General features: G+C 61.2%; 60 protein-coding genes and 1 pseudogene (2 of these 61 cut by a window edge). 35 read left to right on the top strand and 26 right to left on the bottom strand.

All coding sequences use genetic code 11. The features are described from left to right. A protein-coding gene (locus M0639_RS24035; protein ID WP_030535188.1) for a nuclear transport factor 2 family protein crosses the window boundary here: on the top strand, window positions 1-363 show its 3' portion. 126 nt of this gene lie to the left of the window's left edge; the window shows 363 of its 489 coding nt (coding positions 127-489); the start codon falls outside the window, past its left edge; it ends in the stop codon at window positions 361-363. A gap of 68 nt (window positions 364-431) precedes the next feature. Here M0639_RS24035 and M0639_RS24030 read toward each other — a convergent pair whose 3' ends face one another. Further along, window positions 432-2,072, bottom strand: a complete 1,641-nt coding sequence (locus tag M0639_RS24030) for an ABC-F family ATP-binding cassette domain-containing protein (protein WP_058226218.1) — start codon at window positions 2,070-2,072, stop codon at window positions 432-434. Window positions 2,073-2,280: 208 nt separating this feature from the next. Then, window positions 2,281-2,838: a TetR/AcrR family transcriptional regulator gene (locus M0639_RS24025; RefSeq protein ID WP_021332048.1), complete on the bottom strand. Its 558-nt coding sequence runs from the start codon at window positions 2,836-2,838 to the stop codon at window positions 2,281-2,283. A gap of 51 nt (window positions 2,839-2,889) precedes the next feature. Here M0639_RS24025 and M0639_RS24020 point away from each other — a divergent pair, with 51 nt between their 5' ends. From M0639_RS24020 to M0639_RS23970, 11 genes are all read left to right on the top strand, one after another. Continuing rightward, window positions 2,890-3,849, top strand: coding sequence for a DMT family transporter (locus M0639_RS24020; protein ID WP_064073462.1), 960 nt, complete (start codon window positions 2,890-2,892; stop codon window positions 3,847-3,849). Further along, the gene (locus M0639_RS24015) at window positions 3,846-5,441 is read left to right on the top strand and encodes an amidohydrolase (RefSeq protein ID WP_064073461.1); all 1,596 of its coding nucleotides are present in this window, start codon (window positions 3,846-3,848) and stop codon (window positions 5,439-5,441) included. Before M0639_RS24020 ends, M0639_RS24015 begins: the two co-directional genes overlap by 4 nt. Before the next feature lie 722 nt (window positions 5,442-6,163). Then, entirely contained in the window at window positions 6,164-7,105 is a 942-nt protein-coding gene (locus tag M0639_RS24010; protein ID WP_082893093.1) for an Ig-like domain-containing protein, read from the top strand. 218 nt (window positions 7,106-7,323) lie between these two features. Then, complete coding sequence (locus M0639_RS24005; RefSeq protein ID WP_019745196.1) at window positions 7,324-7,833, top strand: alternate-type signal peptide domain-containing protein; 510 nt, start codon at window positions 7,324-7,326, stop codon at window positions 7,831-7,833. Window positions 7,834-7,848: 15 nt separating this feature from the next. After that, complete coding sequence (locus tag M0639_RS24000; protein WP_019745195.1) at window positions 7,849-8,391, top strand: hypothetical protein; 543 nt, start codon at window positions 7,849-7,851, stop codon at window positions 8,389-8,391. Between the two features lie 65 nt (window positions 8,392-8,456). Next, a complete protein-coding gene (locus M0639_RS23995; protein WP_223304718.1) occupies window positions 8,457-9,128 on the top strand; it encodes a signal peptidase I in 672 nt (223 codons plus the stop codon). A 9-nt stretch (window positions 9,129-9,137) separates the two neighbouring features. Beyond that, entirely contained in the window at window positions 9,138-9,743 is a 606-nt protein-coding gene (locus M0639_RS23990) for a SipW-dependent-type signal peptide-containing protein (RefSeq protein WP_021332053.1), read from the top strand. 8 nt (window positions 9,744-9,751) lie between these two features. Further along, window positions 9,752-10,351, top strand: a complete 600-nt coding sequence (locus M0639_RS23985; protein ID WP_042453547.1) for a signal peptidase I — start codon at window positions 9,752-9,754, stop codon at window positions 10,349-10,351. Window position 10,352: 1 nt separating this feature from the next. Then, the gene (locus tag M0639_RS23980; RefSeq protein ID WP_231915055.1) at window positions 10,353-11,411 is read left to right on the top strand and encodes a hypothetical protein; all 1,059 of its coding nucleotides are present in this window, start codon (window positions 10,353-10,355) and stop codon (window positions 11,409-11,411) included. A gap of 297 nt (window positions 11,412-11,708) precedes the next feature. Next, a complete protein-coding gene (locus tag M0639_RS23975; RefSeq protein ID WP_082893092.1) occupies window positions 11,709-12,992 on the top strand; it encodes a hypothetical protein in 1,284 nt (427 codons plus the stop codon). Beyond that, window positions 12,992-14,377: a lipase family protein gene (locus M0639_RS23970; protein WP_371713539.1), complete on the top strand. Its 1,386-nt coding sequence runs from the start codon at window positions 12,992-12,994 to the stop codon at window positions 14,375-14,377. Before M0639_RS23975 ends, M0639_RS23970 begins: the two co-directional genes overlap by 1 nt. Before the next feature lie 6 nt (window positions 14,378-14,383). On the opposite strand, the gene M0639_RS23965 is transcribed toward M0639_RS23970, so the two are convergent. Then, a complete protein-coding gene (locus M0639_RS23965; RefSeq protein WP_064073457.1) occupies window positions 14,384-15,607 on the bottom strand; it encodes a cytochrome P450 in 1,224 nt (407 codons plus the stop codon). A gap of 185 nt (window positions 15,608-15,792) precedes the next feature. Here M0639_RS23965 and M0639_RS23960 point away from each other — a divergent pair, with 185 nt between their 5' ends. From M0639_RS23960 to M0639_RS23945, 4 genes are all read left to right on the top strand, one after another. Next, window positions 15,793-16,347, top strand: coding sequence for a TetR/AcrR family transcriptional regulator (locus tag M0639_RS23960; RefSeq protein ID WP_054781480.1), 555 nt, complete (start codon window positions 15,793-15,795; stop codon window positions 16,345-16,347). Window positions 16,348-16,469: 122 nt separating this feature from the next. Beyond that, a complete protein-coding gene (locus M0639_RS23955) occupies window positions 16,470-17,618 on the top strand; it encodes a TetR/AcrR family transcriptional regulator (RefSeq protein WP_030535201.1) in 1,149 nt (382 codons plus the stop codon). A gap of 58 nt (window positions 17,619-17,676) precedes the next feature. Beyond that, complete coding sequence (locus M0639_RS23950) at window positions 17,677-18,804, top strand: acyl-CoA dehydrogenase family protein (RefSeq protein WP_064073456.1); 1,128 nt, start codon at window positions 17,677-17,679, stop codon at window positions 18,802-18,804. After that, on the top strand, window positions 18,801-19,865 hold the full coding sequence (locus M0639_RS23945; protein ID WP_030535203.1) for an acyl-CoA dehydrogenase family protein: 1,065 nt from the start codon (window positions 18,801-18,803) through the stop codon (window positions 19,863-19,865). The genes M0639_RS23950 and M0639_RS23945 overlap by 4 nt, the downstream gene beginning before the upstream one ends. A gap of 19 nt (window positions 19,866-19,884) precedes the next feature. On the opposite strand, the gene M0639_RS23940 is transcribed toward M0639_RS23945, so the two are convergent. Further along, window positions 19,885-21,423 carry an acyl-CoA synthetase gene (locus tag M0639_RS23940; protein ID WP_064073455.1) on the bottom strand — a complete coding sequence of 513 codons (1,539 nt, stop codon included), beginning with the start codon at window positions 21,421-21,423 and terminating at the stop codon, window positions 19,885-19,887. 190 nt (window positions 21,424-21,613) lie between these two features. Here M0639_RS23940 and M0639_RS23935 point away from each other — a divergent pair, with 190 nt between their 5' ends. Continuing rightward, window positions 21,614-22,651, top strand: a complete 1,038-nt coding sequence (locus M0639_RS23935) for a phosphatidylinositol-specific phospholipase C domain-containing protein (protein ID WP_064073454.1) — start codon at window positions 21,614-21,616, stop codon at window positions 22,649-22,651. A gap of 75 nt (window positions 22,652-22,726) precedes the next feature. Next, on the top strand, window positions 22,727-23,503 hold the full coding sequence (locus M0639_RS23930; protein ID WP_064073453.1) for a trans-aconitate 2-methyltransferase: 777 nt from the start codon (window positions 22,727-22,729) through the stop codon (window positions 23,501-23,503). Between the two features lie 27 nt (window positions 23,504-23,530). Here M0639_RS23930 and M0639_RS23925 read toward each other — a convergent pair whose 3' ends face one another. The 5 genes from M0639_RS23925 to M0639_RS23905 form a co-directional block, all read right to left on the bottom strand. Next, window positions 23,531-24,526 carry a glycine betaine ABC transporter substrate-binding protein gene (locus tag M0639_RS23925; protein WP_003939988.1) on the bottom strand — a complete coding sequence of 332 codons (996 nt, stop codon included), beginning with the start codon at window positions 24,524-24,526 and terminating at the stop codon, window positions 23,531-23,533. Continuing rightward, a complete protein-coding gene (locus tag M0639_RS23920; protein ID WP_003939758.1) occupies window positions 24,523-25,341 on the bottom strand; it encodes an ABC transporter permease in 819 nt (272 codons plus the stop codon). The genes M0639_RS23925 and M0639_RS23920 overlap by 4 nt, the downstream gene beginning before the upstream one ends. A gap of 2 nt (window positions 25,342-25,343) precedes the next feature. Beyond that, a complete protein-coding gene (locus M0639_RS23915) occupies window positions 25,344-26,555 on the bottom strand; it encodes an ATP-binding cassette domain-containing protein (protein WP_007731456.1) in 1,212 nt (403 codons plus the stop codon). Beyond that, the gene (locus M0639_RS23910) at window positions 26,552-27,199 is read right to left on the bottom strand and encodes an ABC transporter permease (RefSeq protein ID WP_054187726.1); all 648 of its coding nucleotides are present in this window, start codon (window positions 27,197-27,199) and stop codon (window positions 26,552-26,554) included. The genes M0639_RS23915 and M0639_RS23910 overlap by 4 nt, the downstream gene beginning before the upstream one ends. 300 nt (window positions 27,200-27,499) lie before the next feature. Continuing rightward, the gene (locus tag M0639_RS23905) at window positions 27,500-28,120 is read right to left on the bottom strand and encodes a malonic semialdehyde reductase (protein ID WP_030535208.1); all 621 of its coding nucleotides are present in this window, start codon (window positions 28,118-28,120) and stop codon (window positions 27,500-27,502) included. Window positions 28,121-28,229: 109 nt separating this feature from the next. Between M0639_RS23905 and M0639_RS23900 the strand changes: the two genes are divergently transcribed. The 6 genes and pseudogenes from M0639_RS23900 (at window position 28,230) to M0639_RS23875 (ending at window position 32,199) form a co-directional block, all read left to right on the top strand. After that, entirely contained in the window at window positions 28,230-28,583 is a 354-nt protein-coding gene (locus tag M0639_RS23900; protein ID WP_007731459.1) for a winged helix-turn-helix transcriptional regulator, read from the top strand. 155 nt (window positions 28,584-28,738) lie between these two features. Next, on the top strand, window positions 28,739-28,906 hold the full coding sequence (locus tag M0639_RS23895) for a hypothetical protein (RefSeq protein WP_155277909.1): 168 nt from the start codon (window positions 28,739-28,741) through the stop codon (window positions 28,904-28,906). A 23-nt stretch (window positions 28,907-28,929) separates the two neighbouring features. Then, window positions 28,930-29,274: pseudogene (locus M0639_RS23890) on the top strand (transposase); the annotation flags it as partial. 176 nt (window positions 29,275-29,450) lie between these two features. Then, on the top strand, window positions 29,451-30,413 hold the full coding sequence (locus M0639_RS23885) for a DUF389 domain-containing protein (RefSeq protein ID WP_021332068.1): 963 nt from the start codon (window positions 29,451-29,453) through the stop codon (window positions 30,411-30,413). A 543-nt stretch (window positions 30,414-30,956) separates the two neighbouring features. Beyond that, window positions 30,957-31,805, top strand: coding sequence for an alpha/beta fold hydrolase (locus tag M0639_RS23880; RefSeq protein WP_064073452.1), 849 nt, complete (start codon window positions 30,957-30,959; stop codon window positions 31,803-31,805). 190 nt (window positions 31,806-31,995) lie between these two features. Further along, window positions 31,996-32,199, top strand: coding sequence for a PspC domain-containing protein (locus M0639_RS23875; RefSeq protein ID WP_003939828.1), 204 nt, complete (start codon window positions 31,996-31,998; stop codon window positions 32,197-32,199). Window positions 32,200-32,208: 9 nt separating this feature from the next. Here the strand turns inward: M0639_RS23875 and M0639_RS23870 are convergent, their stop codons facing one another. Beyond that, a complete protein-coding gene (locus M0639_RS23870; RefSeq protein ID WP_080712681.1) occupies window positions 32,209-32,868 on the bottom strand; it encodes a TetR/AcrR family transcriptional regulator in 660 nt (219 codons plus the stop codon). A gap of 99 nt (window positions 32,869-32,967) precedes the next feature. Between M0639_RS23870 and M0639_RS23865 the strand changes: the two genes are divergently transcribed. Then, window positions 32,968-34,464 carry an MFS transporter gene (locus M0639_RS23865; protein ID WP_003940566.1) on the top strand — a complete coding sequence of 499 codons (1,497 nt, stop codon included), beginning with the start codon at window positions 32,968-32,970 and terminating at the stop codon, window positions 34,462-34,464. Between the two features lie 49 nt (window positions 34,465-34,513). On the opposite strand, the gene M0639_RS23860 is transcribed toward M0639_RS23865, so the two are convergent. Next, window positions 34,514-35,221: a TetR/AcrR family transcriptional regulator gene (locus M0639_RS23860; RefSeq protein WP_007731468.1), complete on the bottom strand. Its 708-nt coding sequence runs from the start codon at window positions 35,219-35,221 to the stop codon at window positions 34,514-34,516. A 141-nt stretch (window positions 35,222-35,362) separates the two neighbouring features. Between M0639_RS23860 and M0639_RS23855 the strand changes: the two genes are divergently transcribed. Both M0639_RS23855 and M0639_RS23850 read left to right on the top strand, forming a co-directional pair. After that, a complete protein-coding gene (locus M0639_RS23855) occupies window positions 35,363-35,800 on the top strand; it encodes a GtrA family protein (RefSeq protein ID WP_020908979.1) in 438 nt (145 codons plus the stop codon). A 50-nt stretch (window positions 35,801-35,850) separates the two neighbouring features. After that, entirely contained in the window at window positions 35,851-36,621 is a 771-nt protein-coding gene (locus M0639_RS23850; RefSeq protein ID WP_042452705.1) for an ABC transporter permease, read from the top strand. Between the two features lie 523 nt (window positions 36,622-37,144). Here the strand turns inward: M0639_RS23850 and M0639_RS23845 are convergent. Both M0639_RS23845 and M0639_RS23840 read right to left on the bottom strand, forming a co-directional pair. After that, window positions 37,145-38,626: a flavin-containing monooxygenase gene (locus M0639_RS23845; RefSeq protein ID WP_064073451.1), complete on the bottom strand. Its 1,482-nt coding sequence runs from the start codon at window positions 38,624-38,626 to the stop codon at window positions 37,145-37,147. A gap of 76 nt (window positions 38,627-38,702) precedes the next feature. Next, window positions 38,703-39,161 (bottom strand): DUF5990 family protein, encoded by a 459-nt coding sequence (locus tag M0639_RS23840; protein WP_042452701.1) that lies wholly within the window; start codon window positions 39,159-39,161, stop codon window positions 38,703-38,705. Window positions 39,162-39,199: 38 nt separating this feature from the next. On the opposite strand from M0639_RS23840, the gene M0639_RS23835 reads away from it, so the two are divergent. Next, entirely contained in the window at window positions 39,200-40,354 is a 1,155-nt protein-coding gene (locus M0639_RS23835; protein ID WP_064073450.1) for an alpha/beta hydrolase, read from the top strand. A gap of 33 nt (window positions 40,355-40,387) precedes the next feature. Here the strand turns inward: M0639_RS23835 and M0639_RS23830 are convergent, their stop codons facing one another. The 4 genes from M0639_RS23830 to M0639_RS23815 form a co-directional block, all read right to left on the bottom strand. Then, window positions 40,388-40,720, bottom strand: coding sequence for a CD225/dispanin family protein (locus M0639_RS23830; protein WP_007731480.1), 333 nt, complete (start codon window positions 40,718-40,720; stop codon window positions 40,388-40,390). Between the two features lie 179 nt (window positions 40,721-40,899). Beyond that, window positions 40,900-41,466, bottom strand: coding sequence for an FMN reductase (gene msuE / locus M0639_RS23825; protein WP_064073449.1), 567 nt, complete (start codon window positions 41,464-41,466; stop codon window positions 40,900-40,902). Window positions 41,467-41,474: 8 nt separating this feature from the next. Next, window positions 41,475-42,533, bottom strand: a complete 1,059-nt coding sequence (locus M0639_RS23820) for an LLM class flavin-dependent oxidoreductase (RefSeq protein WP_047271106.1) — start codon at window positions 42,531-42,533, stop codon at window positions 41,475-41,477. An 11-nt stretch (window positions 42,534-42,544) separates the two neighbouring features. Beyond that, window positions 42,545-43,048, bottom strand: a complete 504-nt coding sequence (locus M0639_RS23815) for a MarR family winged helix-turn-helix transcriptional regulator (protein WP_064073448.1) — start codon at window positions 43,046-43,048, stop codon at window positions 42,545-42,547. A 158-nt stretch (window positions 43,049-43,206) separates the two neighbouring features. Here M0639_RS23815 and M0639_RS23810 point away from each other — a divergent pair, with 158 nt between their 5' ends. Then, a complete protein-coding gene (locus M0639_RS23810; RefSeq protein WP_064073447.1) occupies window positions 43,207-44,511 on the top strand; it encodes an HNH endonuclease signature motif containing protein in 1,305 nt (434 codons plus the stop codon). Window positions 44,512-44,606: 95 nt separating this feature from the next. On the opposite strand, the gene M0639_RS23805 is transcribed toward M0639_RS23810, so the two are convergent. After that, entirely contained in the window at window positions 44,607-45,569 is a 963-nt protein-coding gene (locus M0639_RS23805; RefSeq protein ID WP_054801170.1) for a sensor domain-containing diguanylate cyclase, read from the bottom strand. Window positions 45,570-45,743: 174 nt separating this feature from the next. Here M0639_RS23805 and M0639_RS23800 point away from each other — a divergent pair, with 174 nt between their 5' ends. After that, entirely contained in the window at window positions 45,744-47,012 is a 1,269-nt protein-coding gene (locus M0639_RS23800; RefSeq protein WP_064073446.1) for a vWA domain-containing protein, read from the top strand. 1 nt (window position 47,013) lies between these two features. Here the strand turns inward: M0639_RS23800 and M0639_RS23795 are convergent, their stop codons facing one another. The 4 genes from M0639_RS23795 to M0639_RS23780 form a co-directional block, all read right to left on the bottom strand. Continuing rightward, window positions 47,014-48,105 (bottom strand): alpha/beta fold hydrolase, encoded by a 1,092-nt coding sequence (locus tag M0639_RS23795; protein ID WP_007733778.1) that lies wholly within the window; start codon window positions 48,103-48,105, stop codon window positions 47,014-47,016. Window positions 48,106-48,275: 170 nt separating this feature from the next. Then, the gene (locus M0639_RS23790) at window positions 48,276-48,902 is read right to left on the bottom strand and encodes a superoxide dismutase (protein WP_064073445.1); all 627 of its coding nucleotides are present in this window, start codon (window positions 48,900-48,902) and stop codon (window positions 48,276-48,278) included. After that, window positions 48,895-49,467 (bottom strand): flavin reductase family protein, encoded by a 573-nt coding sequence (locus M0639_RS23785; RefSeq protein ID WP_042451450.1) that lies wholly within the window; start codon window positions 49,465-49,467, stop codon window positions 48,895-48,897. The genes M0639_RS23790 and M0639_RS23785 overlap by 8 nt, the downstream gene beginning before the upstream one ends. A gap of 105 nt (window positions 49,468-49,572) precedes the next feature. Continuing rightward, entirely contained in the window at window positions 49,573-50,418 is an 846-nt protein-coding gene (locus tag M0639_RS23780; protein ID WP_007733781.1) for an LLM class F420-dependent oxidoreductase, read from the bottom strand. Between the two features lie 88 nt (window positions 50,419-50,506). On the opposite strand from M0639_RS23780, the gene M0639_RS23775 reads away from it, so the two are divergent. From M0639_RS23775 to M0639_RS23755, 5 genes are all read left to right on the top strand, one after another. Beyond that, the gene (locus tag M0639_RS23775) at window positions 50,507-51,433 is read left to right on the top strand and encodes a class I SAM-dependent methyltransferase (protein ID WP_064073444.1); all 927 of its coding nucleotides are present in this window, start codon (window positions 50,507-50,509) and stop codon (window positions 51,431-51,433) included. Between the two features lie 244 nt (window positions 51,434-51,677). Beyond that, a complete protein-coding gene (locus M0639_RS23770) occupies window positions 51,678-52,535 on the top strand; it encodes an ABC transporter permease (RefSeq protein WP_064073443.1) in 858 nt (285 codons plus the stop codon). After that, window positions 52,532-53,632, top strand: coding sequence for a taurine ABC transporter substrate-binding protein (locus M0639_RS23765; RefSeq protein WP_063315833.1), 1,101 nt, complete (start codon window positions 52,532-52,534; stop codon window positions 53,630-53,632). Before M0639_RS23770 ends, M0639_RS23765 begins: the two co-directional genes overlap by 4 nt. Further along, window positions 53,616-54,443: an ABC transporter ATP-binding protein gene (locus M0639_RS23760; RefSeq protein WP_081558371.1), complete on the top strand. Its 828-nt coding sequence runs from the start codon at window positions 53,616-53,618 to the stop codon at window positions 54,441-54,443. The genes M0639_RS23765 and M0639_RS23760 overlap by 17 nt, the downstream gene beginning before the upstream one ends. A gap of 81 nt (window positions 54,444-54,524) precedes the next feature. After that, the gene (locus M0639_RS23755; RefSeq protein ID WP_007733785.1) at window positions 54,525-54,752 is read left to right on the top strand and encodes a hypothetical protein; all 228 of its coding nucleotides are present in this window, start codon (window positions 54,525-54,527) and stop codon (window positions 54,750-54,752) included. 40 nt (window positions 54,753-54,792) lie between these two features. Here the strand turns inward: M0639_RS23755 and M0639_RS23750 are convergent, their stop codons facing one another. From M0639_RS23750 to M0639_RS23735, 4 genes are all read right to left on the bottom strand, one after another. Continuing rightward, complete coding sequence (locus tag M0639_RS23750; RefSeq protein WP_003940277.1) at window positions 54,793-54,981, bottom strand: helix-turn-helix transcriptional regulator; 189 nt, start codon at window positions 54,979-54,981, stop codon at window positions 54,793-54,795. Continuing rightward, entirely contained in the window at window positions 54,981-55,400 is a 420-nt protein-coding gene (locus M0639_RS23745; protein WP_030535224.1) for a hypothetical protein, read from the bottom strand. The genes M0639_RS23750 and M0639_RS23745 overlap by 1 nt, the downstream gene beginning before the upstream one ends. Before the next feature lie 90 nt (window positions 55,401-55,490). Next, window positions 55,491-56,009 (bottom strand): GNAT family N-acetyltransferase, encoded by a 519-nt coding sequence (locus M0639_RS23740; protein ID WP_064073442.1) that lies wholly within the window; start codon window positions 56,007-56,009, stop codon window positions 55,491-55,493. A gap of 19 nt (window positions 56,010-56,028) precedes the next feature. Continuing rightward, a protein-coding gene (locus M0639_RS23735; protein WP_064073441.1) for an SDR family oxidoreductase crosses the window boundary here: on the bottom strand, window positions 56,029-56,196 show its 3' portion. Its footprint extends 711 nt past the window's final position; the window shows 168 of its 879 coding nt (coding positions 712-879); its start codon lies beyond the right edge, outside the window; it ends in the stop codon at window positions 56,029-56,031.

Below are 56,196 nucleotides of genomic sequence, written 5' to 3'. Positions count from 1 at the left end.
TACATCGGAACCGTCGACGGGCTGATCGAAGACATGAAGCTCAGACACAAGACGATCGACTCGTCGATTCACTGCATTTCCAACATACTGATCGACGTCAACGGCGATGTCGCTCAGTGCGAGTCGTACTGTTTGTGCTTTCTGCGGCAAGAGCGTTCCGGTACGGATACGGTGCAGACGCTTGCGACGATCAAATGCCGTTACGTCGACAGGTTCGAAAGGCGCCACGGTGAATGGCGAATCGCCGATCGGATTGTCGTGTTCGACGAATCCCGTGAAGACGTGATCGAGAACATCCTGTCCACGGACTGGGTGACGCAACGTCGATCCTTCGACGATCCGGTGTACACCAGGACGCCTTGACCAGTAGTGCAGACGAAGGCCTTCACACACATCGTGTGTGAAGGCCTTTCGCCTGTTCACTTCTCGTGTCAGCCCACTGCGCCTGGTGCGGCGACCTCGGTCAAACGGCCGTCCGAGAGCCTGAGCCAGCGTTCGACCTTGACCTCGGCCAGGAATCTCTCGTCGTGGCTGACCACCACGAACGCCCCCTGATATGCATTCAGGGCACTTTCGAGTTGAGCAACGCTCACCAAGTCGAGGTTGTTGGTCGGCTCGTCGAGAAGAAGCAGCTGCGGGGCCGGATCGGCGAAGAGAACGCACGCCAATGTAGCCCGCAGTCGTTCACCGCCCGAGAGTGCAGCGACGGGAAGATGAGCACCCGCACCCCGAAAGAGGAAGCGCGCCAGGATGTTCATGCGTTCCGGTGCCGGTAGGCCTGGAGCAGACAAGGCAAAGTTCTCTGCGACGGTGCGTGCGGGGTCGAGTAGGTCGAGCCTCTGCGACAGGTATGCCACTCGACCGTCGGCTCGCGTGATCTCACCGGAAGTCGGCGCCACATCCCCGTTGACGATGCGTAGCAACGTCGACTTTCCGACGCCGTTCGGCCCGGTCAACGCGATACGCTCCGGTCCTCGAATGGCCAGGTCGATTCCGGAGTCGGCGAAGATCGCATGATCACCGAACGCGAATTGCATTCGCTCACCGAGGAACACCGTCCGGCCGGCGGGTACATGTGTGCCAGGCAATTCGAGTGAAATCGTCTGGTCGTCTCGAAGAGCGCGGCCCGCTTTGTCGAGTCGTTCCTTCGCCGCGTCGACCCGGGCGAGGTGTGTCTCGTTGGCCTTGCCGGCCGACTCCTGAGCATTGCGCTTCATGGTCCCCGCAAAGATCTTGGGCAAGCCCGCGTTCCCGAGATTGCGGGCAGCGTTACTTGCGCGTCGCGAAGCACGTTCTCGGGCCTGCTGCAGTTCGCGCTTCTCGCGCTTGACCTCTTGCTCGGCGTTGCGGATGTTCTTCTCCGCCACTTCGCGAGCCGAGCGTGCCGCGGCTTCGTAGTCGGTGAAATTGCCACCGTAGAAGCTGATCTCGCCGCTGTGAAGTTCGGCGATGCGGTCCATGCGGTCGAGTAGGCCTCGATCGTGACTGACCACCAACAGACAACCACTCCAGTCGTCGAGAACGTCGTAAAGCCTGCGGCGCGCGTCCAGGTCGAGGTTGTTGGTGGGTTCGTCGAGGAGAAGGACATCGGGGCGTCGCAGGAGTTGCGCCGCCAGTCCGAGCGAGACGACCTGCCCGCCGCTCAGAGTGTCGAGGCGACGATCGAACGTCATGTCGCCCAAACCGAGTCGACCGAGTTGGGCTCGCGTTCGTTCCTCTATATCCCAGTCGGACCCGATTGTCGTGAAGTGTTCTTCTCGTGTGTCCCCGGATTCGACAGCGTCCAGCGCGTCAAGAATCGGGGCGATGCCCAAGACCTCGGCAATGGTCAGATCGCCCGTCAGTGGCAGGTCCTGCGGAAGGTATCCGAGAACGCCGTCGACGGACACACTGCCGGCGCGCGGCCGCAACTGGCCGGCGATCAATCTGAGCAGAGTGCTTTTCCCGACGCCGTTCTGGGCCACCAGCCCGGTTCGGCCGCCGGGCACGGTGAATGACAATTCGTCGAAGACCGGAGTGTCGTCCGGCCAGGCAAAAGACAGATTCGAGCAAACGATGTAGGTATCGGACATGAATAGACCTCAGGTGTTGTGCGGGCGCGGCAACGCTGCTCCGCGAAGAGTCGGGTAAGTGAACGACAACATGGCCACGACGGCAGCGCCCCGAGGCGTCTGCCGGTGGCCGTCATGCCCGGTTTTATCCGGAGATGTCGAGTTCACCAACCATGTCTGATCCTTTTTGGTCTGTGTTGTTTCATCCGACGATAACAGGAGCCGGTATCTACATACGAGCAATACCGGCGCAGAGAAGTTCGACCAGTCGTCGATACACCCGATCCGGGTCGGTGCCGGCCGGTTGTCCCTCTACCGATTCGAGGATGCAGAAGCCGTGCAGCGCACTGCGAAGAGACCACGCCGCCTGCTCCGAATCATCCGGGCTCAGACCGTATCCCGCGATCACCTTGTTGATGACGTCGACCACCTCGCCGACGGCGGAGACCAGATCGGGATGCGGAGCAGTGGGGTAGCGGTCGGTGATGGCGTAGAGCCCGGGGTGTACTCGGACGAACGCACGCCATGCGTCCGCGAGCGCCATGACGGCGTCGTCGCGCGAGAGACCGACCGCGGCGGCACGCAGTTGTTCGGCGAGAAGGCTGCGTGCGAGGAGGCTGAGTTGATGGTGGACGTCGTCGACCCCGTCGACGTGTTTGTACAGCGCTGACTGCCGGACGTCGAGGGTCTCGGCGAGTTGACTCAGTACCAGAGCGTCGGCGCCTTTGCTGTCGACCAGATCGGCTGCGGCAGCGATCACGCGTTCACGGGTAACCGGAGTTCTCATGCACGCATCTTCCCTGTATGACAGGCTTCGCGTCGGTGATACATTATCACCATGAGTGATGAAGTATCGCCACGCGAGCTGTCCGGCGATCAACTACGCCGTCGTGACCTGCGCGTAGTCGTCACCGGTGCATGCATCCTCGGGTTGACCTCGGTGCTCTACGAACTCTCAGGAGTGTCTCCGTCGACGGGTGCATTCTTTCGGTGTCTCTATGCGCTCATCCCTCTCGGCATGCTCGTGCTCGTTCAGCGTCGTCGGTCACCCCGGCCTTCGATCTCGGCGCCCTGGATCGTGAAGTCTCTACTTGCCGGCGCGTTCCTCGGAATCGATCTGGTGCTCTGGCACGAGTCGATTCATTCGATCGGGGCAGGTCTTTCGACTGTGATCCTGAATTTGCAGGTGCTGTTCGTCGCAATCCTCGGCTACGTTGTCCTGCGCCAACGGATCGGCCGGGAACTGGTCGCCAGCCTTCCGTTGCTCTTTGTCGGAGTTGCTCTGGTAGCCGGGGCGAGCACAACGCTCACCGGGTCGAATCCTGCTGTCGGAGTGTCGTTTGCCGTGATCGCCGCAGGCGCGTACGCGGTCTACATCTTCCTGATGGGTCTGGCTACTCGGGCGGCGGGCAGAACGGCGTTGCCGATGTTCGTCTCGACGGGAGCCACTGCCCTCACGGCAGGTGCATACGGCCTCGTGAGTGGAACTTTGGATCTGACACCGTCACTCGTAGCTCAAGGTTGGCTTGTGCTGCTCGCGTTGGTATCTCAGGTGATCGGGTGGCTGCTGGTAGCCAGCGCCAGTCAGCGTCTGCCTGCCAGTGCAGTCGCCGCCAGCCTCGTGTTGCAATCGGCGTCAGCACTGTTGTTCGGCGCAGTGCTGCTTGCACAGACCCCAACTCTCGTCCAACTTGCGGGTGCCGGAATGATTTTGGCCGGAGTGGTTGTGGCGACGCGGATACCCGCGAAGAAATCCTCGACGACTGTTGTCGGAAAACGAATGGAGACAAGCGTATGACCACGGCGGCTGACCACATCTACATCAACGGCGACATCAGGGCCATGGACGGTGCGGTCGGCGATAACGCCACCGCTGTGGCAGTCAAGGACGGCAGATTTGTCGCCCTCGGAACTGACGCCGAGATCTCGGCGCTGACCGATTCCGAAACCTCCGTTGTCGATCTCGCCGGAGCGGTGGTTGTTCCGGGGTTCATCGAGACGCACCTTCATCCGATGATGTGGGGTTTGATGCTCAGTGGGGTCGACGCAACGACGAATACGTGCCCGACCATCGAGAAGTTGATCACGGCGTTGGCCGCGCGGGCCGCGATCACACCAGTTGGCGAGCCCATCGAAGCGTGGGGCTTCGACGACAGCCTCGTGGCGGAAGATCGAGGCCTGACCGTAGCTGATCTGGACAAAGCCTCCACCGAGCATCCGATCCTGGTGCGGCACTTGTCTGCTCACGGGATCTATGTCAACTCGGTCGCACTGGAGAAGGCCGGAATCGATGCCACCACGGTCGATCCGGAAGGTGGTGTCATCGTTCGGGACAGCGACGGTGTACCCACCGGTGAACTGTGCGAGGTTCCGGCAATGTCTCTGGTGCACGGACTTGTTCCGGATATGAACCCGAACGCGTCCAAGATCGCGATGCTGCGCGCGCAGGAAGTCATGGCGTCGGTGGGCGTGACGAGTTTCCACGACATGTACGTCACGGCCGAGATGTACGAGGCGTACCGGCAACTCGACGCCGATGGTGACTTGAGGCTGCGTGCGCGCCTCTATCTCGGCCACGGGGTGCACGATCAGTTGGGTGAACTCGCCGATTCGACAGACCGAGTTCGTGTGGGCGGCGTCAAACTCATTTCGGACGGGTCGATTCAGTTGCACACCGCTGCGCTGACCGCGCCGTACCACGATCTGGGCGGATGCCACTGCGGCGGAATGGCAATCCCGGCAGGCGCGCTCGGGGCACTCGTCGAGGAACATCACGCTGTCGGCCGACAGGTTGCGATTCATACCAACGGTGATCAGGCCATCGATTTTGCATTGGACGCAATTGCAGCGGCACGGACGGCGCACCCGGACATCGAAGTTTCGCATCGACTCGAGCACGTTCAGACGTTGCGGGAAGATCAGATCGCGCGGATGGTCGAACTCGGGGTGGTGGCGTCGATCTTCGTGAACCACGTCTACTACTGGGGTGACCGGCACCGCGATCGTTTTCTCGGACCGGGTCGCGGCGAGCGGATCAGCCCCGTGGCGTCGGTCGTGGCGGCGGGGCTTGCCTACGCGCTGCATTGCGACTGCCCTGTCACTCCAGTGAACCCGCTCTTCACGATGAACACCGCCGTACATCGTGTGACGCGAGAAGGTCACGTTCTGGGTGCGGAGCAACGGGTTTCCGCGTCCGAGGCGCTGGCCGGCTACACAAGCGCAGCCGCTCGTCTCACCGGTGAGTCATCGGACAAAGGTCGGATAGCGGTGGGACTTTTGGCGGATTTTGTTGTGCTCGACGGAGATCCGCTGCGCAGCGATTCGACAGACTTGAATGAACTGTCGGTCCTGCGCACGGTTGTCGGCGGTGAGACCGTCTTCGGGGCGTAGATGCTCGTCGTTTTACCTTGGGATTGGGTGCCGGTAGTCAACTCCTTACCGGCTTCGCAACTGTAGATGCACGTGGGCCGGGGAGCGAATTTGCTTCCCGGCCCACAGCTTTGGATGCAGCGCGGGCAGTCGCGATTCGATGGTCGGACAAAGTTATTGGTGGAGTGCTGGTTTCGGAGCGCGCGAGAGTTTGTCCTGGCCGGCCGATCCGGCGGGGCGCAGCGATCGATGGCGCCCGTGTCCGTGGCGCTAGTGGACGAAATGCGGGGGTCTCGAAACGGCTCGATCCTTCTGTTTGCTCGAGGGTCGCTGTTCTCGGCGAGTTCGTTCGTGGATTCCCGGACATACCAAGAGTATCTAGAACTTGTTCTTGTTTGGATCGGAATGAATCGCCCGTTCGATCGCAGAACACTTTTGGGTAAATAGTTGCGATGCACAGCTAACTATTTCTAACGGTACTGGTCAGGGTGCAGAATTAGCCCTTGAGGGATGTCGAAATTCCTTCTGAACGTTTGACCAGTAAAACCGCCACAAAAGCTGATACGTGTGATAAAAATTGATCCGAAGCGGAGCGGTTGCTATGTATGAGCGAGGGCATGCACAGCGTCACGGTTCGGCTCGCAAGCTTTCTGCAACATGTTTGGCACCGATGGCGGATGTACCTCGTTCCGCCATCTCTTCACCCAATGCCCGGCAACGGGACAGACGAAATGAGTCTTCACATGCCTCGATTTTTCCCGGTCGGGGACGGACGAGAATCCCGTCTCCCCCGGCGCGCCACTGCTGTGTTGGCGGCTCTGCCGGCTGCACTGCTCCTCGCGACCTCGGGTGCGCTGCTTGCACCTGGTAGCGCCGCGGCCGCCCCGGGCGACGACATCACTGACCAGTGCCTGGAGATGTCCCAGAACGGTGGACCCTGGGTGAAGCCGGCGGCCTTCGATCCCAGTGGAACCGACTACATTCCGATCCCCGGTGACGAGGGCACGCAGTTGGCCTTCAATGTTCGTAATGTCTGCGACCTTCCTGCCACGCTCACTCTTTTCAGTGAGAGCTGGTCCGTCTCGGGCGGCGGCACTGCGACAGTGCGGGGCAAGCTCGACGGCCAGGTCGGCCAGCAGTTCGTGATCGGGCCGAATGCGAATTCGTCGACGCGGATCGAGCTGGTGAAAACGCCTCTCGCACAGAACGCCAACGTGATGGCTGGTTTCATGATCGGCATCCCTGCCGGCGAAGTTTTGCAGGGATACGAGATCAACCCCGGCTGGGGTCTCGTCCTGGTGGAGGGCGAGCCCGTCGTTGTTGCTCCCAGTGCGCCGACCGGTTTGACTCTGGGTTCGGCCGAAGTAGAGGCGGGCACACCCGTCAAGGTCTCCGGCAAGGCAGAGCCGAACAGTACCGTCACCGTGACCGGAGGCGGCGCCACCTGCACCGCAACCGCGGATACGAGTGGGAACTTCAGCTGCAACCTGACGATCACCACGCCCGGCAGTCATCCGATCACCGCCACGGCGACAAATGCGGGTGGGACCAGCCCCGCCTCCACGGCGGTCACGGTCAAGGTCACGGCGAAAACCACCGATCCAGGTGGCAGCAGCAGCGGTTCGCTCGGAAGTAGCACCGGTTCGCTCGGAAGTCTCGACCTGTTCGGCAGCCTCGGCGGATAACCACTCCGGCCCAACCGGCCACTTAGACCTCGCGATGCACGGGGCGATCTCGACCATCTCCGCGCATCGCCAACCTTCTCGGTCACCGAATTCAATTCGGCGGCTTCATTTCCCATGCCCCTTCCTGGGGCTGTTTCACCGGAGTGCACATCCGCACGGCCCGGGCTCAACCAAGCGCGTCGGATGTCCCGCCGCGAACTGCACAGGAGGAATACCAGATGAACAAGACCACAAAGGGTGCCATCGCCGCTGGTGCGGCTGCCGTTCTGCTCGCAGGCGGTGCCGGAACCATGGCCGCGTGGAACTCGTCTACCAACGGTGGCGCTCCGCAGACGGTTGGCGCCGGTTCGCTGTCGGTCGAGCAGGTCGGCGCCGGCGTGTGGAAGTGGGCAAACGGCAGTACCTTCAATCCCGCGAGCGACCTGATTGTGCCCGGTGATGTCGTCACCTACACCGCGAACTACAGCATCGACCTCGTTGGCACGAACCTGAAGGCGAAGTTGACGCCTTCGCTCACTGGGGTCACCGGAGACCTCGTCACGCTGAATCAGCTGACCGTGGCCCCGGCTAGTGGCACCGTGACTACATACACCGCCGGCCTGGATCAGGCGGCAACGTTCACGACCACCATCACATTCAACGCGGGGGCCGCGGGCGACAACACCGGTCAGACGAAGACCGCCAGCCTCGCCGGCGGCGCGGTCACCCTCGAGCAGACGCTCAACTAAGCCAAAGAAGGTCACGTGAAGACCCAGTACAAATGGGCGATCGCAGCGTCGTCGGTTCTGCTCATCGGGTTCGTCTCGGTGCAGCAGACCGGCGCGCTGTGGCGCGATACCGCAGAATCGACCGGCGGCACTATCCAGGCAGGCATGCTCGATATCTCTGCCGGCGGTGAAGGGGTCAAGCAGTTCAACCTCGATGGGTTCAAGTTGGACAACAAGGGCCCGGGCGACAGCATTCAGATGCCTCTGCCGGTGATCAACTCCGGCAACGTGCAGATGAACTACGTGCTTTCCGATGTTGTACTCAACGGCGCCACCCCACCGCCGCTGAGCCTGCGCGTGGCCAAGGTAGCCAACGAGGCGGCCTGCACCGCCACTGGCGACGTGGGCACTGAGCTCTACAACGGTGCCATGGACGGCGCGGCCTTTTCCGAACAGCTGGTTCCGGCCGGGCAGATGCAGGTGTTGTGCCTGCGGGCCACGCTGGGCCAGGGCGCGGCAGCGAGCCAGCAGTCCAACGCGACGTTCACTTTCGACGCAAGCTCAGTGAGCCAGTCATGACCGTCACCGCGAGAAGCCGGCGTGCAGGCGAACGTGCCGAGTATCGACCCCGGCACAGCGCACACGTGGAAACATCTGAGCGGCAACATGATCCCGAACAAGGCGGAGACGACAAGACCACCCTATGGTGGTGGACTCGCACCATCGTCTCGTGGGTACTGCTGCTGCTGATGGTCGGCATTCTCGCGGTGATGGTCGTTATCCCTCGACTCACCGGCTCCACCGCGTACACGGTTCTCACCGGTTCGATGGAACCGACCATGCCCCCTGGCACGCTCATCGTGGTCAAGCCGACCCCCAACGAGGATCTGACCACCGGGGACGTGATCACGTTCCAGCCCGTCTCCGGCGATCCAGCGGTGGTCACCCACCGCATCGAAGGCATCTATTACACGGGGGAAGGGGAGCGTCGCATCCACACTCGCGGCGACAACAACCCCGTCGCCGACTCGTGGTCGCTGGTGCCCGAGCAGATCCGTGGTCGGGTCATCTACTCGGTGCCGTATCTGGGCCGGGTGAACTCGGTGATCAACGGGCAATCGCGTTCGATTCTCACCACAGGCGTAGCTGCGGGCCTGGCTGTATATGCCGTGTGGATGGTCGTCAGTGGCATCCGCGACAAGCGGGGCAAGGCCGGTGACGACGAAAGTGGCACAGACCCGACTCTTTCCGGCCCTGAACTCGGCGCGCCGGTATTGCCCGCCGATCCATCGGCACCAACCTCCGAATCGAAATAGGACAGCAGAATGTCTACAGAACAGAAATCGGGCGGCGACGCGCGTCTCGGGGCGCGGATGCGAAGCCGTCTGGGCGAGACCGGTTGGATACGGACCCGGGCCGTGCTCTCACTGGGCATGGTCCTGGGCCTCGGAGCGGTCGGCACGATGGCGGCGTGGTCCGACAGCGCTACTGCGACCACCGGCATGTTCAGCACTTCGTCGGTCCAGCTGAAAGTCGACAACCAGCGGCCCGCACACCAATTCACCGAACTCAAGCGCAACAGCATGCTGCCAGGCCAGAGTGAGGCTGGGGCATTGACGGTTCAGAACACCGGAACTGCCAACTTCCAGTGGGCGGTATCGGCAACGGCCACGGGTTCGTCCGCGCTGATCGGGAAGCTCAAGGTTTCCCTACATCAGACCGGCGCCAACGACGGCAGTACCTGTTCAGGACCGATCATCGGGACGCAGCAAGCGTTCTCCGGGAACCCGACACTCGTCTCTGGCCGATCACTCGCTGCCGGTGTTTCGGAGCAGGTGTGCATCAAGGTGACCGTCGATTCGACCGCGGGTCAGACGGAGCAGTTCAAGATCGCCGATCTGGGCTTCAACTTCACCGCAACGGGGCAGTGATCATCGCGATGGACAGCACCGATGAGGAGGTGAGCGTGGGACGCAGTCGTGGCAAGGAAATTGCCTTGAATGTGGCTGCGGTCGCCGGGCTCATCTGCATAATCGCCACTCTCGCGTCCCTGATATTCGGGATCAAACCACTGGTGTTTCGCTCGGGTTCGATGGAACCTGCAATTTCCACCGGTGCGCTGGCGCTGGCGAAGACCGTGCCTGCAACTGAATTGGCTGTCGGCGACGTGATCAGCGTCGACAACGACCAAGGCGTGCGCATCACCCACCGCGTGGTCGAACTCGAATCGGCAGGAGCGGACACCGTGCTCGCCACGCTCAAGGGCGATGCCAACAATGTGGCTGATCGACTGCCCTACACCATCACCGAGGCCGACCGAGTGTTCATCAGCGTCGGCGGGCTCGGCTATGTCGTTGCTTGGCTTTCCAGCCCGCTCGCAACCTTCCTTGGCGGCGGATTGGTAGGCGCGGTGCTGGTCATCGCATTTGGACGAACTAAAGACCGGCGTCTGGAGAATGCCCGCGCCGCCACTACAAATGACGCCCGCGTCGATGCTGACGAAACCTGCGGGGAGCTTCAGGAGGCTCATAATGATTGAAATGCGACGGGCTAGCACCCGCATGAAGTCGCTGCGGTCGTTGATCGCTGTCGGCGGCGCTGCTGCAATGGCTTTCGGTCTGGCTCAGGCCACTGGGACGTTGGCAAATCCAACTGACGTGGTCAATTCGACTGGCGCACAGGTGGCGACGGGCAACTTCTATCCGACGCCGTTGACCTCGACTGTGAACTGCTCGACGTCGGGAGGAGCAGACCTATTGGGACGTAGAGCAAACCTGAGCTGGCCCGCGGTTCCAGGTGTCACGGGGTACAAGGTGGTTTTCGTGAGGAAATCCGATCCGAGCTACATCGCTCGAACGGATAATCTGTCGGCGAGCCAAACGTCCATCAGTGGAATTACCCATGGCAGTCGCAATGTGATGTGGGCGCGGGTGTACACCGTGAACGGGCCGGCAATCTCATCTGGTTTCATGTCGTCTGTCGAGATAACCCATAAGGACCTCGTAAGTAACAGGACCGAATGCGAGGGTAATCGTGGTCCGCAATTGGCTAACCAGGCCTGGGAAAATACCAACACCTGGAATCCGGCGACACCGGCACCCAACGGGGCGAACCCTCTGAGCAGGATGCAGGCCGAAGCGATGGTGCCGAACGAGCCTGATGCGTTGGAGACGACCACCACCCAAGCTCCGTCCACGAGCGAGACCGCCAATCCGACAACGTCTACCGAGCCGACCAGCACCACCGAGGCCACGACCACGACGGCACCGAGCACGACAACTCCGGCACCGACCACCCCGGAAACCACGTCGCCGGAGACCACTCCCTCGGCTGATCCGAAGCCGGTTCTGACGGACACAGTCGAGAGTGGCGGCCTCACCGGCGGCTGGACTGCGGGTGGTAACAGGGTTGCAGTGGTCGACGCCGACGGCAACGAACTCGCAAGTGGCCGTGTGGAATCGGGTTCCACTCTGCATTGGTACAACGGCCAGTTGTGGATTGTCGGGGCAACCGAGGTCTACCGCATCATGGAGTCACCGCAGGACGGCACATGGAAGTTCTACAAGGACAGCGGGCAGAACATGCCTGACTTCGGGTAGCGGCCAATCACTCGACGTCTGGACTGTGCCCCCGAGTTTCCGGACCCGGGGGCACAGTCGTAGCTGCGCATGTTCCGACGGTGTCGGGCAATCAGGTAACCGGCTGGTCGCCCGCTGGAGAGGTTTCGGCCGCCCGTGAACTGGATAAACCAACTGCAGACGGCAACGACGTGTAGAGATGCCTGAAGCGTTCGCAGTGGATTGGCACTTATTCGGGGCTCGAGTTATCTTACTGCAAAGTAAGTATTTGGTGTCGGCGTCGATTGGGGCTATGCCGACCTGAGTACAGGGATCGATATGCGGATGAACCTGGGGGCAGGTGTTCGGCGACGTCGTTGGGCGCGCGACGTATTGGCAGCCGCGACGGCATGTGCGCTGGCGATGTCCGCGTTGCTCTCGGTACAGATTTCAGCGTCGGCGTCCGAGCTGGACGAGTACGTGAATTTGCCTTTGGTGAATCGGAATGCCGAACACGGTCCGGGCGGTGTCCATCCCGCGTTGCCGACTGATCTCGGCACCTTGCAAGCCCTTGTGGAAGAAGCCCGCGCCAGTGGTCGCAGTCCGGAATCCTATGCGGCCTTGCTGTTTCAGTATCGATTGGTCGCTGCCACGGAAGCCGCCGGAATCGATCTCTCATCGTGGAATCCGCGCGCCGGAGTGTCGGCTAATCGCACGAACCTGGTGAAGTCGTACCGCTACTACGAGGATCTGCAACTCGGTCACCCGGAATTGCAGTGGGCGGGCATGGGCGGACAGGTTGGTGCGGACTTCGGCGGAGGACTGATCGACTTCGAACTGATGGCGGACATGTACTCGTTTCCGAATCTGCAATATGTTTCCAATTCGATAGTTTCTCAGGTCACAGATCAGGTTGGCGTGCAAGCGCTGAACCAATTGCCGGCAGGGCTGCGCGCACTCGCCGCGGTGGGCAGGAACGTCACAGCGGACGACTTGGATTATGTGCTGGGGATGATCCTGGTGATGCAGAAGAACATCTTCTCGGATCTGATGCCGATGCATCAGGCATACGTGGATGAAGGACTTCCCGCGCTGGAGGAAATGCAGAGTGCCGGATTGTTCGGTCAGGATGTCATGGACGCCTGGCGTGATGTAGCCTCTGGCGATTCGAATCGGATTGCACGTGGGAACGTAGCACTGCTCCAACGTGAGCAAGGGGTGATCATCCGCGACCAGTGGGATACCGTGCGCGCCTACAAAGGTGATGTGGGAGAAGCGATCACCTACGCATCGACCGTTGCCGGCTCGCCCTCGGTCGCCGGCGTGGTCCCGCTTCGCTCGTTCCGGCCCCTCGAGTTCACGACGACACTTGCCGACGGACGCACCGCGACAGTGACACTGCCCCTACCGGATTGGAACTGGTCGGTGTACGAGGACCGGTGGGACTACATCACCTCGCAGCTCTTGCCGAAGTACCGAGCGATGGTCGAAGAAGATTGGCCGCGGCTCGTAGCCACATTGAGTGTTCCCTACGAAATTCAATTGGAGAGTCACCGCCCGATGGTGACCCTCCCACAAACTCTCGAATCGGCCCTCTCCAGTTTGAAAGTGACGGTTCAGTGATGTCGTCGGCGACATTCCGAAGGTTGGCGCCGCTGGTAGCGCTGACCGTTGCGCTGGTCCTGCCAGCAACGGCTGGAGCTGAGGTGCCGGACAGTGATGCCCCGAAAGACGTGCAAACTCCTGTATCCGAGGAGTTTCGAACCGACACCCCAACTCTGGGAGAGGTATTCAACGGGTTCACCGTCGGTGCTCTCAGTTCGGGGGAGTTCGCATCCGAAGAGGAGATCTTCACTGCACTCACGCCCGATGATCCGTTTTACGACGAGCCGGTGTTGACCGGCGCCGAGCGTCCCGGTGATCTCCTGAAGTCGAAGAAGGTGGATGTACTGTTCACCGGATACAAACCGGGACAGCTCGACGCCTACAAGATCATGTACGTTACAACCGGAATCGACGGTTCGACGCCGGTGGTGAGCACCGGGATCATGATGATCCCTATCGACGGAACACCGGCATCGGAGAAGAAAGTCATCAGCTACCAGGAGGCCAACGACAGCGTCGGCGGCTACTGTCATCCGAGTTCGCACTGGACGGGCGGCGATCCGTTGGACGGCGCCTCCTGGTCGGCGTTGGGTCCGCTGGCACTGATGTTCGGAAAAGGCTATGCCGTAGTGATATCCGACGTCGGGAACAACGGAGACCGCGATCCTCACGGCGTCTTCGCGGGCAAGTTCGCGGGGCACGCGCAGTTGGATGCTGTGCGTGCAGCATTTCAGGTGCAGGATTCCGGGCTGAATCCTGAGGCGGAGATTGCGTTGTTCGGAATCGCTGGTGGTGGAGTCGGTACTGCATTCGCCGCCGAATCTGCGCAGTCCTACGCACCGGAACTCGACATCGTCTCGACAGTCCTCGAGGGAATGGTGATCAAGCCCCGAACATTCATGGAGACAACAGATTCCTCGGTCGGTGCCGGCTTCGGATTTGCGACGCTCCTTGGCCTCGAACCCTGGTACCCCGAGATGAAGTTGAACGACAAGCTCAATCCCGTGGGCCGAGCGATTGCCGACGTGTACCGGGATGAGTGCCAGATGCCGGCGTACTTCACGCTTCCGTTCGTACCGCTGGCGAGCCTTTTCGAGCCGGGAATCGATCCGACCACAGAACCCAGCTTCCAGCGCGCGTACGACGACAACGTATTGGGTCACGGTGCTCCGGCGTCGAAGGTATTGATAGCTTCGTGCGCAAAGGACGACTCCCCGATGTCACTTGTGCCGGCAGCTGATGCGCGAGAACTGGCGGACACGTACAGAAGCCGAGGGACGGACGTGAGCTATCAGCCCACGGACTGCAGTATGGATCGCGCATTCGCGGATCCATACGGTTGGGGAACTGATCTGTTCGGAATGCAGACGATCGACTGGATAGCCCACAATTTCGACAACTGAGTGAAACTATCCGGTGACAGCGAGACGCAAACTCTGATGGCGGCGTACGAACATGCTGGGGACCCAACGGGGTGGGGATTCGGAATCGATTGTGAAGTGCGCACTGTTTTCGAGAAGGACTGCGATCGCGATCTTTGCTTCCAGACGAGCCAGCGCGGCCCCGACACAGAAATGTGCTCCTTTGCCGAAGGCGAAATGTGCTCGGGGATTGACTCTGTCGAGGTTCATCACCTGTGGTTCGACGAACGACTCGGGGTCGCGGTTCGCCGAACCCCACAGCAGTATGAGATGACTGCCGGCGGGCAGTGTCATGCCACCGAGTGTCGTGTCCGCGTTGACATGTCGGTGATGTCCGCGAAAGGGTGACTCGAGCCTGAGCGTTTCTTCCAGGAACGCGCCCACGAGTAGAGGGTCCTCGCGCAGCTGCGTCTGAATCTCAGGGCGCTCGGCGAGCAACCGTGCAGAGTTGGCGATCAGTCCGGCGGTCGATTCGCCACCCGCACCGACGAGTTGCACCAACATCAGCACGGCCACGTCTTCGCTGAGTTCGCCTGCGTCACAGCAACGGACGAGGTCTCCGAGTAGATCATCCACCGGGTGAGCCCGTGCCTCACGAAACTTGCTGTAGAGGTACCCGGTGAGTTCGGCCGCCGAGGTGACGACGCCTGTCAACCGTTCAGCGGTCACGATGCCGCTGAGAAGTTCGGTGCTGTCGTACGACCACGCCAGCAATTGGGGGACGTCGTGTGCCGGCAAGCCGATCAGCGTGGCAACCATCTGCAGCGGCAGCGTGTCCGCTACCGACGTGACCCATTCGATCCGTCGACCGTCGAAGCCGTTGTCCCACAACTGCTGCGTGTACTCGGTCATCACCGGCTCGAGTGCTCGTATACGTTTGGCGACCAGTGTCGGCAAGACAAGTTTGCGCTGGTGTTGATGGTCGGGCTCGTCGGCAGTCGCGAGAACGTGAACAGCTTGCCCGCCGCCGTTCATGTCGAAGGTCATTGCCGAACCGTCCGGTGTACGAACCAGCACGCCGGTGAGGTTGTTGGAGAAGTCGTCGGTACGGGAAACGGCTTCGGTGACCAATTCCCACGTGGACACCAGATAGAAGTCGGTATCAGGAATGCGGTACACGGGGTGCTCGCGCCGGAGTACGTCGTATAGCGGGTACGGGTCGTCGATGTTCGACGGCAGGAAAGGGTTGATGTCGAGCGTCGATGGTGTCACGAAGGGAAGATTTCACGGCCGTCGAGGAGAAGTCAACAGGTGGAAAATGCCTCTGAACTGGCATTTTGAGAAAATCTCACGCACTTCAACCCCATCGTACTTCTCCCAGGTCAGAGGCTCGCGGCCTTCCGTAGCCTTGAGATTTCTGATTGAATCTGTCTCAGAGTGAGACGAGGTGACGGAGAGTGACCGGTGCAAACGAGCGCCGCGCCGCCGACTGGTTGGCCGGCGGTAACCGCCGTGAACTCGCAACCGAGCGCATCTTCGCGGCTGCGGCGGAGCTGATTCGAGAACAGGGATTCGATCGGTTCAACGCCGACGACGTCGCTGCCCGCGCAGGCTGTTCGAGGGCAACGCTCTACCGCTACGTAGGTGGCAAGTCCGCGATCCGCGAGGGGTTGTTGTCACGAGGCGCGGCATCCGTGGCGAGCCAGGTCGCGACTGCCGTCGAATCACTGCACGGCGACGAGCGCATCGTGGAGTCGATCCTCGTCGCCGTCGACGCGATCAGATCCGACGCTGCCATGAGCCACGGCCTTGCGGCAGCGCGGGCCAACGGAATCGACGAGTATCTCGTGTCCTCGCCGTTGCTCCCGCGTACTGCGCTGGAACTTGCGGGCTTGGATCCTGAAGGTCAAGAGTCGCAGTGGGTGGTTCGGATCGTGTTGATGCTCTTGGCATGGCCTCTCGCAGACAGGGCCGCCGAACGACGGATGGTCGAGTCGTTCATCTACTCCTGAGCGGGATTCCGTGTTCGTGAACGGTGCATCGGATCGTCGCTGCTGTAGACGGTTCGGTTCATTGCTTCATTCCTCGGCTCGGTACTCTGAGCTTGTCCGCTGCCGCGAAGGAGAGAGTCACGATGGTCGTACGCAGGCCCCGCGACCGTAAGCAGCAGATTCTTGCGGCTGCAGGTGAGCTTTTCCGTGAGCACGGTTATCACAACGTGTCTGTCGCTCAGGTGGCTGCTGCAGTTGGAATCACGGCACCTGCGCTCTATCGGCACTTCAAGAACAAGCCGGATCTCCTCTACGCCGCGGTCAACGCAGGCATCGAATCGCTCTACGATCGGGTCGCAGGTGCCGAGGATCTGAAAACACTGATCACCGAACTTGCGGCATCGGTGTCCAAACGTCGGGGTCTGTCGCTCCTGTGGCAGCGAGAGGCACGCTATCTGCCTGACGAGCAACGTGAGGAAATGCGTTCGACCCTCAAGAGTGCAGCTTCGCGCGATGCAGCGCTGATCCGAATTGAGCGTCCCGACCTCGACGAGGAAGACAGCTATCTGCTCGCCTGGGCTGTCATCGCAGTCTTCAACAGTGTGTCTTCGCATCGAGTGTCCTTGCCGAGGCGTCAGATGGAACTGCTGCTTGTCGAGTTGGCAGACCGCGCTGCATACGCGGAACTGGGTCGCTCAGAAGTGAAAGTCGTGGCGGCAACGGGTCACCTGCCCGTTGTGATACCCAGACGTGAACTCTTGTTGACCGAAGCAATTCGGCTGTTCGACGAGCGTGGATATCAAGCAGTCAATACCGAGGACATCGGTGAGGCTGCAGGGACGACAGGCCCGAATGTGTACAACCACTTCGATGCCAAGATCGACCTGCTGATCTCCGCGGTCGCGAGGGGCGGCGAGCGTCGCCGGCTCGGCGTTGCACAGGCTCTCGGCGCCGCAACCGGCCCGGAGGACGCGCTGTCCGGATTGCTTGCCGCACATATCGATTTCGCGATCAACGAGCGTCATTTGATCGGGTTGTTGATCAGCGAACTCGACCAATTACCGGACAAGTTCCGCCGCACGTGTGAACAGAATCAACGTGAGTACGTCGCGCTATGGGTCAAGATGCTCGAAGAAGTCCGTCCGGGCCTCGAGTCCGCCACCGCCAGGATCACCGTCAATGCCACTTTGACAGTTGTGGAGAACGCCGTCCGAATCGGCCGGCTTCGCCGTCGCGACGACCTGTCGGACAGACTCTTCGAGATCGGCTGCGCCCTGCTGCTGGGCGCATGAAAAATTCGGGTAAGCGCCACGGGCGGCGGATCGACTCACGAAACTGATCGGAGACGTCATGCGTTTCGACGCAACAGAACTGACGATCGAGGAGCTTGCTCTTCAGGCTGACGTGCGGGAGTACCTCGACAAGCGACTCACCCCCGGTACCTACTCGCTCGGACTCGGGATGGCCGGGGCGGTGGATCCGGTGTTCTCGCGAGATCTGGGTCGACGTGGGTGGCTCGGCATGTCGCTGCCGAAGGAATACGGCGGGGGCGGACGGTCAGCAGTGGATCGATTGGTCGTCGTCGAAGAACTTCTCGCGCGGGGAGCGCCGGTCGGCTATCACTGGATCGGAGACAGACAGTCGGGTCCGAGCATCGCCGCCAACGGCACGGAAGAACAGAAGCGGTACTTCCTTCCCGGTATCGCGAGCGGTGAGTTCTCGTTCTCGATCGGGATGAGTGAGCCCGACTCGGGTTCGGACCTGGCATCGGTGCGCACTCGCGCCGAACGTGTCGATGGTGGCTGGAAAGTCAACGGCACCAAGATCTGGACCACCGGCGCCTTCCACGCCACACACATACTCGCCCTGCTTCGAACCTCGGCAGACAAGCACAACGGACTCACTCAGCTGATCGTCGATCGCGACAGCGAGGGTCTGACCGTCTCACCCATTCCGTTCATCGACGGTAGTGAGGACTTCTGCGAGGTGTCGTTCCAGGATGTTTTCGTGCCGGATTCGCGTCGCCTCGGAGACGTCGGAGCGGGCTGGGGACAAAACACCGGTGAACTCGCACTCGAGCGAGGTGGCGTCGACCGTTGGATGTCGCTGATGCCGGTCCTCGAGAACTTCGCGGCCAACCAAGCAGCGCAAGGCGGTCCAGCTGCCCTCGCCGATCTGGGCTCGATTACCGCACGCTGCTGGGCTTTTCGCGGGATGTCGCTGTCCATCGCACGGATGGTCGACGCCGGTCGCTCGCCGGTCACGGAGGCCGCGCTGATCAAGGAGATTGCAACACGCTTCGAACAGGACTGTGTTGCGACCGTCGCGCGGCACCTCGGCCGGGCTCCGGACCTTGCATCCGACGATCCGTACGAGTCGCTGCTCGCCCGGGCCGTGCTGGTGGCGCCGTCGTGGTCGATTCGCGGCGGTACCAACGAAATTCTCCGCACCGTGATCATGAAAGGGTTGGACCGATGAATTCGGGGTCACAGATCAACGCGTACACATTCGACGCCGACCTCGAATCGATGGTCGAGCAATTTTTCGCCGAGAAGTCCGGCACCGAGGTGGTAGCGCAGGCGGAGATCGGCGGTCTGCCCGCCGGATTATGGAGCGCGGCAGTCGAACTAGGGTTACCTCTGGTCGGTCTTCCCGAATCGGTTGGTGGTTCCGGTGGCTCGCTCCTCGACGCCGTGACTGTCCAGCGCGCGGCGGCGAGGCACGCTGCGCCGCTGCCGCTCGCCGAGACGTACCTCGCGGGCAGGCTGGCAACAGCGGGCGGGTTACCCGTGCCCTCCGGAATCGCAACGGTCGCCCCGGGTTCGCCGCGCGACGATGTGCGCCGGACCGACGACGGTTTCCTGTCGGGAACCTTTCACGACGTGCCGTGGGGTAGTGCCGCATCAGTGCTGGCAGCAGTTCTCGGTGATCGCGTCGTACTCCTTGACATCTCCGACGCCGAGATCGGTGGCGGGACGGATCTTGCGGGGCAACCGCGTGAGAGCCTGACGTTCTCCGAAGCGCGGACCATTGACGGCGACAACCCGGTCGATGCCCGGATTCTCAGCAAGCTCGGCGCGTTCTTGCGCTCGGTGCAGATGTCGGGAGCGATGGAGTCGGCGTCGACGTTGACCCGGCGCTATGTGTCCGACCGGGTGCAATTCGGTAGGCCCGTCGCGCAGTTTCAAGCAGTCCAGCAGCATATCGTGACGCTTGCTCAGATGGCTTCGATGTCCACGCTGGCCGTCGATCGCACTGCACATGCACTCATCAGAGGCGACGCCGACTTCGAAGTGAGCGCAACCAAATTGGTGGTTTCGCAGAATGCGCTCGTGAGCGTCCGCGCCGCCCACCAGGCACACGGTGCAATCGGCATGACCCGCGAATACCGATTGCAACAACTGACGCGTCGACTGCACGCCTGGCGATCGGAGTTCGGCGACGAAATCGCGAGTGCGACGCAACTAGGAGAGGCCGTAGCGGCGTCGCCGTCACTGCACCGCTTGATCACCGACCCAGAACCGACATTGAAGCTGTAATCCTGACCGTCGTAAAGGATTACGTTGCGTTGCAGCGAAGATCGCGCTTCAGCACCTTGCCTGCTGCCGACAGCGGCAATGCATCGACGAATTGGAAAGTGCGCGGAGATTTGTATCCGGCTATCAGCGTTTTCACGTGAGCGCGCAGTTCGTCGGCGTCGGCGTCGAAACCATGCCGAAGGACGACCACGGCATGGACACGCTCGCCCCACTGGGCATCGGGCAGACCGATCACGGAACAGGCCGCGACGGATTCGTGTTGTGCCAGAGCGTTTTCGACCTCGGTGGAGTAGACGTTCTCGCCACCGGTGACGATCATGTCCTTGATGCGATCGACGATGAACAGGTAACCGCGGGCGTCGAGGTATCCGGCGTCGCCGGTATGCATCCACCCGTCGCGGAGCACTTCTGCGGTCTCCTTCGGTTTGTTCCAGTATCCGAGCATGACGTGGCTGCCGAACGTGACGATTTCGCCCACCTTGCCGGGTGGGAGTTCCGAGCCGGCCGGGTCGACGATTTTCACCTCGCAATGAGGGAGCGCGCGACCAGCGCTGCGGAGGAGATCACCACCTTCGAGGTGATCGGCTGGACTCAGCATGCTGATGTGCGCGGTTTCAGTCATCCCGTAGCCCTGAGCGAAGGAACTGTTGGGGAACATTTGCATGACCTGCCCGAGAAGCGTCGGAGATATGGGCGAAGCGCCGTATCTCAGGATCCTGACGCTGGACAGATCGTAGGTGGTTGCGTCTTCGCCCGTTTCGTTTTTGTGGGCGACCAACATCTGGAGCATTGTCGGCACCAGACCCACGGTTGTCGGGCGATAGCGGTCCACGGCCTCGAGGAACGTCCGTGGGCTGAAGTTCGGTACGAAGACCTGAGTTCCACCCATCAGCGACTGAGCCAACCATCCGACTATCCCGGCAATGTGAAACAGAGGGTTCACCGCGAGGTTCGTTCCGTTGCTGATTGCCACGCCGCCTGCCGCGAGAGTGCCCAGCGCCGAGGTCATCAGCGCTTGATGGCTGATCATCACGCCCTTCGGCACTCCGGTGGTCCCGCCGGTGTAGAGGAGTAGTGCAAGCGTGTCGCCGCCGACGCGCAGATCGTCGACCGGAATCGCCTCCGCGATCACCTGTTCGTAGTCGAGCATTCCGTCCGGAACTCGGTCGTTGCCGCAGTAGACGACAGTGGTCAGGCCTGGACACGCCTCGCGAAGGGTAGATCCGACGGAAGCAAAATTCTCGTCCACGAGTAATACCGTCGACCCTGAATCTTCCAGGGCGTACCTGATTTCCGCCGTGCTCCAGCGAGAATTGACCGGACTGGCCACTGCTCCGAACCACCAGCAGGCCAGGAGCGCCTCGTGGTAGTAGTCGGAGTTCGATGCCAAGATCGCGACTCTGTCACCGGTGCGCAGGCCTAACGTCTGCAGCCCGCCCGCGAGCCTTTTGATCCGGTCGACCGATTCGCGAGACGTGCGCACTCGGCCATCGGAGATCGTCATCACCGCTTCGGGCGACGCTCGTAGGGATCGGTGAACGAATTGAGTCAGCTGCATGCGATTCCTCCTGCGAGTGTGCGGCGAGTGCTCTGACTCGGATCAGTTCCGGCACTGATGCTATGGGCCTGACAATTGCCCTTACCCACCGCCTGAAATCATGCCCCACTCCGGTGCAATCTAGACGATTGTCCAGTTAACTCTGACGATTCCATCCTGCCGTGGGGTGATTTCTGCGAGAGTGTCGAACATGCGAGCAATCCTGGTAGCCGGTATGAGTGCGTTCGTGGCGGTCGTCTCGGCGCCCTCTGCCGGCGCCGAAACGACTACGAACCAAGTGCGCTCGTTTTCCGAGACCACGTCAGTCGGGGTCCACAATTCCTACGAGAAGGCGACGTTTCCGTACTTCGCCGACGCTTTGGATTCCGGGGCGTCGTTGCTCGAGCTGGACCTGTGGACCAACGGGGGCGGTCCGGACTGGCGTGTGTCGCACATGAATCCGGTGGCGAGCGAGAGCAACTGCGTCGGCGCTCAGGACGCATCCGGGTTGCGAAGCGGTCTACGAGATCAGGGATTCCGTGGATGCCTGGCAGATATGCGGGCGTGGCACGAGGCCAATCCCGAGCACCCGCCGGTGATGATCAAGTTGGAAATCAAGGACGGGTTCACTGCCGGGTACGGACGTGGGCCCGCGGATCTCGACGCCCTGATTCTCGGGACACTCGGAGACGCGGTTTTCACGCCGGCCGATTTGATGGGGGAGTCCTACTCCACCCCGGATGCCGCCGTCACCGAGCGTGGATGGCCGAGCAATTCCGAAATGACCGGGAAATTTCTGTTCGAGCTGATACCGGGAACGATCGAGGAGGGAAACCCTCTCGATACGGAGTGGACGGACCGGCAGTATGCGACGCACCTGCGAGATCTGTCCTCCGCCGGGCTCGTCGAACTCGGCGCCGCCTTTCCCGCTGTTCACCGTGCATCACCGGGAGACCCACGTCTCGACCGCTATACCGACCCGGGGATCCGTCCGTGGTTCGTGATTTTCGACGGCGACGCTCTCGACTACACCGCCGGAGTCGTGGATCCGAGTTGGTACCACGATCGCGGCTACCTGCTCGTCATGACCGACGCGCACAAGGTCGCTCCGCAGATCGACGGAACCCATGCCACCGAAACCGAGGTGAGCGAGCGTCTCGACCTGTTGGCCGGGCAGCACGCAAGTTACATCACTGCGGACTGGTCGAGGTTGCCGAACGTACTGTCCACCGTGGTGCCGCGTCGGTGATTTTCGAATGGCCGGATCGTGAAGAGCGAGATCTGACGGGCGGCAATTCTCAGGAACAGGGTGCAGGATGGGTTCATGCGCACTGTCACGTGGAATCCCGAAGTCTACGGCCGCTATTCGGGTGAGCGGTCACGCCCGTTCGTGGACCTGGTGTCACGGGTGGCCACCGAAGACCCGACGCGGGTAGCCGACCTCGGCTGCGGATCAGGCACCCTGACCGCGATGCTCGGGGAAAGATGGCCGGACGCCTCGGTATCCGGATTCGACTCGTCTCCCGAAATGGTCGCGCAGGCCCCTACAGACCTACCGGGAAACGTCACCGTCGAGTTGGGGGACATCATGTCCTTCGACGCCACCGGTTACGACGTGGTCGTCAGTAACGCTGCATTGCAGTGGGTTCCGAGCCATCGCGAGCTGATCGACCAGTGGGCGGACACCCTGGAATCCGGATCGTGGCTGGCGTGGCAGGTGCCGGGTAACTTCGATGCTCCGTCCCATGCGCTCATGCGAGATCTCGCGGAATCAGCGGAATGGAGTGAGCGACTGGGTGGCGTCCTACGCGGCCCGGAAGGCGTCGACAGTCCAGTTCAGTACGCGCAGCGTCTCCAAGAACACGGATTCGACGTCGACGCCTGGGAGACGACGTACGTACACGCGCTGGCAGGTGCCGACCCGGTGCTCGGATGGGTACGGGGGACGGGGTTACGACCCGTGCTCGACGTTCTCGGCGAAGCTGACGCTCCGGAGTTCGAGCGTCAGTATTCCGATCTGCTGAGGGAGGCCTACCCCGCAACAGCCGCCGGAACGCTCTTTCCGTTCCGGCGGGTGTTCTGCGTCGGACGCAAACGGTAACTACTCGGCTGGGTTGCGGTCAGCCGATCACTGCGCCGTGACAAAGCCTTCCGAGACCAGCCAGTCGCGGGCCACGTCCGCCGGCTCCTTGCCGTCGACGTCGACCTGCCGGTTGAGCTCGGTCATCACCTCGTTGGTCAGTCGCTCCGAGATCGGTGCCATGACTTCTGCTACCTGCGGATGTGCTTCCGCGAAGTCCTTTTTCATCACCAGTGCCGGATTGTATTTCGGGAAGAACTGGAGATCGTCGTCGAGCAGAACGAGATCGAGTGCGATGATGCGACCGTCGGTGGTGAACACCTCGCCGAACTTGCACTGATCGCCATCGGCTGTCGCCTGGTAGATGATGCCGGTCTGCAGGATCTGGCGTTGGGCACGAGAGGCGTCGAAACCGTATTTCGCTGCCAGGCCGGGATATCCGTCCTGGCGGACGTTGAACTCGGTCTCGACGCACGTCACCGCAGCTCCGGGATCGGATTCGACCAACTTCGCGTAGTCGGAAACGGTCTTGACACCGGTCTTCTCAGCGGTCTCCTTGCTCATCGCCAATGCATACGTATTGTTCATCGGCGCCGGATCGGTCCACACCATGTCGTTCGCAGCAAGGTCCGCATCGCGGACGGCCTCGAACTGCGCCTGCGAATCGGGAAGCGGTGTCTCGTTGCCGAGGTAGTTGATCCAGCCGGTTCCGGTGTATTCGTACGCAAGATCGATCTGGCCGTTCAACTGTGCGTCACGGGTGCTGTTCGAGCCCTGGATGTTCGTGAGATCTCGAACATCCGCGCCCGCAGCGGCCATCGCGAATTCGATGACGTACCCGAGCACGATCTGCTCGGTGAAGTCCTTGGAGCCGACGGTCATCTTCACACCCTCGAGCTCCGGAACCGGCTCGATGCTGCCGGGGCCGACGGCCAGGGGCAGTGCGCCACCGGACTCGAGACCACACGAAGCGACAAGTGTGAGGCCGATCGTGGCAACCGCGAGTTTCCAGCCCCACGTTCTGGTGATCGAAGTCTTGGTCATCGCAATCCCTTGGGCCCGAGATAAGTTTCGGCGAGCGCGCCGAGCCAGTCGATCAGCAAGGCCAGCGACACCGCCAGTACGGCACCGACCACGAGGGTGACGTTGTCGCGGAGCTTGTATCCGGTGTCGATCAGAATGCCGAGTCCGCCGGCACTGACCAGGAAGCACAGCGTCGCGGTACCGACGGCCAGAACGAGCGAAGTACGCAGTCCTGCAAGGATGTACGGGACGGCCATCGGGAACTCGAGTTGACGTAGGACCGTGAGCGAAGACATTCCCTGCCCGCGCCCCGCATCGATCAAGGTCTTGTCCACTTGCTGGTAGCCGAGGATGGTGTTGCGCAGCACCGGAAGCAACGAATAGAACGCAATGGGAAACACGCCGATCCAGAAGCCGGTCGTTCTTGTCGCGAGATAGAACAGCACGAGCAGGCCGATGGCAGGCGCTGCGGCTCCGATGTTGGCTATTCCCACGAAGAACGGTGCCAGGCGGGTGAATTTCGGCCTGGTCAGCAGGGTTCCGAGTGGAACCGCGATGGCGACGACGATGATGACCACGGCGGCGGTGATCAGTACGTGCTGCCAGGTCAGAGTGACGATGTTGTCGAGGTTGATGCTCGCCTTCTGCGTCGCGTTGAGATCTCGGCTGAATGCCCAGATCAACACGCCCGCAACCAGGATCAGGACGATGACCGGCTGCACATACAGTCGCATCCGTTCCGCACGGCGCGTGGCGGCGTTCTCGGCCGCACCCAGATCGGGGGCGTCCGGTTCCATCTCAGGCGCGGAGACGCGCTCCTCTGTCGTGGCAGTCATGTTCAACCCTCGACGTTCTCGGTGTCTGGCTCTTCGTCGTGGTCGTGCGCATGCTCCTCGCGCATTTCGGAAAGATGGCTGACCAGTGTGTCGATGGTGATGAGACCGACGTACTCGCCACGCCGTCCGGTGACCACGGTGGACGCATTGCTCTCTGCGAGAAGAGCTTCCAAAGCATCCTGCAGGGTGGACTGGATGGACACGGCTTCGCCGATCTCGTTACCGACACCTCGAAGAGTCGACGCATGGGCGAGGTGGCCGGGCGAGACCCAGCGAAGCGGCCGTCCGCGCTGATCGAGAATCAGGGCCCACTTCCACTTACGCGCTGCGAGTGCGGTTCTCAAATCATCGACCGAATCGGTTTCGCGGGCGGTGAGGCACTGCTTGAGTTTGATCTGGCGCACGCGTGTCAGGGTCAGCTGCTTGAGCGAGGCGTCCGCCCCGACAAATCCGGCGACCATGTCGTTTGCGGGATTGGCGAGAATCGCTTCCGGAGTGTCGTACTGCATGATGCTGGACTGATTGCCCAGCACGGCAATACGGTCACCGAGTTTGACTGCCTCGTTGAAATCGTGCGTGACGAAGACGATGGTCTTACCCAACTCCGACTGCAGACGCATCAGTTCGTCCTGGAGCAGGCCGCGGGTGATCGGATCGACGGCACCGAAAGGTTCGTCCATCAACAGCACCGGAGGATCGGCAGCCAGCGCCCGCGCCACGCCCACACGCTGTTGCTGCCCGCCGGACAATTGGCGAGGGTAGCGGTCGCGATAGGTATCGGGATCGAGGCCTACGAGGTCGAGCATCTCGTCGGTGCGCGCTGCGATACGTTTCTTGTCCCAACCGATCAGACCCGGGACAGTCGCGACGTTCTTCGCAATCGTGAAGTGCGGGAACAAGCCTGCCTGCTGGATCGAGTACCCGATGCCACGGCGGAGCTTGTCCGGGTCGATCGACAGCGCGTCCTTGCCGTCGATGGTGATCTTGCCGGAGGTAGGTTCGATCAGGCGGTTGATCATGCGCATCGTCGTTGTTTTGCCGCAACCCGAAGGTCCGACGAAGACCACGATCTCACCAGCCGGAACAGTCAGCGAAACATTGTCCACCGCTGCAGCTTTCTGGCCCGGGTACCGCTTGGTGACGGACTCCAGGACGATCTCGACCCCGGATACCTTCTGATCTGTGGATACGTCAGACGGAATGGTTTCAGTCATTGCAGCCCCTTCGAAGTAGTGAGACGACCGATGACGACGTAGATTCCGTCGAGAATCAGAGCGAGAATGACGATCAGTACGGTGCCGACCAGCGCTTGCGGAACAGCATTCGGGCTACCGACACGCGAGAGTCCGGAGAAGATCAGGTTTCCCAGACCAGGGCCTTTGGCGTACGCCGCGATGGCGAGGATGCCCATGAGCATCTGTGTACTGACCCGCATGCCGGTGAGGATCGACGGCCACGCGATCGGTAGCTCGATTCGACTCAGTACGTGCATGCGATTCATTCCGACACCGCGGGCTGCGTCCGTGATCGCCGGGTTGACTGCATCCAGACCGATGATCGTGTTCCGAATGATCGGGAGCAGGGCATACAAGATCAACGCGGTGATCGTGGGAGCGACGCCGAGACCGAGAATCGGAATGAGCAGTCCGAGGAGGGCGAATGAAGGAACCGTCAGGATCGTGCTGGCCAACGCCGTAGCGATGGAGGATCCCGCCGGGCTCCGGTAGACGAGAATGCCGATGATCACGGCGGCGATCGTCGCGATGATCACGGACTGGATAACTGCTGAAACATGAAGGTACGAGTCGGTCAACAACTGTTGTCGTCGTGCAACGACAAAATCCCATAGCGCGCCCATATTTCCGAACCCACTTTCTTCGGACTTCTGCTCGCTCGAACGTCTTCCCTCGACACCGACCGGCGCACAAGGGCTTTCCCCACAGCCTCCGTAGGCCGAGGGGTTTCCCTCGACTGTCGTCCAAAAACTGAGATACTGCAACTAATTCCGATTGCAGCGTGTCGGATGTTGTTCTGGACGTGAGATTTTGCGAGACGCGGGTATGTACCCACTGCGAGCAGAGTTGAAACGCGCTGGAGATGGCAAAGCGGGAGAGTTCCGCAGAACTCTCCCGCATTGCTTGATTTGTCCGAATTGGCCTCAGGCCCAGCTGAGCGCATCCTCATCGGAGAGGCGCGGCAGACGATCGAACCAGGGGTTCTCACCGGGATGGCCGATGTTCACCACGAGGATCGTCTTGAAACGTCCGTCTGCGAAGAATTCGCCGTCGATGCCGTCGGCGTCGAACCCGGCCATCGGGCCGGCGACCAGACCCTGTGCGCGAATCGCGAGGATCACATAGCCGGCCTGAAGTGCGGCATTGAACCGACTCGTCGAACTGGCGGCAGCCTCGTCGGATTCGAAGTAGTCCTTCATCTCCGGGCGAATGGGGAACAGGTTGGGGATGTGCTTGTAGAACTCGGTGTCCACCGCCAGAACGGCAACTGCCGGAGCGGCCTCGGTCTTGGCTTTGTTGCCGTCTGCCATGTGCTCGACGAGGCGTGCTTTGCCCTCCTCGGTACGGACGAACAGCACACGTAGCGGATTGGTGTTGGCCGCGGTCGGTGCCCACTTCGCGAGCTTCCAGATCGCAGTCAGTTCGTCGTCGGTCACAGGTTCGTTCGAGAAGGAGTTGGCGGTGCGAGCCGCAGTGAAGAGGAGTTCACGGCCGGCTTCGTCGAGTTGCTGGGCGGTGAATGGGGTGGCTGCGTCGAGAGACATCGGGGGTTTCCGTTCCGTGGTAGCTCGACCGAGCATCACCCGGTAAAGCTAGTTGCTAGTAAAAAAATAGTGCCTACGGATACGTTAGCACTGTGGCTAGGATGGTGGGGTGGCAAGCAAGAGCGAAGCGGGACACGAGCCCCGCGCATGTGACGGGGCTCTGGCCCGCGCGTTCGGCTTCCTGGGCAAACGGTGGAACGGCGTCATTCTCGGCACGCTGCTGAACGGGCCGGCGGGATTCTCCGAACTCAAGCGCGCGGTGGGTGGGATCAGTGATTCGGTGCTCTCGGAACGCCTGACGGAGTTGGCAGGGGCAGGCCTGGTGACGAGGAGCGTCGATGCAGGTCCGCCCATCGCCGTGGAGTACGAACTCACAGCGTCGGGGCAGGCGCTGCTCCCCGCTCTCAGTGAACTGACAACGTGGGCCGCCGAAAATCTGCCACCCGAGAGTTGCTCGAACTGAGCGCTAGCTCGAACGGCAGTTCAGCGACTGCGCGGGTCCTGTTGCTGCCAGTTGTTATTTCCTTACCGTTTTCCCGGGCGATACTGGCCGAACATTTGTCGGTTCGGGGCTGCCTGGGGACGCCGGGTATGGCTCTTTTTTGTTCTGCTGTTCGCATGGCTGAAGGAGAACGGCCTCCCGGTGTTCTCGACGACTCGACCTATCAATCGCCTGACGGACTTCGAAAATTCGGCCGGACGAAGTCGGAAGTGTGGTTCCGGAACAAGAAGGCATACAACGCCTCTCGGATTGACGACGCCGCGGTCGAGGCCGCAAACGGGTAGCTGGTGCGGGTGGCTGGGCAGATGTCGCCGCCACGGGTGGTGACGTGTCTGCGTTCGGAAGCGCAGACAGATTGGCCGGCATCTCAGGGTCTAGCGCCTGTGCCGCGAGATTCGGGCCGAGTCAGTGGAAATCTGCGCCGGCCGCGCAGGTACGACCGCAGGCTGTTGCGGGCCTTCTATCTGTCCGCGCAGCACAGTATCCGGCACAACGCTCAGTCGTAGGCTTTTTGTACCCGCAAACGGGCCGAGGGGCAGTGTCATACGCAGGCGGTTCTTGCGTTGGGAGGCGGAGACTGAACGTGTGGTGGGCGCTCCTCCGCGATAACGCGATCTATCAACTTGGACCGACTACCGCCGCGGCTGCGTGAGCGCCCTAGCGACTAACGCAGTGCCGTAGATGTATGTGCGCCGGGGGGAGTGTGGCTCGTAGCGCTGAGAATCCACGGTGTTGAGACATGTCCGAGCCCGCTATGGTTTCCGGTGATGGACCGGCCGTCGATGCTGCCTGCACCCGAGGCCACCGCCGGCTGAAGGAGACAATACTGTGCTGCATCTGCGTGTCATCTCGCCGAGTGAGCGGACCGGAGATGTGCTGAACATGTTGGCCGCCGAACCTGGGGCTACTCATGTGACACTCGCACTCAGAGCCGCTGTCGATCCGCCGGGAGATGTGATCGAGGCCGATGTAGCCCGCGCATGCGCGAACGACGTGCTTGCCGCGTTGACTGCTCTGGACCTGGTGAGGGCTGGCGGTATTTCGTTCGAGCCGGCGGGAACCATGCTGTCCTTCTCCGCAGAACGGGCGGACACTGCGGCCCCGAGAAGACCCGACGAGACAGTGGTGTGGGAGCAGTTGCTCGGTCAGGTGCGCGAAGGTGCCCGACTGACTCCGGCGTTCCTGGCCTTCCTGGTGATCGCGTTTTTGCTCTCGGCAGTCGGTGTTGCCACGGCGTCGCCGCTGACCCTGGTCGGTGCAATGGTGGTGGGGCCGGAGTTCCGGCCGCTGGCAGCGCTTTCAGTGGGTCTGGTACGTCGAGACAAAGATCTCGTGCGAAATTCGATTCGTACCCTCGCGATCTCGTTTCCGGCCGCGATGGCCCTCACCGGCCTGGCTACCTTGCTGTGGATTCGTCTGGGCTGGGTCGGAATCGGCGATGTCGAGAACGCCCGCGCATTCGACTTCATCTACGAGGTGGGGCCGTTCTCACTGGTGGTAGCACTGCTGGCGGGAGCGGCTGGCATGCTGGCAACGGTCACCTCTACCTCTACGGTCCTGGTGGGGGTGTTCATCTCGGTGACGACGGTGCCAGCTGCGGGATTGGCGGTCGTTGCGGTCTTCGCAGGTAAGTGGAATGTCGTGCTGAGTTCGCTGGCTCAGCTCGGTGTCAATCTGATCGGTATCGTGCTCGCTGGAGTAGTTGTGCTGCTGCTGTTCTCGTTGCCCCGATCCGGCCGCCAATGGAAATCAGTCACGCGCCGGGACGCCAGGCCTGGCACATCGCCGTAGGCGCCTGACCCACTGCCGGAACTGGACTTTCGAGGCTTCAGGCTGACAGCTGTCTTGCGGATCGGTGGGAATGTCTGCGCCGACAAACGTCGCGACAAACAGATCCGGCATGCGAACTGTCGGATCTGGGTACCGCTGTCTGTACCGATCATGGCTTCCAGGCTGGTTGCAGCGACTGGAAAAGGGGATCAATCGAGACGCAACCGATTGGCCGCGTGACTTCACTCAGACCCTTCTGACCTGCAGCGCCGACGGCTCTGCCGGAGGAAACGGCCTACCGCAGTGCTTGACAAGACTTGTCGAGATTCTCCTTGGTAGCGACGAAACATCTACGCAACGTAGATGCAACGTAACCAAAACTAGTGTTCTGGATCACACAGTGTTCGTGTGGTCGAGAGGCCTTTGGTCACGAATCTGTGGGCAGAACGGGTCCTGGTTCGCTACCGGTGGTGGATGAGGACAAGGTTCCGCGGGTTGAGCACACAGCTCGCGGAACCGCCCCACCACACGCCCCGACGAGGGCACCGGCCGACAGGAGTTCAGGTGTCCGTAGTTGCGGAAGTCTCGGCGATCGATTTCGCGGAGACCGAATTCGATTGGGCGCAGCGATCGACGCTGATTCGTGAAGTCGACCTACTCGTTCCGGGGCCACCATCCTTGGCGATGTGTCTGAGCGAACCGACGCGCGGACTGGTCGACATCGCTTCACTGCTTCTCGCGGCTCCGTGGTTGCTTCGATCGCCGCGTGGGGACGGGCATCCGGTCCTCGTTCTCCCCGGATTGCTGACTTCGGACGTTTCGACTCTCGCCTTGAGGACATACTTGAGCTTTCTCGGATACCGGGTTCACGGTTGGAATCTGGGTCTGAACACCGGTCCGACGGCGACGGTGGTCGACGGACTGCCTGCCGCATTGGCCGAGGTAGCAGATCGATACGAGCAGAAGGTGTCGGTGATCGGCTGGAGTCTGGGCGGTATCTACGCTCGAAAGCTGGCGAGGGACCTGCCGGATTCGGTGCGTCAGGTAGTGACACTCGGAAGTCCTTTCGGTCTCACCAGTCTGGAGCAGACGAGAGTCGGATCTCTCTACGCTCGTTTGTCCGGCAATCACGCGATACTGCCTCCGGTAGACGGCATCGAATCCGAACAGGGATCGCCTATTTCTGTTCCCGCCACGTCGGTCTACTCCAGGCACGACGGTATCGTTCCATGGCAAGCGTGCTGTGAAACCTCGGCAGGCCTGTCGGAAAGCATTGCGGTGCAAGGCAGTCACATGGGGTTGACCCACAACCCGTCGGCGTTGTGGACCGTTGCCGATCGTCTGGCGCAGGACGTCGACAACTGGCAACCTTTTGCGGCTCCGAAACGGCTTCGACGCATGTTTCCCTGCTGAGGTGCGAAGCTGAGGTCCGAGGCCGGGGTGTGGGGGAGAACCCTGAGTCAGACGCGGGGACGGACTCGTACCTGAGGACACACCGCGTCGGAAAAGATGGGTCCGTGGCCTGATGCGCACAGGTGGATCGGCAGCGGATAGTGGAGGTCGACGCGGATGAACCGCGAGTTCCGTTGAAAGGAAACAACACATGACCTCCCCGATGAATACCCGCAAGCTCACCCGCGCCCGCTCGGGAGCAATGTTCGGTGGGGTGTGCGCCGGAATCGCGCGGTACTTCGGTTGGAAGTCGTCGACTGTCCGCTTGCTGTTCGTACTCTCGTGCCTGCTGCCCGGCCCGCAGTTTCTGATCTACATCGTGATGTGGATTTTCATTCCTCGTGAGCAGATCTGACCGAACCGCTCAACGGCGGCGGTCTTTCAGGCATTGCTTGGCCTCGTGCAATTCCTCCGAACTCAGTGGAGGAAGGGGCAGTGCGTCACGGTGCAAGCCCTCCGTGCGTAGGCCGTCGAGCATTACCGAGAGGTATCGACGCCACACGGTCGGGTTGACGGGCTGAGCAAATTCGGTGACTGCGCCCACCATGAAGATGAGGCCGAACAGGTCCGTCGGTACGGCGTCGGTGCGCAGCATCCCGGCCTCCTGGGCCCGGTAGAAGATCCTCTCGACCGACGGTTCGATGATGGATCGTTGGCATGCGACTTGCTCGCATCCCTCGTCGGTTCCGTTTAGGACGTCTTTGAGTCCGCGGTTGACAGACATACGGCTGCAGGCGAATTCGGCAAAGGTGACAAGTCCGTCCCACGGATCCGGATTGGCAAGTGACGCGTCCGCGGCCGCTGCCATGTCGGCGAAGTTCTGCTGGAAGACTCCGTCGATCAATTCTTCTTTGCTGGCGAACCGCCGATAGACCGTTCCGACTCCGACCCCCGCGCGCCGGGCGACGTCGTCGAGTGTGACGTCGATCCCTTCTTCGGCGAACAATTCACGTGCGGCGTCGATGATCAACTGCCGATTACGTGCAGCATCGGCGCGAAGGGGGCGCTCCATTGCGGTACTCATGTCCCCACTCTACCCGCCAAGTGGAGACAGCCTCTCCGTTTTCGTGTAGCGTTTTTGCTAACCGGAGAAGCCATCTCCGCATAGGTTGGGCGAGGGACTATGTCAGACATTGCTGAACGGACTGAATTCGAGCAGTCCTCAGCGCCTTCAGGGGACAACCACGCAAAGCGGTGGCTGGTTCTCGCGGTTCTGGGAATTGCGCAGCTGATGGTGGTCTTGGATGCCACCATCGTCAACATCGCGCTGCCTGCTGCGCAGCGCTCACTGGAGTTCGGTGATTCGGACCGCCAGTGGATCATCACGGCATACGCATTGGCGTTCGGCAGTTTGCTGCTACTCGGCGGTCGATTGAGCGACTTGTTCGGGCGCAGGCGAACTTTCATCGTCGGCCTGATCGGCTTCGCAGTCGCTTCCGCCATCGGTGGCGCAGCCGTCAACTTCGAAATGCTTGTTGCCGCTCGTGCCGGCCAAGGCGTATTCGGTGCGCTCCTTGCCCCGGCAGCCCTGTCGCTGCTGTCCGTGACATTCACGGATCCAGGTGAGCGTGCCAAGGCGTTCGGTATCTTCGGTGCCGTTGCCGGCGGTGGTGGCGCCATCGGACTGCTGCTCGGCGGCGCACTCACCGAGTGGGTCGACTGGCGCTGGTGCCTCTTCGTGAATCTCTTCTTCGCGGCGATCGCCCTGGTCGGTGCAGTCCTGTTGCTCGCGCCGCACACCAGTGACTCGCGACCCAAACTCGACATCCCCGGAACGATCCTGGTGTCGATCAGCTTGTTCAGCATCGTCTTCGGATTCTCGAAGGCCGAGTCGGACGGGTGGAGTGCAACTCCCACTATCTCGTGGCTCGTTGCCGGCGTCGTGTTCATGGCGGCGTTCATCTACTGGCAGACCAAGTCCGAGCACCCACTTCTTCCGCTGCGGGTGGTCCTCGACCGAATCCGGGCGGGCTCGTACCTGGCGATCTTCCTTTCCGGCGCAGGCATGTTCGCAGTCTTCCTGTTCCTGACGTACTACATGCAGCTGATCCTCGGGTACAGCCCGATCATGACCGGCCTCGCATTCATGCCGATGGTGTTCGGAATCGTGACAGCGGCAACGCTTTCGACAGCGGTTTTGCTGCCGCGCGTCGGTCCGCGAGTGCTGATCGTGAGCGGAATGGTCATCGCGGCGATCGGAATGACGCTGCTGGCCCAGATTTCCGTGGACAGCACCTATGCAGTACACATTCTGCCGGGGCTCGTCGTCACCGGACTCGGCATGGGCAGCATTTTCGCCCCGTCGATGCAGGGAGCAACTTCAGGCGTGCATCACGAAGATGCCGGCGTCGCATCTGCCACGGTCAACACGATGCAGCAGGTGGGCGGCTCGATCGGAACTGCACTGCTCAGCACGATTGCCGCCTCGGCTTCTACCAACTACCTGGTGGGCCGCGAGATGAATCCGCTGACTCAGGCGCAGGCCGCCGTCGAGAGTTACACCACGACGTTCTATTGGGCCGCAGGCATATTCGCGGTCGGTGCGGTCTTGACCGGACTGGTTCTTCGGAGTGGACTGCTTCCGGATTCGCCGGAAGGTGAACCGGTAATCGCCCACTGACAGCAAATTTCGGGGTCGACGCCGCAATGGCGTCGACCCCGAAATCGACTCAGCAGTTCTTCCCGGGCGTTGCCTGAAACCGATGAAGGACGTGATCGAGTTGCTCGGAGGACAGCGCCGGCACGGGCAGTTCCCGATGGTCGGTGCGGGACGCGCAGAGTCCGTCGATCATGAACCCGAGTGCGCGGCGGTAAGCCTGAGGGGCCTCGTCGCCACCGAACTTCTGGGCCATCTTGACGACCTGCATGAGAAGCGGAATGTCGTTGACTTCGAAGTCGCTGCGCAGGGTGCCCTGTTCCTTGGCTCGATTGACAAGTACCGCAGTGTGTCGAGCGATCCCGGCGCGCGCGCGAGCGAAGGTGTCGGACGTGAAGCGTCCGTCCATCAGGAGATCGCCGAATCCGCGGTTGTCTGCCATGCGCAGAGAGATCACGTCGAGAAAGTAGACAAGACCTTCCCAGGCGTCGGGCATCTCTCGGGCGGTGGCGGCGATCGTTTCGATCTCGGAACACCGCGTGTCGAACAGTGCCTGGATCAGTTCGTCCTTGCTGGCGAACCGGCGATAGACGGTGCCGACGCCGACGCCGGCGTGCTTCGCGACGTCCGCCAGCGTGGCGTCGAGTCCTTGGGCAGCGAACACCTCGCGAGCGGAGTTGAGGATGCGCTCGAGGTTGGCCTTGGCGTCGGACCGAAGGCGCGGCTGTGAGCAGTCGGCCGAGGTCCCCGCATGAGAAGCGTCGGGGTGTGTTGTCGGCATCCTCACAGTCTACGGCACTAAGCGGAATGATCGATTCCGTTAATGCTATATTACTAAGCGGAACGTGTGGTTCCGATTGTCCGTATGAGAGAAGCCGATATGAGCACGTCTGACATCTGGGTCGGGAGCAATCCGATCTCGATGGTGGGTACGCGGAGTGCAGGTTTCGCGGCAACGAGGCTTCGCGCCCTTGCCGGCGACGGCGCCTTTGCTCAGCTCGTTCGTTTTGCCCTCGTCGGCGGAGCCAGCAACATCTTGTACTTTGCCGCTTTTCTGGCGCTGCGCGGTGACGGAGCGCTGGTCGCCAACGCAGTTGGTGCGGTCTTGAGCACCATTCTGGCCAATGAGCTGCATCGCCGGCTCACCTTCCACGCCGCGGATCGCGTCAACTGGTTCACCGCGCAGTGGGAAGGCGGTGGACTCGCACTGGTCGGGTTGATCGCCAGTTCTGCCGCCATCAGTGCGCTCGGCTTCCTTCTCCCAGGCGCCGACGGGCTTCTTCAAGCCGGGCTTGTGATCGCCGTGAGCGGAATTGTCGGTGGCCTGCGATTCGTCGCCCTTCGCGGTTGGGTGTTCTGAGCGGTTCTCGAATTCGGATCGGACTCGGCTCGTAGGGAACACTGAGACCCATGAGCCTTTCGATAGCCGACTCCGGCATCCGTCTGGCTGTGCTCTGCATCGTCATGGCACTTGTCGCCACGCTCGTCTACCGATTCACCTATCTCGGTAGCGTTCGGGTGGTCCCCGGTGCCCTCGCTCGTGGCGCTCTTCAGCTGGCTGCGATTTCGTTGATCCTTGCCGCCGCCTTGGCCCACATCTGGTCGGCGCTCCTCGTGCTCGTCGGCATGTTCGTTGCAGCGTCTTTCACCGCGGCACGACGCTCGAACGCGGGGACGTCCGGAGTTTGGCTGACCATCGCGTTGGCGTCGGGAATCGGTGTGGTTCTGCCACTGATGCTGCTGTCCGGAGTGGTTCCGCTGCAAGGCGTCGCTCTGGTGCCGATCGGCGGCATTGTTCTGGGTGGCGCGATGACTGCAACATCGATGGCAGCCAAACGCGGACTCGACGCCGTCGACGACCGGTACGGGGAAGTGGAAGCAGCACTGAGCCTTGGATTTTCCCAACGAGATGCGCGGTGGGAGGTAGCCCGCACCGCTGCCTCCGATGCTCTGCTGCCTGGAGTCGACCAGACGCGCACCGTCGGCCTCGTGACATTGCCCGGAGCCTTTGTCGGTGTGTTGCTCGCGACGGGATCGGCCGTTCAGGCCGGTGCTGTGCAAATTCTTGTATTGGCAGGGTTGTTGTTGGCACAAACTTGCTCGGTGGCCGTGGCGTTGGAACTCGTCGCCCGCGGTTTCGTCTTTCGAGGTCAAGCTGTCAGGCCTGCGCGAGTTCGTTGATCTTGTCGCTGCGAAGGACGCGGCCGGGAAGATCGGGGGTGTTTGCCGCGAGGGTGATCATTGCCCTGCCGATGTTTTCACTGGTGGTCACGCTGCTGGGCCACACCCTGCGTAAGAGTGGGTGGAGAGGCACGGAGATTTGATACGACCGTGTCGATTCGTGAATCGTCCATGTATTCGACCAGCACTCTGTTGCCGACCATCACAACGGAACGGACTGGAGATCATCCGGCCGGAATGGCCAACTGAACGCTTGACCTGCAATTATGAGTCCATTTTGATCCGACTCGCGACTAAAGTCCCTACAAACCGGCTGGACGGTCGGCTGAAAATAGTTTTATGGACGAAGGAGTTGATGAAATACACGTTCTCGGATCGGAGTCCGCCGGTCGAATGGTAGAGGCGTCGGCGATCATCGTTCTCGGTGCGCTCTGTGCAGTAGTCGCAGGTTCGGGTGTGTTCTTTGTCGCCGGATCGATTGGTGGCTTCGCCCGATTGCTCTACCTGGTTGTTCGTGGTCCGCTCAACTCTTGCTCGGTACCGGTGTCGACTGTCGAGCTGGCGCCTTCGAGAACGTCATGTGGTCGTTGATGCTCCCGAACGTCGAGTGAAGACGATCAAGGATGTAGTTCTGACGCATGTTCCACGGTGACTTCGATCCCTGCTTCGGGAACTGTTCCACAGCACGCATGACGTACCCCGACGCCAGGTCCAGGATCGGCCGCTGGTCCATCTCTTCGCTCGCGTGCGGCACGCACTTCGAATAGCCGCGCTTGTCCATCTCCGTCAGCAGTCGGCAGACGTACATCGACGTGAGATCTGCTCGCAGAGTCCACGAGGCGTTGGTGTAGCCGACGCACATCGCGAAGTTCGGTACGTCGCTGATCATCATGCCCTTGTAGACGTAACGATCACCGAGGGTGACGGGTTCGCCGTCCACTTCGATCGACATCCCGCCGCACGCTTCCATCTTCAATCCTGTTGCAGTGACGATGATGTCAGCTTCGAGTTCGCGACCTGACGCGAGACGAATTCCGGTCTCGGTGAAAGTGTCGATGCGATCGGTCTCGATCGAGGCCTTGCCGGATCGGAGGGCTTTGAACAAATCGCCGTCCGGTACGACGCACAAGCGTTGATCCCAGGGATCGTAGGTGGGTGTGAAGTGAGGATCGAGTGGGATCTCTTCCGGGAGTTGGCGACTGATCGCGAGGTTCAGCAACCGCTTTGCGCGCGCAGGACTGCGCCGGCACAGTTGGTAGAAACTCAGGTTGACTACGATGCTCTTCCATCGAGCGATGCTGTGCGCGAGTTGATTCGGCAATACTGCGCGGATGGTGTCCGATACCTTGTCGCTGGACGGCAGAGCCAGAATGTATGTCGGTGATCGCTGGAGCATGGTGACATGGCTCGCGTCGCGCGACATCGTGGGGACCAAAGTGACTGCGGTGGCGCCGCTTCCGATCACAACGATCTTCTTGTCGGAGTAATCGAGATCCTCGGGCCAGAACTGCGGGTGCACTACGTCGCCGCTGAATGATTCACGTCCAGGGAAGTCGGGGGTGTATCCGCCTTCGTAGCTGTAGTAACCACTGCACAGATAGAGGAAGTTGCAGGTCAGGGTTTCATCTTCGTTACCGGTCGTGACCGTGACCGTCCACGTCGAGTCAGCTGACGACCATGATGCGGCCGTCACCTTCCGGTTGTACCGAATCTTCTTGTCGATCCCGTTCTCTCGCGCGGTGTCGCGCACGTACAGGAGGATCGAATCACCGTCGGCGATTGCTTTGGCATCTGTCCACGGCCGAAACGGGTAGCCGAGCGTGAACATGTCGGAATCCGACCGGATGCCAGGGTATTTGAAGAGGTCCCAGGTTCCGCCACTGTTCGCGCGGGCCTCGAGGATTGCGTACGACTTGCCGGGAAGCTCGGTCTGGAGTCGATACGCAGCACCGATGCCGGACAAGCCGGCGCCGACGATCAGGACATCGAGGTGTTCGGTGCTCATCAGTTCGGACTCCGTATCGATCGTGTGGGGCCACCGGGCAGGCTAAGTGTTCGATCTCCACACTACTGAACGATGCTCAGTAAGGCGAGGATGACCATGTGATCGTCGGCGGTCGGATAGCCGCACACAGTGGTTTACCTGCGGCGTCGGTGAGGCCGAGGTCTCCGTGGAGCATGCCGGAAGCGTCGGCCTCCTCGGCGATGTGCTCGGGGATCGCGTCGAGCATCAGCTTTGCGCGCCGAAACATCTCGAACGTCTGGTCATCGGATACCGTCACCCAGGACAGGTAGATGAAGCGTCCGCGAGGTGGACCCTGGATGTATGGACCGAGTAAGTCCCAGGCACCGGACTTTCGCTCCAGACTCGCTGTCAGTTCCCATCGCACTGTCTCGGTATCTCCCGGTACGAGGTCGAGGATTTCGTGTGGCTTGCCTCGGCGCTGAACGCCGACGTGGATGTTGCTGCGCTCTTCGAAGGTTGCGGTTTCGGAACACTCACGTCCGGGCAGGCTGTGACCGGTGATGATGATCTGCATATCGACATCATGCTCTGCATAGGTCGGGAGGGGTTGGCGTGGTGAGTCGTTCGGGTAGAACCTCTGTTGCGGCCGTGGTGGCGAGCATTCTGTTGTCGGGTCTCGGGTGGGGGTCAGGTGTTGCAGTGGCGACGGCGGACGAACCGGAAGTCGCGGGCGCGCTGGAGTCCTATGGCGAACTCTCGGCCGCAGTGTTTCCGGTCGGCGCCGGCGAGACGCAGCGGGTCGTCTATCGAACTCTGCGTACCGCTGACAGATGGGGAGAGTCGTCAGGGTCCGTGTTTCTGCCGGAAGGCGCCCCACCGGCGGGCGGTTGGCCCGTCATCTCCTATGCCCACGGAACTTTGGGCAGTGCGGATCAGTGTGCACCCTCGTCGACCGGATTCGGTCCGGGCGAGATCGAACCGATCGAACGCTGGTTGGAGCAGGGGTACGCGGTGGTCGCTACCGACTACTCGGGAGTTGGTACCGACGGGGTGCTGGCCTATCTCGACGGACATGCCGCCGGGGCGAATGCCGTCGACATCGTGCGGGCCGCGCACGAGTTGTACGGCAATGTGCTGAGTCCGCGGTGGATGGTCGCGGGTTTGTCCGAAGGTGGTCATGCGGCGTACTTCGCGGGACACGAGGCCACCACTCGTGCACCGGAATTGGATTTCCGCGGCTCGGTCGTTGTTGCCGGCCCCACACACATGGAAGGGCTGTTTCCGTTGGGCGGACCGCTGTTTCCCGACTTCGGCATCACCGGGCTGGTGGGATACGCGCTGTACGTTCTGGCCGGGATCGACGATCAACGACCCGAAGAGAACATTCGCGAGGTTCTCTCGCCGCAGGGGATCGAGTGGATGGAAAAGGCTCGGACACTGTGCGCCGGAGATCTCGGCCGCCACATTCGCGCCGAACGAATCCAATTGAGCTCGTTGTTTTCTCGGTCGGTATGGACGCCACGCTTCCACGATCTGTTTCGCGCGATGATGCAGGTGCCGGTCGACGGCTACGACCGTCCACTGCGCGTGGTGCAGAGCGTGTCGGACACAACGGTTCCTGTCGCCCTTACCTGGGCGCAACTGGTCGACATGCGTTCGCGGGGAACGCAGTTCGAGTATCAAGAACTCGCCGGAATCAGCCACGGTCAAACGACGGTCGCTTCGATGGACCAGACCATGGAGTTTGTCGATCGATTGATGAGGTGATGTCCTGGTGGTGTGGTTGTCCAGGGTGGCTGTTCAGCGCATACGCCGCGGACCGTAATCGTGGCCACCGTTGGCGAACCACACGATTGCCGCAATCGCGTACAGGATGCAGACCAGGAGTAGTAGGCCGCCTGCGATCCACAGCGAGATCTGACCGAGCCGTTTCACTCGATCGGACGCATACCGCGACCCGGCCACATCGCCGTCAGCCCACAGCGGATACACGTTGAAGGCGTGCGTGAAAGCGGAGAAGGAAAGCGGCCAGAAGAACAGCAGCGAGACCACTGCCCAGCCCGCATTGACGGGTGGTCGAATCGGGTGCTGAGGAACGGATTGCTGGACAGTGGGTTGATCCGGGGTGGTCATGGGGGCTCCTGACATGAGGTGGCCCTTTCGACGCTACTGCGATGGAGCTGAAGAATCACTGAAAAACGGTGTTCGGTGATGCGATGTGGATCAGCGGCGTAAGTGTGCTGGATCAGCCGCATTGCCAGTCGTGACCGCTGGTGGTGGTTCCGGGTCATTGTTGTGCAGACGAGGGGTGTTCACGTCAGCGCAACTCGATTCCGCTCCGCGAGCATCCTCGCTACCGGCAGGACGTCCTTTGCTGCCATCTCGATACGTTCGAATACCTCGGGATTGAGGATGGTCGTTCCGTCGAAATCACCGGAGCCGAGATAGATTCCGACCGGAGCGGTCAGCGCTTGGAAGAAAGCGAACAGTGGCCGCAGGGCATGATCCAACACGAGAGCATGGCGGTCGCTACCACCTGTAGCGGCAAGAATCACCGGAGTGTTGGCAAGCGCGTACTGGTCGACGAGATCGAAAAAATGCTTGAACATTCCCGTGTACGAACCGCGGAACACCGGTGACGCCGCGATGACGATATCGGCGGACTCGACTGCTGCCAGCGCTTCGGCGGTCACTGAGTCGACGTGATCGCGATCCAGAGCAGATGCAAGACCTGGAATCAGATCCACGATCTCGAAAACTCGTGTGTCGATCTGCTCGAAGTCTCCCAAGGTTTCGACGATCAGGTCGACGAGGGCACGAGTCTTGGAGGGTTTTTGGAGATTGCCGACAACGGCAACAATTTTGAGCGGTGTGCTCATCGAAACTCCTATTCTTGGGACGACTTCAGTGATTCGATTTCCTTACGCACAACGGGGGCTACTTCGGTGCCGAGGATCTCGATCGCACGCAGCATGTCCTTCTGTGGCACGTTGCCGAACCCCATCTGGATCATGATGCGGTCATGATGGAACAGTTCGTACTGCGCCATCGTCTTGTCGATGATTTCCTGCGGGCCGCCGAGGAAGAACGCACCCGCGGTGGTTGCCTGCGCTTCATATGCCCTGCGGGGCATGGGAACTCCGTTTCCGCGCTGATGATGATTCTGCATCCACCCGGCCTGGAAGTACGGGTACGACGTGTCGAGTGCTGTTTGCTTCGAGGTATCGACAAATCCTGGCGAAGCAATCGAGACAGCCAGTTTCTTCGGATCGTGTCCGAACTCCGCTGCAGCCCTGCGGTATAGATCGACGAACGGTTCGAACTGTTGGTAGCTTCCACCGATGATGGCCAGTGAGAGGGGCAGGCCCAGTTTCGCGGCACGGACGACAGAGGCCGGAGTGCCTCCGACTGCGATCCACACCGGAATCTGACGGTCCGGGCGGGGCGTCACGTCACCGTCGATCAGTGGTGGGCGAAGTTGTCCTTCCCAGTTGATCGGGTTTTCGTCGCGCAGTTTCAGTAGTAGATCAAGCTTTTCGGCGAAGAGTTCGTTGTACTGGGACAAGTCGTACCCGAAGAGCGGAAATGACTCCGTGTACGAACCTCGGCCGGCAATGATCTCGGCACGGCCTTCGGAAAGCAGGTCGACTGTCGCGAACTGTTGGAACACACGTACGGGATCGTCGGAACTGAGTACGGTTACGGCGCTGGACAGCTTGATGTTGTCGGTAGCCTGAGCCATTGCCGCGAGCACAACGGCAGGGGCTGAGACTGCGAAGTCGGTGCGATGGTGCTCGCCGACGCCGAAGACATCGAGTCCAACCTGATCGGCAACGGTTGCCTGCTCCACCAAATGACGAAGGTGGACACCGGGATTCATCATCGCGCCGGTGGTGGGATCTGGGGTGAGTTCACCGAAATGGTAGACGCCCAATTCGAAAGCCATGTTGTTTCTCGCTATCTGTTCGTGGGGGTGATGGAAAGCTGTTCTACGTGCGCATCGCATGCGCCGCCTTGATTCGTGTGATGTGTGGCAAGTCGGGAGAAGAAGCGTTCGAGCACCGGAAGCTCCTCGGTTTCAATGAGATCGGAGAAGTATTCGGCGGTCCCTCGCGTGTGTATGGCGGACGCTTTTCGAAGCGTCTTCTTGCCCGCAGGCGTCATCGATACCGTCACGACGCGTCGATCGTTGTCCGGTCTAACGCGCTCCACTAATCCGGCCTCGACCAATCGATCGACGACGCGCGTCACGCCACTGGTGGTGACCAGGACCAGTTCGGCCAGATCGCCCATTCGGATCGTGTTTCCCGGAGCTTCGTGCAGTCGGAGCAGAACGTCGTACTGGCCAAGGGTGAGCCCGGTGGTGGTTCGAAGATCCGCCTCCATCTTGCCGAGGATGACGCTGTGGGAGACGACGAGGTCGCGCCACACACGACCACGTACGTGTTCATCAGTTGTCATCGGTGACGCCCTCCATTTATTTGCGACCGCAAGTATTGCTTACTCAAATAATACGCGTGCGACCGTCGAACTATTCCCTGCTCTTATTTGCGCTGGTAGCGAGGTATTGACTCGAACTCATGTTCGAGTATTGTTTGGGGAGGGGATTGGGGGATTCAATGAGTGTCTTGTTGTCGGACGTGGTGTCGGGTTCTGCGGTGGGGTTACGCGGACGCCTGTGGCGGTTGACTGCTGCCGAGTTGCGCGCTGCTGCTGTCGAGGCGAGTGCGGAGATTCTGCGCCTGGAAGCCGTGCGGGTGGCCGTGGTGGACGAACTGTCGATGCGGCCGGATGATCAGGTGATTGCCAGCCGCGGAGTGGGGTCCTGGTTGGCGGCCAACACGATGCTGCAGGTTCGGGACGGGAAGAAGATCGCCGCGTTGGGTACTGGTTTGCGGCCGTTTCCGGCGGTGGCTGCTCGGTTCGATGGCGGGGACTGCTCGTTCGAGCATGCCGTGTTGATCGTGGCGTTCTGTGAATCACCACCTAAAGGCATGCCGGAGGAGGCGCTACCGAAGTGCATCGATTTGTTGTTGGCTGCTGCGTCGGGTGTGGAGGCGACGACGACGAAGGTGCGGAACGTGATCGCGACCTTGGAGCGGTTGTTCGAATCGGATGAGATCCCGCCCGCCGAAGATGTCGATCTCAACGAGTTGCGGATCGCGTCGACCTTGAACGGTCGAGTGGTGGTGCGTGGTGATTTCGACGCCCTCACCGGCGAAATGTTGCTGTCGGCGTTGTCGAATCTGACGATGCCGACCCCAGCACCGGATGGAACCCCGGATGCCCGGTCGACGGCGAAACGCACCGCGGACGGGTTCGCCGAACTGATCCGCCGTTACCTGGACTGCGCGAAAACCGGTACCGATGGTGGTCAGCGTCCGCACGTGAACGTGCACATCAATGCTCGGGATCTGGCGGAGCATCGGGACTGCGCCGCAACACCCTCCACTGCTGATGACGGAATGGCTGTGTCGGATCTTGATGTCGGGCACATGCCCTGGCTCGGGCCACTGTCCGTGTCACAGACCCGACTTCTCGGCTGCGACTGCTTCCTCTCCACCGTTCTGCTCGACGATCACGGCGCACCGCTCGATGCGCAACCAGGAAAGAGGTTGGTCAACGCCGAACAACGCGTCGCGTTGATCGCCCGAGACAGAGGCTGCGCCTTCCCGGGCTGCACGTGCGTGCCTGCCTGGACGGATGCGCACCATATCCGGCACTGGGCGAACGGTGGCCCGACGGTGATGAACAACCTGGTCCTGCTGTGCCGTTCACACCACCGGCTGATGCACCGAAAATCAGGGTTCGTCGGGAAATGGGAAATCCGAATCGGCGCCGACAACAAACCCTGGTTCATCCCGCCGCCCTCGATCGACCCCGGACAGCAACCCAGGCCGGCGAACACCACCTTCAAAACCTGAGAGGTCAAACCTCTTTGGCGACAACAGAACACGGACCGAGCACCGCATCGAAGGGATCCTCCGATGCGGTGCCAACCGGCCGTGGAGGAGTCGAATCAGTGCTTCGAGCGCTTGTGGCGGTACATCTCCGCATCGGCCGTATCCCAAGTCTCGGAAAGGCTTTGGGTCATGGAAAAGTCGGCTCGACCGATCGAACAACAGACGTCGGCATTCCGGAACGCCTTCTCCAAACACTCGAGCAGGTAGTCGACGGCGCGCGGCTGTGTATCGGGCAGAGCGATTCCGAACTCGTCTCCGCCCAACCGTGAAACCACCGCACCAGGGTGCGCGCATGCTGCCAAGATCTTGCCGGCCCTTTGAACGTATTCGTCGCCCGCGGCGTGGCCGAGTTCGTCGTTGATGGTCTTCATGCCGTCCAGATCGACGATGATGATAGCTCCCGGATCGGCGAATTGGCGGTACCGAGTTTGCTCGGCCTCGAGGATGCGATTCCACCCGCGCCGATTGAGAAGACCTGTCAACGGGTCGGTCTCGGCATCGAGTTGCGCAGTTTCGGCCAGTCGGACTGACTGCGCGCGCTGATAGTCGACATCGAGAATGGTTCCGAGAAGTCGGCACAGGAGATTGAGGAGGGCCAGGTTGTCCTCGAGTGCGGAGTCGCCCGCACTCGGGTCGGCGCCACACAGAGTGCCGAAGAGACTGCCGTCGTTGTGGAGGATTGGGATGCTGACGTATGCGCCAATGCCTTCCCATCTGCCATCACGGGACAGTGCGCGCACGAGTGCGCGATTCGATGAGACTGGCGGCGCATTTCCGAGTACCACCTCGCTGCACATGGTGTTTGGCCAAGCCCGGGTCTCGCCGACTTCGATGTGAAGTGGGTTGGGTGAGACGGTGAGAAAGATCTGATTGGACCCGTCGAATCGCGTGATCGACCACAGTGCCAGCGGAAGATATTCGTCGAGGTAGGACACGACCGAGCGACTTGCGTCGTCGAAATTCGTCAGAGGTGGCAAGAGTGGCAGCATCGGGATGGTGCGCGCCTGGCTGTGCGGCATTTTGACCTCCTGATCGACCCTTAGGATTCTGTCGATGTTCAGGCTCTTGGTCCCGCGTGCGACAAATCTTCCACGAACAGTCTGCCTCGAGAATCCTCGCGATTGCTGAAAGTGTGCTGTGATTCTTCCGACCGCGGGGCCGTTGATTCTTTGGTGGCCAGCTAATCTTCCGGTATGGAGCTGGCGCGTGGAGCGAACACAGTCGTTGAGGGAACTTCGCTGAAGGTGGCGGTGAACGGTAGCGCCCCGGGCACGGCAGACCTGATGGTGTTCCAGCTCGACGAACGGAACAAAGTACGGGACGACGCAGATTTTGTCTTCTTCAATCAGCCGGTCTCACCCGAAGGCGCGGTGCGCTTGGAGTCCGGCGGCGTCATCGAAATCGACATTGCGAGGTTGCCCGCTGACATCCATCAGCTGAGTGTTGCCGTGGCACTTGATGCGGCGGCAAACGGAACCCTGTCTGCTGTCGGGGGCCTTGGTGTCGTGGTGGAGCAGGTTGGTTCCACCGCCATCGTGGCTCAGGCTTTGGGGTTGACGAGTGAGAGAGCAGCGGTTCTCGTCGAGATCTATCGCCGCGGCACGGGCTGGAAGCTGCGAAACGTGTCAGCTGGCTGGGACAGCGGATTGGCGGACCTGGTAACAGCATTCGGCGTTTCGGTCGACGAGGAACCGCCGGCTCGACCCGCCGGCTCTGCTGAATCGACAGGCGGTATTCGGACCGTGCCCGACGAAGCCAAACTCTCCATGGTGAAGAGGGAGAAGCTGGACCTCCGAAAGCGCGAAGTGGCCAAGGTCCTGCTGACCAAGGGTGGCAACGGAATTCGGGCACGGGTGGTCCTGGTGATCGACAAAACCGGAAGTATGGCCAAGCAGTACCGCACCAGAGTGGTGCATCGTGTTGTCGAACGCATGATTCCCGTTGCGATCCAACTCGATGACGACGGCAAGCTGGAGCCGTACTTGTATGCAGTCAGCTTCGTCAAACTCCCCGAGATCTCTGTCCATGACGCGGAAGAGTGGTCGGATACCTACCTGCACTTGCGCGGCTCGCACGGCGGATTCAACTATGACAAGATCGGCGCCGCAAATCGTGAAGTGCCGATCATGACTGAGATTCTTTCCGGCCTGACACGTGGTTCGGCGCCGACGCTCGTCCTGTTCTTCACCGACGGTGGCTTCAGCGAGCGCAAGGAAATCACGAAATTGATGCGCGAAGCGTCTGGGCTCCCGGCCTTTTGGCAGTTCGTCGGAATCGGCAAGGCCAACTACGGAGTGCTGGAGAAGCTCGACGACCTCGACGGCAGGGTGGTCGACAATGCCGGATTCTTCGCGCTGGACGACATCGACACCGTCGACGACGCCCAGTTGTACACCCGTTTGCTGAGTGAATTCCCGGATTGGCACAAGGCAGCTGTAGCCGCGGGCATCACAACGCCGTGATTTAGCTGGTCGAAACCAACTGCGGTGCATTCTCTTTCAAGAATTCGTCGATGTGCGCCCAGGTGGAGTCTCTCGCGGTGGGGCCGGCAACGAGCCCGAGGTGACTTCCCGGCGCCTTCTCGAACCGGACCGACGGCGCGCCGGTGAGGACCGACGTGATTGCTTCCACCGAAGCGATGGGTGCAATCACGTCAGTGGTGCCGCCGATCGCGAGAACGGGAACGCTCAGAGCTGACAGTTTGATCTCGCGTCCGGCAAGCGTGACGGCGTCGTTGTAGAGATTGTTGCCGAGCATGAGTTGTTCGCAGATCTGCTGAAAAGCCTTGCCAGGGTATCCAGGCATGGCTGCCATGAACTTGTCTATCGATTCCATGCGAGCCAGTGTCTCGGTGTTGTGGAGGTTGCGCATGATGAACCATGGCTTGAGAACTTCGCGCTGCAACGCCGTCACCTTGTAACTCGCCTGAACGAGTGGAGCAGGTAGTCCGCCGACAAGATTGGTCGCGGACGTGAGTGGGGTGTCGCCCGTGTATTTGCCGATCAGCCTCAAGGGGCTGATAGCGGGAATCTTCGTGTAATCGATTGGCGTTCCGATTGCCGTGATCGATGCGATCGGCAGGTCGGAGTGAGCGGAGCCCGTGAGCAGAGACATGGTCCCGCCGAGGCTCCACCCGATCAGCGAAACCGGTGCGCCGTCATGTAGGTCCGAGATCGTACGGATCGCTTCCGGGATGATGTCGTCGACCCAGGCCTCGAAACCCATCCCGCGGTCGGAGTACCGCATGGTCCCGTAGTCGAGGAGGTAGGGCGTGTTCGCCCCATCCAGTAGGTGCGCGGCGAGGCTTTGGCCCGCACGAAGGTCGTAACAGTCGGCTGAAACCGCGAGGGGCGGTACGAGGAGAACCGGATTACCTCTTGGCCTCCACAATGCGCCGAAGCGATACAGATCGCGGTGTGGACCTTCGCTGATCAGTACGGACGGGGTGCGTTCGGTCTTCTCGACACCGTCGCCGAACGAGAGTCCCCATGCATTGCGTGCTGCGGTGTCCAGCGTCGGACGCCACGTCGCGATCAAACCACTGATATCGAGCACTGGTTCCCCTCGGAGTCGAATCGGCGGACGGCCGAGTCAGCCGCGCTCGGTGTATGTTACCTGCCTTCACATACATCGATCTCGGGGGTGTAAAAACCCAGCTCGGCAACGGAGCCACCGTGCCGAGCTGGGCTGATCGGGGTGATATGGCAGTGATCGGGTGGGGACGATCAGGCGGGGACGATCAAGCCCGTCGCCGCTGTGGCCGTCGCGTATCGCTGTGCAACGTCTTCCCAGTTGATGACGTTCCAGTAGGCCTTCACGTAGTCGGCCTTGACGTTCTTGTACTGCAGGTAGAAAGCGTGCTCCCACATGTCGAGCATGAGCAACGGAACGATACCGATGCTGATGTTGCCTTGCTGGTCGGTGAGCTGCTCGATGACCAGGCGCTGCCCGACCGTGTCGTAGGCCAGTACCGCCCAGCCGGACCCCTGCAAAGTGGTTGCTACAGCGGAGAAGTGGTTGACGAATGCGTCGAAGGTGCCGAAGTGCTCGTCGATTGCGACTGCCAACTCGCCCTCTGGCCGCTCACCGCCGTTGGGGGAGAGGTTCTTCCAGAAGATGGAGTGATTGGTGTGGCCGCCGAGGTGGAAGGCGAGGTTCTTGCTGAGCAGCGGCGCCTTCGCGGTGATCGTGCCGTCTTCGCGCGCAGCAGCCAACTGCTCGATTGCGCTGTTGGCGCCCGCCACGTACGTGGCGTGGTGCTTGCTGTGGTGCAGTTCCATGATCTCGCCGGAGATGTGCGGTTCGAGAGCGGCGTAGTCGTAATCCAGTTCGGGGAGAACGTATTCAGTCATGTGACATGCCTTCCTTTGAGGAAATGTTGTGAGTCGAGAGATTCCGATAGGTTCGATTGTGATAGACGAGCGGCGCTGACATGTGCTGCGGATCGATGACGTCGACGACGCGTGCAGTGACGATCACTGCGGCGCCACATGTAGTGGCATTCAAGGGAACCGCACGCAGGGCGTGGCCTGTCCCATGTAGGAACGGTTCACCCGTCGAGAGAAACGACCAGGGCATATCGTCTCCGAAGCGCACAGCGCCGCGGGTTGCGAACGTGGAAGCCAGTCGTTCGTTCGCCGAATTTGCCAGGTGAACAACAAAACTGCGGGCGGAAGCGATGACGCTCGCAGAGCCTCGCAACGACTGCAGTGAAAACGCCAGAACTGCAGGATCGGCGCTGATCGAGATCACCGACGATGACGTGATGCCGGCCGGGCCGTCATCGCCCGTTGCGGTGATGATCGAGACGCCGGCGGGATGGTTCCGGAACGCCTCGACGAAGGAGTTTCGGATGGACGGCTCCGCATCAACAGAGTCGTCCGAAACAGATTGGGTGCCAACCAGTTTTGTGGTCACTCCTCGCCCCTCTTCTGTCTCGGGTTTTGCTGCCGTTGCACTGTCTTGTGCAATACCGACGTTAAAACCTCGAGTGCAGTTGAGGTCAAGATGCTGTGGCGGACCTCACCGTCCGAGCTTGGCTGCCAGACGTTCCATGTATCCGACAACCTCTTCGGGGCTCTTGTCCGGAGTGCCGAACATTGCTTCGGTGACACCGATGTCTTCCCAGTGGGCGAGCTTCTCCGAATCGGGTTTGCCTGCCAGGACGGTTATTTCAGGCTCGCCGACTCTACCTGCTTCGGCCCAGATCTTTCGGAGCAGTTCCACGTTTCCGTCGATCTCCTGCTCGATGGGTGTAGTGATCCACCCGTCGGCAGACTTTGCTATCCACTTGAAAGTCTTCTCGTTGCCGCCGCCGCCCAAGAGGATGGGAGGACGGGGCTTCTGAACTGGTTTGGGCCACGCCCAGCTGGGTCCGTACTTCACGAATTGGCCGTCGTACGACGCTTCTTCCTTCGACCACAGTTCGCCCATGGCTTCGAGATACTCCCGGAGTGCGGTCCGGCGTTTGTTGGGCGGTACGCCGTGGTCGGCGAGTTCCTCTGCATTCCAGCCGAATCCGACGCCGAAGACCACGCGTCCGCCGGAAAGATGGTCCAGCGATGCGATGGTTTTCGCGAGAGTGATCGGATCGTGTTCGAGGGGGAGGGCCACGGAGGTGCCCAATCGGATGGTGTTCGTGACCGACGCGGCGGTGCCGAGGGCAACCCAGGGGTCGAGTGTGCGCATGTAACGGTCGTCGGGCAATTCGGCCGACTGGGTTCCGGGGTGATCGGAATCCCTCGAGACGGGGATGTGAGTGTGCTCCGGAACGTAAAAGGCGTCGAATCCATTCGCCTCCGCAGCCTTTGCTGCATCGGCAGGGCGGATGCCGCGATCACTGGTGAACAGGCTGAGTCCGTAGCGCACTGGTTCTCCTTCGATGGTCCGTCGAAAAACTGTAACCTGTTGCATCTTCGTTCGGATAGGTTTCCGGCCCAGTAAATCGATTGCCGACGTGACCTGGGACGTGGTGAACTCGGGCGGACTTGTTGTGGGTCGAGAAGTGGATGCAGTAGAGGTGGATGCAGTAGTGATGGATGCAGCGGAGATGAATCGGTTGTCGTGGAATGCGGCGACCGTCGCTCACAACAGTCACAAAGGAGACCAGGCACAGTTCTTTCGCAACGGCGGGTCGACCTTGTATCCGGAAGAACTGGCGCTGCTCGGCGAGATCGACGGCTCCTCGATTCTTCATCTGCAGTGCAATTCCGGTCAGGATTCGTTGAGTTTGGCCGCTCTCGGTGCCGCGGTGACCGGCGTCGACATCGCGGATTCCGCGATCGACTTCGCCCGAACCTTGTCCGCGGAATCCGATATTGCCGCCGATTTCGAGCGTGCCGATGTATCTGCGTGGCTCCGCGCTGCTGCCGCTGGCCAGAGAAAGTTCGACCGAGTCTTTTCTTCGTACGGAACGGTGATCTGGTTACCCGATCTCGACGAGTGGGCCGAGGGGATTGCCGGTGTTCTCGCGCCGAACGGTCGATTCGTTCTGGTGGAGTTTCATCCGTTTGCCATGTGTTTCGACGAGAGGTGGTCGCTGACATACCCGTACGGAGGCGGGACTCCCGTGACCGAACCCCGTGGCGTGGGCGACTACGTGGCAGATTCGGCCGATCTCGTCTTGCCAGGCGCTGAGGGAAACGGAGTCGAGAACTTCGAAAATCCTTTCCCCTCATGTGAATTCAACTGGTCCATTTCCGAGGTGCTAGGAGCTTTGCGGCGCGCCGGATTGACGCTCGAGTCTTTCGACGAGTACCCGTACGCCAACGGTTGGCAAGGATTCGAGGAGATGGCTGAACTCGGCGGCAAGCGTTGGGGAGTCCCGGCCGGACGACCCGAGATCCCGCTCATGTATTCGCTGTCGGTTCGCTTGGCCGACTGACGCCTATTTCCCCCGCATTTGCGGGTAATTGCAGACACAGGTAGTAATTACCCCCATGCCCTCGACGCCACTGACACGACGCATCGCCGTCGACCTGTGCCGTCTTGGTGCCAACTGCTGTTGCTGTTGATTCCTTCCGACTGTCCTGAGTGAGAATGGCGCCGCTCTGTGCGCCTTCGCCCCTGCATATGCGCCCGTTGCTGCATGTGTGCCGGAATTTTCCGTACATCGAGGAAGAACAGCGATGTCGACTCCTGTCGAAGCAATAGAACCAACATCAGTCACGGAACCGAACCGTGAGCCGCGTCGGCCGTGGACTTCGAGTGCGACCACGGTCGGACTGCCGGTGCTTTCCGTGATCGCATTCTTGGCCCTGTGGCAGGTCGCTGCCGCGAGCGGCACCTGGAGTGAGACCTTCGTGCCGTTCCCGAGCACGGTCTGGCATGCCTTCGTCAACACGATGACCACGCACGACGGAGTGCACGGCTACCAGGGTTACCTGCTCTGGGAGCACCTCTACATGACGCTGCGACGGGTGCTGGTCGGTGTGATCATCGGCGTCGGATTGGGCGTGATCCTCGGTTTGGCCATGGGATCGGTGACATGGCTGCGGAGCCTGCTCGAACCGTGGTTGACGTTCCTGCGCGCACTGCCGCCCCTGGCGTATTTCTTCCTGCTGGTGATCTGGCTGGGAATCGACGAGGCGCCGAAGATTACATTGCTGGCGCTCGCTGCTCTTCCGCCGGCAGCGGTGGCCACCACAGCTGCTGTGGTCGCGGCGCCGGTCGGACTGGTCGAAGCGGCCAGGGCCCTGGGAGCCTCACGGGCGCAGGTGATCCGGGACGTCGTCATCCCGTCGGCCTTACCGGAAACTTTCACGGGCATTCGGCTGTCTGTGGGTATGGCGTACTCGTCGGTGGTCGCGGCCGAACTGTTCAACGGCATCCCCGGAATCGGCGGAATGGTCAAGGATGCAAGCAATTACAACAACACACCGGTCGTGCTGGTGGGGATCTTTGCCATCGGATTCTCCGGCCTGATCATCGACGGACTGCTGCGGGCTGCAGAGCGCCGCGCCGTTCCCTGGAGGGGAAAAGTATGACTGACAATCAGAAACACGCCAGCAGCAATCTGAAGCGCAGCAGTAATTCGACGCGCAATGAAGGAAGGGCTTCCCGGACGGCGTTCACGGTGCTGATCGGCGTCCTTGCCCTTGTTCTCGGTGCGTGCTCGGTGGATCATTCGGGCCAGGATTCGTCCAAGGAAACAATCCGTATCGCTTACCAGTCGTTCCCGAGCGGCGACTTGATCGTCAAGAACAATCGCTGGCTCGAAGACGCGCTGCCCGAATACAACGTGAAGTGGACGAAGTTCGATTCGGGAGCCGACATCAACACCGCCTTCATCGCCGGTGAAATCGATTTCGGCGCAATCGGTTCGAGCCCGGTTGCTCGTGGCCTCTCGGCACCGCTGAACATTCCGTACCAGGTCGCGTTTGTTCTCGACGTGGCCGGCGACAACGAAGCCCTGGTGGCGCGCAACGCAACCGGAATCAAGACCGTCGCAGATCTGCGCGGCAAGAAAGTGGCCACGGCATTCTCCTCGACCGCGCACTACAGTCTGCTGGCATCGCTGAACCAGGCCGGACTCAGTGCCGACGACGTCCAGTTGGTGGATCTCCAGCCGCAAGCATCCCTCGCAGCCTGGCAGCGCGGTGACATCGATGCCGTCTACACCTGGCTGCCCACGCTCGACGAACTCCGTAAGGACGGAACACAGTTGATCGCCAGCCGTGAGCTCGCGACAGCAGGAAAGCCGACACTCGATCTTGGTGTGGTGTCGACTGCGTTTGCCAAGGATCACCCCGAGATCGTCGACACCTGGCGCCAGGTTCAGGCCCGCGCGCTCACGACGATCGCCACTGATCCGAACGCGGCAGCGGAAGCTGTTGCCGCACAATTAGGCGCCTCGAAGGACGACGCGGCAGCGCAGTTGAAACAGGGTGTGTTCCTCACTCCGGAGCAGATCTCCTCGCCGGAATGGTTGGGCACCGAGGGCGCTCCCGGGAATCTGGCAGTGAACCTGCAGAGTGCAGCGCAATTCCTGGCCGAGCAGAAGCAGATCGACAGTGTGCCTGATCTGGCGGTCTTTCAGAATGCTCTCTATGTGAAGGGGCTTCCCGATGTCCTTGACCAGTAGCGTGACCGCACAGCAGGCCTCGGGAGGATTCGCCCCCGACCGCCCGGGCGCGATCCGAATCGACACCGTCTCGCACAGGTACGGCCACGGTCGAGAGTCCGTCACGGCACTCGGGCCCGTATCGATCGACGTCACACCTGGTGAGTTTCTGGTTCTCGTCGGAGCGTCGGGTTGCGGCAAGAGCACATTGCTGCGCCTGATCGCGGGTTTCGAAAATCCTTCCAGTGGAACGGTTCAGGTCTCCGGATCCGACCCGATTCCCGGGTCGAGTGCGGGAGTGGTGTTTCAGCAGCCACGGCTCTTTCCGTGGAAATCGGTGGGCGGCAACATCGATCTGGCACTCAAATACGCCGGCGTTGCGAAGAGCGAACGCGGGCAAAGGCGTGACGAGCTTCTCGACCGCGTCGGTCTGGTCGGCACTGCGGACCGGCGTATCTGGGAAATCTCCGGCGGGCAGCAGCAGCGGGTGGCAATTGCTCGTGCCTTGGCGGCCGAAACGTCGTTGCTCCTGTTGGACGAACCCTTTGCCGCGCTGGACGCCCTCACTCGCGAGCGTCTGCAGGAGGACCTGCGCAGTGTCAGTGCCGAATCGGGGCGAACAAGTGTCTTCGTCACTCACAGTGCCGACGAGGCGGCCTTTCTCGGCTCCCGCGTCGTAGTTCTGACAAGCCGACCGGGCAAGGTCGCGCTCGACCTGAAAATCGATCTGCCACGAACCGGCGTCGATCCCGACGATCTCCGAGGCTCACCCGAATACGCGGCATTCCGAGCCGAAGTCGGCCATGCGGTCAAGGTTGCAGCTGCAGCGTAGGTACCCTGCGCGTCGACTACCAGGTGGCCGCGTCGATAATAGGAAGGAGAACGTGCAGGACACGACGAACAAGGAGTGGTCATGGCAACTGAGGTGGAGTCCGGTGACCTCGTGCAGGCAGCCGGCCATGCGGGTCCGTGGACGGTGGTCGAAGTTCGCCAGGGGATGGCGCTGCTCGAACACAGTGACGGGCACAGGTTGTCGCGTCGAACGACGACGTTGACCGTCGTCCGCAAGGGCTCGGGCAAGAAGGCAACGGCCGTCGAAGACGGGAACGACGAAAACGGATCGCCAACTCTGTTCGACTGAAACCGCAGCTCGACTGATCTTCCGTCAGTTCGAGTCGGCGTCAGCTGGAGAAAATGTCGTCTACGCGTTTGTCGAAGTATTCGGCGATTCGGAACGCCAGCGACAGACGCGGGTCGAAGTGTCCCTTCTCGATCGAGATGACGGTCTGGCGTGTGATGCCGAGCGCGTCGGCGCACGCTTGCTGTGACAATCCGGCTGCCGTACGAAGTTCTTGAAGGTTGTTGCGCATCAGATCTCGTCAGATCTCGAATGTGGGGTGCGGTCCCTCGACACTGCCCAGTACCGGATTCCGAAGTCGGCCAGACCGAGGGCTGTAAACATTACGAGCGGCAGTTCGGGAGCGCCGAAGACATTGTGCGCGATCAGCGCGATCCCCATGGCAGTGATCAAGTCGGTGAACGCGCCGAAGCCGGCCTTGCGACTCCATTCTGTTTCGACGGTGTCCTCGGGGTAGGCGGGGGCCTTGTCGTTCTCCGATGGAAAAAGGGCCCACGCCGACCCGATACAAGCCGGTGCCATGACGATTGCGAAGACGATGAAGGCCAACGTCTTCCGATCATCGGCGGTCAATGCTGCAAAAAAGCTGAAGGCTAGCGTTGCTGCGACGCCGATACCGATGATCAGGCTCCACCGTGCCGTGGTGCTCATGAAGCCTCCCAGGTGTAAGAGTTCTTTGACATGCCTGAGCGTAGGTCTACGTGCGCTGGATGTCAAAGAACTCTTACATCGCGCTGAGGGTCAAGCGACCCCGAAAGGCGTTGCGTATGAAAACTTCCCCGTCTGATCGGGGCGGTGCGTGGTGAGGGTCCTGATCTGAAAGTGCTCGCCCCACTCGGCTTCCGGAGACTCGATCCCGGCGTCCGTGCTGGTGACGAACCCGAACTGCGGGTAGTACTCGGTGCTGCCCAGGAGGGCGAGCAGTGGCACGTCCAGAGCGTCGGACGCACCGATCACCGCGTGCATCAGCGCCGAACCGACGCCGCTGCGTTGGTTGTCCGGTGTGACTGCCAACGGGCCGAGGCCAACCGCCTCAACGGGACCGACCCATCCGCGTGTTCCGATTACGAAACCAACGATCTCATCACCGGCGACGGCGACAAGGGACAACTTCGGTAAGTAGTCGTTCGAGGCGAAGAGCTGACGTGTCAGTTCGATCTCGTAGGGAGACTCGCCGGGCGGCGCTTGGTCGGCAAACGCCGCCCCGAGCAGTGAATAGATTGCGTCACGGTCGGAAGAAGTTTCGCGGCGGATGTACATGGCCACGAAACTACCCGCTTCATCTCCGATCGTGCTCCTCGTTTTCGGCCTGACGTGCCACTCGCTTTTCGTAGTCCGCACGCCCGTTCGGATCTACCGATGTCAGCGCGCGGCGATCGTCGATCACCCGGCGTCCGATGTTTATCATCCATTCGGGTACTACAGCGTCGATGAGGTCCCAGCCCGC

This window comes from Rhodococcus qingshengii JCM 15477 (genome assembly GCF_023221595.1).
In the GTDB taxonomy this organism is placed as follows: domain Bacteria; phylum Actinomycetota; class Actinomycetes; order Mycobacteriales; family Mycobacteriaceae; genus Rhodococcus_F; species Rhodococcus_F qingshengii.
The sequence above is the reverse complement of the archived record's forward strand: the minus strand, read 5'-3'. Positions and strand labels throughout refer to the sequence as shown.

Coding starts and splice junctions, on each gene's coding strand:
- M0639_RS24030 (WP_058226218.1), bottom strand. CDS start 2,072: ATGTCCGATACCTACATCGTTTGCTCGAATCTGTCTTTTGCCTGGCCG.
- M0639_RS24025 (WP_021332048.1), bottom strand. CDS start 2,838: ATGAGAACTCCGGTTACCCGTGAACGCGTGATCGCTGCCGCAGCCGAT.
- M0639_RS24020 (WP_064073462.1), top strand. CDS start 2,890: ATGAGTGATGAAGTATCGCCACGCGAGCTGTCCGGCGATCAACTACGC.
- M0639_RS24015 (WP_064073461.1), top strand. CDS start 3,846: ATGACCACGGCGGCTGACCACATCTACATCAACGGCGACATCAGGGCC.
- M0639_RS24010 (WP_082893093.1), top strand. CDS start 6,164: ATGCCTCGATTTTTCCCGGTCGGGGACGGACGAGAATCCCGTCTCCCC.
- M0639_RS24005 (WP_019745196.1), top strand. CDS start 7,324: ATGAACAAGACCACAAAGGGTGCCATCGCCGCTGGTGCGGCTGCCGTT.
- M0639_RS23990 (WP_021332053.1), top strand. CDS start 9,138: ATGTCTACAGAACAGAAATCGGGCGGCGACGCGCGTCTCGGGGCGCGG.
- M0639_RS23985 (WP_042453547.1), top strand. CDS start 9,752: ATGGACAGCACCGATGAGGAGGTGAGCGTGGGACGCAGTCGTGGCAAG.
- M0639_RS23980 (WP_231915055.1), top strand. CDS start 10,353: ATGCGACGGGCTAGCACCCGCATGAAGTCGCTGCGGTCGTTGATCGCT.
- M0639_RS23975 (WP_082893092.1), top strand. CDS start 11,709: ATGCGGATGAACCTGGGGGCAGGTGTTCGGCGACGTCGTTGGGCGCGC.
- M0639_RS23970 (WP_371713539.1), top strand. CDS start 12,992: ATGTCGTCGGCGACATTCCGAAGGTTGGCGCCGCTGGTAGCGCTGACC.
- M0639_RS23955 (WP_030535201.1), top strand. CDS start 16,470: ATGGTCGTACGCAGGCCCCGCGACCGTAAGCAGCAGATTCTTGCGGCT.
- M0639_RS23950 (WP_064073456.1), top strand. CDS start 17,677: ATGCGTTTCGACGCAACAGAACTGACGATCGAGGAGCTTGCTCTTCAG.
- M0639_RS23945 (WP_030535203.1), top strand. CDS start 18,801: ATGAATTCGGGGTCACAGATCAACGCGTACACATTCGACGCCGACCTC.
- M0639_RS23940 (WP_064073455.1), bottom strand. CDS start 21,423: ATGCAGCTGACTCAATTCGTTCACCGATCCCTACGAGCGTCGCCCGAA.
- M0639_RS23935 (WP_064073454.1), top strand. CDS start 21,614: ATGCGAGCAATCCTGGTAGCCGGTATGAGTGCGTTCGTGGCGGTCGTC.
- M0639_RS23930 (WP_064073453.1), top strand. CDS start 22,727: ATGCGCACTGTCACGTGGAATCCCGAAGTCTACGGCCGCTATTCGGGT.
- M0639_RS23925 (WP_003939988.1), bottom strand. CDS start 24,526: ATGACCAAGACTTCGATCACCAGAACGTGGGGCTGGAAACTCGCGGTT.
- M0639_RS23920 (WP_003939758.1), bottom strand. CDS start 25,341: ATGACTGCCACGACAGAGGAGCGCGTCTCCGCGCCTGAGATGGAACCG.
- M0639_RS23915 (WP_007731456.1), bottom strand. CDS start 26,555: ATGACTGAAACCATTCCGTCTGACGTATCCACAGATCAGAAGGTATCC.
- M0639_RS23910 (WP_054187726.1), bottom strand. CDS start 27,199: ATGGGCGCGCTATGGGATTTTGTCGTTGCACGACGACAACAGTTGTTG.
- M0639_RS23905 (WP_030535208.1), bottom strand. CDS start 28,120: ATGTCTCTCGACGCAGCCACCCCATTCACCGCCCAGCAACTCGACGAA.
- M0639_RS23895 (WP_155277909.1), top strand. CDS start 28,739: ATGGCTGAAGGAGAACGGCCTCCCGGTGTTCTCGACGACTCGACCTAT.
- M0639_RS23875 (WP_003939828.1), top strand. CDS start 31,996: ATGACCTCCCCGATGAATACCCGCAAGCTCACCCGCGCCCGCTCGGGA.
- M0639_RS23870 (WP_080712681.1), bottom strand. CDS start 32,868: ATGAGTACCGCAATGGAGCGCCCCCTTCGCGCCGATGCTGCACGTAAT.
- M0639_RS23865 (WP_003940566.1), top strand. CDS start 32,968: ATGTCAGACATTGCTGAACGGACTGAATTCGAGCAGTCCTCAGCGCCT.
- M0639_RS23860 (WP_007731468.1), bottom strand. CDS start 35,221: ATGCCGACAACACACCCCGACGCTTCTCATGCGGGGACCTCGGCCGAC.
- M0639_RS23855 (WP_020908979.1), top strand. CDS start 35,363: ATGGTGGGTACGCGGAGTGCAGGTTTCGCGGCAACGAGGCTTCGCGCC.
- M0639_RS23850 (WP_042452705.1), top strand. CDS start 35,851: ATGAGCCTTTCGATAGCCGACTCCGGCATCCGTCTGGCTGTGCTCTGC.
- M0639_RS23845 (WP_064073451.1), bottom strand. CDS start 38,626: ATGAGCACCGAACACCTCGATGTCCTGATCGTCGGCGCCGGCTTGTCC.
- M0639_RS23840 (WP_042452701.1), bottom strand. CDS start 39,161: ATGCAGATCATCATCACCGGTCACAGCCTGCCCGGACGTGAGTGTTCC.
- M0639_RS23830 (WP_007731480.1), bottom strand. CDS start 40,720: ATGACCACCCCGGATCAACCCACTGTCCAGCAATCCGTTCCTCAGCAC.
- msuE (WP_064073449.1), bottom strand. CDS start 41,466: ATGAGCACACCGCTCAAAATTGTTGCCGTTGTCGGCAATCTCCAAAAA.
- M0639_RS23820 (WP_047271106.1), bottom strand. CDS start 42,533: ATGGCTTTCGAATTGGGCGTCTACCATTTCGGTGAACTCACCCCAGAT.
- M0639_RS23815 (WP_064073448.1), bottom strand. CDS start 43,048: ATGACAACTGATGAACACGTACGTGGTCGTGTGTGGCGCGACCTCGTC.
- M0639_RS23810 (WP_064073447.1), top strand. CDS start 43,207: ATGAGTGTCTTGTTGTCGGACGTGGTGTCGGGTTCTGCGGTGGGGTTA.
- M0639_RS23805 (WP_054801170.1), bottom strand. CDS start 45,569: ATGCCGCACAGCCAGGCGCGCACCATCCCGATGCTGCCACTCTTGCCA.
- M0639_RS23800 (WP_064073446.1), top strand. CDS start 45,744: ATGGAGCTGGCGCGTGGAGCGAACACAGTCGTTGAGGGAACTTCGCTG.
- M0639_RS23790 (WP_064073445.1), bottom strand. CDS start 48,902: ATGACTGAATACGTTCTCCCCGAACTGGATTACGACTACGCCGCTCTC.
- M0639_RS23770 (WP_064073443.1), top strand. CDS start 51,678: ATGTCGACTCCTGTCGAAGCAATAGAACCAACATCAGTCACGGAACCG.
- M0639_RS23765 (WP_063315833.1), top strand. CDS start 52,532: ATGACTGACAATCAGAAACACGCCAGCAGCAATCTGAAGCGCAGCAGT.
- M0639_RS23760 (WP_081558371.1), top strand. CDS start 53,616: ATGTCCTTGACCAGTAGCGTGACCGCACAGCAGGCCTCGGGAGGATTC.
- M0639_RS23755 (WP_007733785.1), top strand. CDS start 54,525: ATGGCAACTGAGGTGGAGTCCGGTGACCTCGTGCAGGCAGCCGGCCAT.
- M0639_RS23750 (WP_003940277.1), bottom strand. CDS start 54,981: ATGCGCAACAACCTTCAAGAACTTCGTACGGCAGCCGGATTGTCACAG.
- M0639_RS23745 (WP_030535224.1), bottom strand. CDS start 55,400: ATGAGCACCACGGCACGGTGGAGCCTGATCATCGGTATCGGCGTCGCA.
- M0639_RS23740 (WP_064073442.1), bottom strand. CDS start 56,009: ATGTACATCCGCCGCGAAACTTCTTCCGACCGTGACGCAATCTATTCA.